General features: G+C 57.0%; 60 protein-coding genes, 1 tRNA gene and 2 pseudogenes (2 of these 63 running past the window's edge). 32 read left to right on the top strand and 31 right to left on the bottom strand.

The genetic code is table 11. The annotated features are described in order from the left end of the window. A protein-coding gene (locus tag BIND_RS15070) for a hypothetical protein (RefSeq protein ID WP_012385899.1) crosses the window boundary here: on the bottom strand, positions 1-42 show its start. Its footprint begins 783 nt before the window's first position; the window shows 42 of its 825 coding nt (coding positions 1-42); its start codon is at positions 40-42; its stop codon lies beyond the left edge, outside the window. Positions 43-830: 788 nt separating this feature from the next. On the opposite strand from BIND_RS15070, the gene BIND_RS15065 reads away from it, so the two are divergent. Next, complete coding sequence (locus BIND_RS15065; RefSeq protein WP_012385898.1) at positions 831-1325, top strand: YciE/YciF ferroxidase family protein; 495 nt, start codon at positions 831-833, stop codon at positions 1323-1325. Between the two features lie 636 nt (positions 1326-1961). On the opposite strand, the gene BIND_RS15055 is transcribed toward BIND_RS15065, so the two are convergent. After that, entirely contained in the window at positions 1962-2321 is a 360-nt protein-coding gene (locus BIND_RS15055; protein WP_012385897.1) for a hypothetical protein, read from the bottom strand. A 693-nt stretch (positions 2322-3014) separates the two neighbouring features. Continuing rightward, complete coding sequence (locus BIND_RS20245; RefSeq protein ID WP_012385896.1) at positions 3015-3869, bottom strand: DUF3995 domain-containing protein; 855 nt, start codon at positions 3867-3869, stop codon at positions 3015-3017. Positions 3870-3917: 48 nt separating this feature from the next. On the opposite strand from BIND_RS20245, the gene BIND_RS15040 reads away from it, so the two are divergent. Beyond that, positions 3918-4460 carry a TetR/AcrR family transcriptional regulator gene (locus tag BIND_RS15040; RefSeq protein ID WP_012385895.1) on the top strand — a complete coding sequence of 181 codons (543 nt, stop codon included), beginning with the start codon at positions 3918-3920 and terminating at the stop codon, positions 4458-4460. Positions 4461-4659: 199 nt separating this feature from the next. On the opposite strand, the gene BIND_RS15035 is transcribed toward BIND_RS15040, so the two are convergent. Then, complete coding sequence (locus BIND_RS15035) at positions 4660-5559, bottom strand: LysR family transcriptional regulator (RefSeq protein WP_012385894.1); 900 nt, start codon at positions 5557-5559, stop codon at positions 4660-4662. 137 nt (positions 5560-5696) lie between these two features. Here BIND_RS15035 and BIND_RS15030 point away from each other — a divergent pair, with 137 nt between their 5' ends. Further along, positions 5697-6599 (top strand): alpha/beta hydrolase, encoded by a 903-nt coding sequence (locus tag BIND_RS15030; RefSeq protein ID WP_012385893.1) that lies wholly within the window; start codon positions 5697-5699, stop codon positions 6597-6599. Positions 6600-6624: 25 nt separating this feature from the next. Next, positions 6625-6951, top strand: a complete 327-nt coding sequence (locus tag BIND_RS15025) for an SDR family NAD(P)-dependent oxidoreductase (protein WP_041778137.1) — start codon at positions 6625-6627, stop codon at positions 6949-6951. A 96-nt stretch (positions 6952-7047) separates the two neighbouring features. Here BIND_RS15025 and BIND_RS15020 read toward each other — a convergent pair whose 3' ends face one another. Then, positions 7048-7962 (bottom strand): 2OG-Fe(II) oxygenase family protein, encoded by a 915-nt coding sequence (locus BIND_RS15020; protein ID WP_050764037.1) that lies wholly within the window; start codon positions 7960-7962, stop codon positions 7048-7050. A 64-nt stretch (positions 7963-8026) separates the two neighbouring features. Between BIND_RS15020 and BIND_RS21660 the strand changes: the two genes are divergently transcribed. Then, on the top strand, positions 8027-8170 hold the full coding sequence (locus BIND_RS21660; RefSeq protein ID WP_158304395.1) for a hypothetical protein: 144 nt from the start codon (positions 8027-8029) through the stop codon (positions 8168-8170). A gap of 318 nt (positions 8171-8488) precedes the next feature. Beyond that, entirely contained in the window at positions 8489-9256 is a 768-nt protein-coding gene (locus tag BIND_RS15015) for a helix-turn-helix transcriptional regulator (RefSeq protein ID WP_012385891.1), read from the top strand. Positions 9257-9322: 66 nt separating this feature from the next. On the opposite strand, the gene BIND_RS15010 is transcribed toward BIND_RS15015, so the two are convergent. The 8 genes and pseudogenes from BIND_RS15010 to BIND_RS14975 all read right to left on the bottom strand — a co-directional run bounded on the left by BIND_RS15010 (position 9323) and on the right by BIND_RS14975 (position 18532). Beyond that, on the bottom strand, positions 9323-10219 hold the full coding sequence (locus BIND_RS15010) for a phytanoyl-CoA dioxygenase family protein (RefSeq protein ID WP_012385890.1): 897 nt from the start codon (positions 10217-10219) through the stop codon (positions 9323-9325). Continuing rightward, positions 10209-10820: an acyl-homoserine-lactone synthase gene (locus BIND_RS22370; protein WP_148210793.1), complete on the bottom strand. Its 612-nt coding sequence runs from the start codon at positions 10818-10820 to the stop codon at positions 10209-10211. The genes BIND_RS15010 and BIND_RS22370 overlap by 11 nt, the downstream gene beginning before the upstream one ends. 119 nt (positions 10821-10939) lie before the next feature. Next, entirely contained in the window at positions 10940-11713 is a 774-nt protein-coding gene (locus tag BIND_RS20800; protein ID WP_012385888.1) for a helix-turn-helix transcriptional regulator, read from the bottom strand. Positions 11714-12082: 369 nt separating this feature from the next. After that, positions 12083-12415: pseudogene (locus BIND_RS20795) on the bottom strand (IS5/IS1182 family transposase); the annotation flags it as partial. A 500-nt stretch (positions 12416-12915) separates the two neighbouring features. Further along, positions 12916-13679: pseudogene (locus BIND_RS20790) on the bottom strand (IS5 family transposase). Between the two features lie 71 nt (positions 13680-13750). Next, the gene (locus tag BIND_RS14985) at positions 13751-15802 is read right to left on the bottom strand and encodes a TonB-dependent receptor plug domain-containing protein (protein ID WP_244395901.1); all 2052 of its coding nucleotides are present in this window, start codon (positions 15800-15802) and stop codon (positions 13751-13753) included. Between the two features lie 139 nt (positions 15803-15941). After that, on the bottom strand, positions 15942-17312 hold the full coding sequence (locus tag BIND_RS14980; RefSeq protein ID WP_012385886.1) for a di-heme oxidoreductase family protein: 1371 nt from the start codon (positions 17310-17312) through the stop codon (positions 15942-15944). Further along, positions 17309-18532: an ABC transporter substrate-binding protein gene (locus tag BIND_RS14975; protein WP_050764035.1), complete on the bottom strand. Its 1224-nt coding sequence runs from the start codon at positions 18530-18532 to the stop codon at positions 17309-17311. The genes BIND_RS14980 and BIND_RS14975 overlap by 4 nt, the downstream gene beginning before the upstream one ends. Before the next feature lie 242 nt (positions 18533-18774). Between BIND_RS14975 and BIND_RS21405 the strand changes: the two genes are divergently transcribed. Next, entirely contained in the window at positions 18775-19098 is a 324-nt protein-coding gene (locus BIND_RS21405) for a hypothetical protein (protein WP_148210660.1), read from the top strand. A gap of 157 nt (positions 19099-19255) precedes the next feature. On the opposite strand, the gene BIND_RS14965 is transcribed toward BIND_RS21405, so the two are convergent. After that, positions 19256-20134: a LysR substrate-binding domain-containing protein gene (locus tag BIND_RS14965; RefSeq protein ID WP_012385884.1), complete on the bottom strand. Its 879-nt coding sequence runs from the start codon at positions 20132-20134 to the stop codon at positions 19256-19258. Positions 20135-20304: 170 nt separating this feature from the next. Between BIND_RS14965 and BIND_RS14960 the strand changes: the two genes are divergently transcribed. The 4 genes from BIND_RS14960 to BIND_RS14945 all read left to right on the top strand — a co-directional run bounded on the left by BIND_RS14960 (position 20305) and on the right by BIND_RS14945 (position 23266). Next, positions 20305-20850, top strand: coding sequence for a hypothetical protein (locus BIND_RS14960; protein ID WP_012385883.1), 546 nt, complete (start codon positions 20305-20307; stop codon positions 20848-20850). A 6-nt stretch (positions 20851-20856) separates the two neighbouring features. After that, the gene (locus BIND_RS14955) at positions 20857-21183 is read left to right on the top strand and encodes a hypothetical protein (RefSeq protein WP_012385882.1); all 327 of its coding nucleotides are present in this window, start codon (positions 20857-20859) and stop codon (positions 21181-21183) included. A 20-nt stretch (positions 21184-21203) separates the two neighbouring features. After that, the gene (locus tag BIND_RS14950) at positions 21204-22043 is read left to right on the top strand and encodes an MBL fold metallo-hydrolase (RefSeq protein WP_012385881.1); all 840 of its coding nucleotides are present in this window, start codon (positions 21204-21206) and stop codon (positions 22041-22043) included. Positions 22044-22270: 227 nt separating this feature from the next. Then, positions 22271-23266, top strand: coding sequence for an aldo/keto reductase (locus BIND_RS14945; protein ID WP_012385880.1), 996 nt, complete (start codon positions 22271-22273; stop codon positions 23264-23266). A gap of 58 nt (positions 23267-23324) precedes the next feature. On the opposite strand, the gene BIND_RS14940 is transcribed toward BIND_RS14945, so the two are convergent. After that, complete coding sequence (locus BIND_RS14940) at positions 23325-24200, bottom strand: LysR family transcriptional regulator (protein ID WP_012385879.1); 876 nt, start codon at positions 24198-24200, stop codon at positions 23325-23327. Positions 24201-24299: 99 nt separating this feature from the next. Between BIND_RS14940 and BIND_RS14935 the strand changes: the two genes are divergently transcribed. Beyond that, on the top strand, positions 24300-25295 hold the full coding sequence (locus tag BIND_RS14935) for a zinc-binding dehydrogenase (RefSeq protein ID WP_012385878.1): 996 nt from the start codon (positions 24300-24302) through the stop codon (positions 25293-25295). 583 nt (positions 25296-25878) lie between these two features. Then, the gene (locus BIND_RS22280; RefSeq protein WP_012385876.1) at positions 25879-26238 is read left to right on the top strand and encodes a SpvB/TcaC N-terminal domain-containing protein; all 360 of its coding nucleotides are present in this window, start codon (positions 25879-25881) and stop codon (positions 26236-26238) included. Here BIND_RS22280 and BIND_RS14930 read toward each other — a convergent pair. The 4 genes from BIND_RS14930 to BIND_RS14915 form a co-directional block, all read right to left on the bottom strand. Beyond that, on the bottom strand, positions 26183-26443 hold the full coding sequence (locus tag BIND_RS14930) for an aldehyde dehydrogenase family protein (protein WP_012385875.1): 261 nt from the start codon (positions 26441-26443) through the stop codon (positions 26183-26185). The genes BIND_RS22280 and BIND_RS14930 overlap by 56 nt on opposite strands. Positions 26444-26623: 180 nt before the next feature. Then, complete coding sequence (locus BIND_RS14925) at positions 26624-26971, bottom strand: carboxymuconolactone decarboxylase family protein (RefSeq protein WP_012385874.1); 348 nt, start codon at positions 26969-26971, stop codon at positions 26624-26626. Between the two features lie 142 nt (positions 26972-27113). Beyond that, complete coding sequence (locus BIND_RS14920; protein WP_012385873.1) at positions 27114-27872, bottom strand: SDR family oxidoreductase; 759 nt, start codon at positions 27870-27872, stop codon at positions 27114-27116. 215 nt (positions 27873-28087) lie between these two features. Beyond that, on the bottom strand, positions 28088-29053 hold the full coding sequence (locus BIND_RS14915; protein WP_012385872.1) for a GlxA family transcriptional regulator: 966 nt from the start codon (positions 29051-29053) through the stop codon (positions 28088-28090). A gap of 565 nt (positions 29054-29618) precedes the next feature. Between BIND_RS14915 and BIND_RS20780 the strand changes: the two genes are divergently transcribed. Both BIND_RS20780 and BIND_RS14905 read left to right on the top strand, forming a co-directional pair. Next, a protein-coding gene (locus BIND_RS20780) for an IS5 family transposase (protein ID WP_425277054.1) occupies positions 29619-30382 on the top strand; the annotation gives its coding sequence in 2 pieces (ribosomal slippage) (positions 29619-29963 and positions 29966-30382; 762 coding nt in all). A 37-nt stretch (positions 30383-30419) separates the two neighbouring features. Further along, positions 30420-30638 (top strand): Rossmann-fold NAD(P)-binding domain-containing protein, encoded by a 219-nt coding sequence (locus BIND_RS14905; protein ID WP_202944759.1) that lies wholly within the window; start codon positions 30420-30422, stop codon positions 30636-30638. 23 nt (positions 30639-30661) lie between these two features. Here the strand turns inward: BIND_RS14905 and BIND_RS14900 are convergent, their stop codons facing one another. The 8 genes from BIND_RS14900 to BIND_RS14865 all read right to left on the bottom strand — a co-directional run bounded on the left by BIND_RS14900 (position 30662) and on the right by BIND_RS14865 (position 35832). Next, positions 30662-31879, bottom strand: coding sequence for an MFS transporter (locus tag BIND_RS14900; protein ID WP_012385871.1), 1218 nt, complete (start codon positions 31877-31879; stop codon positions 30662-30664). Next, positions 31876-32205 carry a hypothetical protein gene (locus BIND_RS14895; protein WP_012385870.1) on the bottom strand — a complete coding sequence of 110 codons (330 nt, stop codon included), beginning with the start codon at positions 32203-32205 and terminating at the stop codon, positions 31876-31878. Before BIND_RS14895 ends, BIND_RS14900 begins: the two co-directional genes overlap by 4 nt. A 1-nt stretch (position 32206) precedes the next feature. Next, positions 32207-32773, bottom strand: coding sequence for an isochorismatase family protein (locus tag BIND_RS14890; protein ID WP_012385869.1), 567 nt, complete (start codon positions 32771-32773; stop codon positions 32207-32209). Positions 32774-32831: 58 nt separating this feature from the next. Then, complete coding sequence (locus BIND_RS14885) at positions 32832-33284, bottom strand: MarR family winged helix-turn-helix transcriptional regulator (protein ID WP_012385868.1); 453 nt, start codon at positions 33282-33284, stop codon at positions 32832-32834. A gap of 160 nt (positions 33285-33444) precedes the next feature. Then, positions 33445-34017: a DUF2087 domain-containing protein gene (locus BIND_RS14880; protein WP_012385867.1), complete on the bottom strand. Its 573-nt coding sequence runs from the start codon at positions 34015-34017 to the stop codon at positions 33445-33447. Between the two features lie 265 nt (positions 34018-34282). Next, positions 34283-34687 (bottom strand): SRPBCC family protein, encoded by a 405-nt coding sequence (locus tag BIND_RS14875; protein WP_012385866.1) that lies wholly within the window; start codon positions 34685-34687, stop codon positions 34283-34285. A gap of 45 nt (positions 34688-34732) precedes the next feature. Next, a complete protein-coding gene (locus tag BIND_RS14870) occupies positions 34733-35269 on the bottom strand; it encodes a methylated-DNA--[protein]-cysteine S-methyltransferase (protein ID WP_081433826.1) in 537 nt (178 codons plus the stop codon). 47 nt (positions 35270-35316) lie between these two features. Continuing rightward, positions 35317-35832: a cupin domain-containing protein gene (locus BIND_RS14865; protein WP_012385864.1), complete on the bottom strand. Its 516-nt coding sequence runs from the start codon at positions 35830-35832 to the stop codon at positions 35317-35319. A 93-nt stretch (positions 35833-35925) separates the two neighbouring features. Between BIND_RS14865 and BIND_RS14860 the strand changes: the two genes are divergently transcribed. Continuing rightward, positions 35926-36900, top strand: a complete 975-nt coding sequence (locus BIND_RS14860; RefSeq protein WP_012385863.1) for a helix-turn-helix transcriptional regulator — start codon at positions 35926-35928, stop codon at positions 36898-36900. Between the two features lie 17 nt (positions 36901-36917). Here BIND_RS14860 and BIND_RS14855 read toward each other — a convergent pair whose 3' ends face one another. Beyond that, on the bottom strand, positions 36918-37901 hold the full coding sequence (locus BIND_RS14855) for a glycerophosphodiester phosphodiesterase family protein (RefSeq protein WP_041778131.1): 984 nt from the start codon (positions 37899-37901) through the stop codon (positions 36918-36920). Between the two features lie 82 nt (positions 37902-37983). On the opposite strand from BIND_RS14855, the gene BIND_RS14850 reads away from it, so the two are divergent. The 3 genes from BIND_RS14850 to BIND_RS22365 all read left to right on the top strand — a co-directional run bounded on the left by BIND_RS14850 (position 37984) and on the right by BIND_RS22365 (position 40331). After that, positions 37984-38829 (top strand): AraC family transcriptional regulator, encoded by an 846-nt coding sequence (locus tag BIND_RS14850; RefSeq protein ID WP_050764034.1) that lies wholly within the window; start codon positions 37984-37986, stop codon positions 38827-38829. Between the two features lie 164 nt (positions 38830-38993). After that, complete coding sequence (locus tag BIND_RS14845; protein ID WP_012385860.1) at positions 38994-39614, top strand: GyrI-like domain-containing protein; 621 nt, start codon at positions 38994-38996, stop codon at positions 39612-39614. A gap of 144 nt (positions 39615-39758) precedes the next feature. Beyond that, positions 39759-40331, top strand: a complete 573-nt coding sequence (locus tag BIND_RS22365; RefSeq protein WP_012385859.1) for a GNAT family N-acetyltransferase — start codon at positions 39759-39761, stop codon at positions 40329-40331. Between the two features lie 495 nt (positions 40332-40826). Here the strand turns inward: BIND_RS22365 and BIND_RS14835 are convergent. Both BIND_RS14835 and BIND_RS14830 read right to left on the bottom strand, forming a co-directional pair. Continuing rightward, positions 40827-40902: transfer RNA gene (locus BIND_RS14835), tRNA-Ala, on the bottom strand. Between the two features lie 108 nt (positions 40903-41010). After that, positions 41011-41376: a TIGR02300 family protein gene (locus tag BIND_RS14830; protein WP_012385858.1), complete on the bottom strand. Its 366-nt coding sequence runs from the start codon at positions 41374-41376 to the stop codon at positions 41011-41013. A 423-nt stretch (positions 41377-41799) separates the two neighbouring features. On the opposite strand from BIND_RS14830, the gene cmk reads away from it, so the two are divergent. The 13 genes from cmk to BIND_RS14760 all read left to right on the top strand — a co-directional run bounded on the left by cmk (position 41800) and on the right by BIND_RS14760 (position 54940). Then, positions 41800-42435, top strand: coding sequence for a (d)CMP kinase (cmk, locus tag BIND_RS14825; RefSeq protein ID WP_012385857.1), 636 nt, complete (start codon positions 41800-41802; stop codon positions 42433-42435). A 330-nt stretch (positions 42436-42765) separates the two neighbouring features. Continuing rightward, a complete protein-coding gene (locus BIND_RS14815; protein WP_012385856.1) occupies positions 42766-44001 on the top strand; it encodes an energy transducer TonB in 1236 nt (411 codons plus the stop codon). A 272-nt stretch (positions 44002-44273) separates the two neighbouring features. Next, positions 44274-46007 (top strand): 30S ribosomal protein S1, encoded by a 1734-nt coding sequence (gene rpsA / locus BIND_RS14810; RefSeq protein WP_012385855.1) that lies wholly within the window; start codon positions 44274-44276, stop codon positions 46005-46007. Between the two features lie 91 nt (positions 46008-46098). After that, the gene (locus BIND_RS14805; RefSeq protein ID WP_012385854.1) at positions 46099-47430 is read left to right on the top strand and encodes an Hsp70 family protein; all 1332 of its coding nucleotides are present in this window, start codon (positions 46099-46101) and stop codon (positions 47428-47430) included. A gap of 143 nt (positions 47431-47573) precedes the next feature. Beyond that, the gene (rsfS, locus tag BIND_RS14800; protein WP_012385853.1) at positions 47574-47960 is read left to right on the top strand and encodes a ribosome silencing factor; all 387 of its coding nucleotides are present in this window, start codon (positions 47574-47576) and stop codon (positions 47958-47960) included. Positions 47961-48074: 114 nt separating this feature from the next. Next, entirely contained in the window at positions 48075-48557 is a 483-nt protein-coding gene (gene rlmH, locus BIND_RS14795; RefSeq protein ID WP_041778129.1) for a 23S rRNA (pseudouridine(1915)-N(3))-methyltransferase RlmH, read from the top strand. Positions 48558-48657: 100 nt separating this feature from the next. Continuing rightward, positions 48658-50037, top strand: a complete 1380-nt coding sequence (locus tag BIND_RS14790) for a murein hydrolase activator EnvC family protein (protein ID WP_012385851.1) — start codon at positions 48658-48660, stop codon at positions 50035-50037. Then, positions 50037-51374, top strand: a complete 1338-nt coding sequence (locus tag BIND_RS14785; protein WP_012385850.1) for a S41 family peptidase — start codon at positions 50037-50039, stop codon at positions 51372-51374. The genes BIND_RS14790 and BIND_RS14785 overlap by 1 nt, the downstream gene beginning before the upstream one ends. 200 nt (positions 51375-51574) lie before the next feature. Continuing rightward, positions 51575-52078, top strand: coding sequence for an RNA pyrophosphohydrolase (locus tag BIND_RS14780; RefSeq protein WP_012385849.1), 504 nt, complete (start codon positions 51575-51577; stop codon positions 52076-52078). A 111-nt stretch (positions 52079-52189) separates the two neighbouring features. Further along, positions 52190-53164 carry a signal peptide peptidase SppA gene (sppA, locus tag BIND_RS14775; protein ID WP_012385848.1) on the top strand — a complete coding sequence of 325 codons (975 nt, stop codon included), beginning with the start codon at positions 52190-52192 and terminating at the stop codon, positions 53162-53164. A gap of 59 nt (positions 53165-53223) precedes the next feature. After that, complete coding sequence (locus BIND_RS14770) at positions 53224-53517, top strand: integration host factor subunit beta (protein ID WP_012385847.1); 294 nt, start codon at positions 53224-53226, stop codon at positions 53515-53517. Positions 53518-53897: 380 nt separating this feature from the next. Beyond that, complete coding sequence (locus tag BIND_RS14765; RefSeq protein ID WP_012385846.1) at positions 53898-54194, top strand: lipopolysaccharide assembly protein LapA domain-containing protein; 297 nt, start codon at positions 53898-53900, stop codon at positions 54192-54194. 77 nt (positions 54195-54271) lie between these two features. Further along, positions 54272-54940, top strand: coding sequence for a phosphoribosylanthranilate isomerase (locus tag BIND_RS14760; protein ID WP_012385845.1), 669 nt, complete (start codon positions 54272-54274; stop codon positions 54938-54940). An 8-nt stretch (positions 54941-54948) separates the two neighbouring features. Here BIND_RS14760 and BIND_RS14755 read toward each other — a convergent pair whose 3' ends face one another. Next, positions 54949-55308 carry the final stretch of a protein-methionine-sulfoxide reductase heme-binding subunit MsrQ gene (locus tag BIND_RS14755; RefSeq protein WP_012385844.1) on the bottom strand. The gene runs 498 nt beyond the window's last position, so the window shows 360 of its 858 coding nt (coding positions 499-858); the start codon falls outside the window, past its right edge; the stop codon is at positions 54949-54951.

Genomic DNA, 55308 nt, shown 5'->3' with positions numbered 1-55308 from the left:
CATGGGAACAGCGGCAACAGGTCTTAAATTAGCATCGTCCATTCGTTCCTCCTTTCGATTTGTTATATAATCTAAAGATCATCTCATTATATATTACCGAAGCCCAAGAACCGATAATATAAACATGATGACGACAATTAGTCCTACAATATAGATAATTCCATTCATGCTGAATTTCCATTCGAATAGATTGAAGAGGGGAGATAATTGACACATATATTCGTTTCGTTCATTGAGCGCTTTCTGACTACTCACTTTTTAGATGAGACTGATCAACTCAAGTTAAAGGAGCTAGTCTGCTTGAAGGGAATCTTTCGTGCAGCTTCACGTTATTGATAACCTTCAACAGCACACAGTGCTTAGCCAACCATCATCATCACTGATGTGTTCCATCTTCACTTCAGATAATCTGTTGTAGCTGAAACGAAAGTGTCTAGGGGTCGGCAAATACAGAAAGCGTCTGACATACAAGCTGTACCGCAAGATTGTCACAAGCACTGCCGTGTATGTTTGAGGGATCACGCCTTGACGAAGTGCGCCCTCATCACCGATCTGCCTCGAACTCTACCAGGAGTTCGTATCCGGCGCTTTCGATATTATCGTCACGAAGATATTTGCTAAATCAATCAGGAAAGAACAAGTTGCACGCCTTGGAGCCTGATTCCTCAAGACAGGCATTGTCCATTGTAAAACGAAGGTGCATGTCAGTCGTCACTCGCGCTCAAGGTCCAGAAGAGACCGGCTTGACAGAAGGAACGAGAGCTTGTTCCGCTCGTTTAACGAAGACCGATAAGATAGCTTTTCTGGATGATAAACGGGAGGATATGACAATGGTCCATTCTGGAGGAAATTTGCGGGATCTCTTCCATAGGGAATTGAAAGATATTTATTTCGCGGAAAAACAGATTTTACGCGCTCTGCCAAAGATGGCACGCAACGCACAATCGAGTGAGCTTCAGCATGCTTTTGAAACTCACGCCGATGAAACGGAACAGCAAATAGAACGCCTTGATCGCGTCTTTGAAAGCATCGGTCAATTGCCGCGCGGCAAAACCTGTGACGCCATCATCGGCCTCCTTGATGAAGGCAAGGAGATCATGGAAGAGTTTGCGGACACCGAAGCGCTCGATCCCGGTCTTCTCGCTGCGGCACAAAGTGTCGAGCATTACGAGATCAGTCGCTATGGAACATTAAAGGCATGGGCAGAGCAGTTAGGGCTCACCGAAGCAGCACAGCTCCTTGACGCGACACTTGTTGAGGAAAAGAGAATGGATGAGATCCTCACCAAAATTGCGATGGTTAGTCTCAATGAGCAGGCAGCTTGATATTTGCTGAAGAGATGACTACGGAGTGATGATCCTAACACCAATCTTGCTCGGCTTGCATTTGTAGGCACGGTTTCAGAGCGCCATTACTGGAATAGGCGCTAAATTGGCATCGGCGCCGATCCAAAGCGCAAAAGACTGCAATGTTGGTTTCAGGCTGATAATCCCGGAAGCCTCCCATGCGGCCTACGGCAGGCTGCACACGATTCCACGAGCGCATGCCGAACGACAAATCCCTTCAAATGTCTGGCATTGCTGGCGACCGTGCATCGGTTCAATCAGGATCCGCTGGGATGGCTGAGGACTTTTTCCGAAACCGCCACGCAAGAGGGGAGGGCGACGATCTCCTTTGTCCTCGCGGCATTGCCGACTACGATCAGTGCGGCTCTGTTTGAGCAGCCTCAGATCTGTGTCAGGTTAGCAGCTAACCTGACACAGATTACGAACTCTGTGGCGCATTAAGTGATGTTGTAATGCGATATACACCAGGTCAAAGCCAACAAAACTGATATTCTCGTTCATGGTCCGTCTCCTGTGCTGAGAGCCCATGCCGGAAAAGCCGACGCACCTCGGAATATTCTGCACAGTTCAGGACGAGCATCTCATCCCTCAAACGGACATCTGGTCTAGAAAGTCTCAGCATAGTTCGTTGGCGAGCCGCTTGACACGCAGGCGCCAGTTGAAGAACCAATCGAGAAAATCCGTCCCGGAAATCTCAAGGTCATTTTCAAATTCGTTATCATGGACAGTAAGCGCTTCTTCCAGCAAAAGCGCCATCTCGCGGCTCGCAGAGAACAGCAGGGCATTAGCATAACTGCACTGCTGGTCGGCCTCACTGGGGCCGATGGGGTGAGCGTTGCCGATGCAGCTCAGATTGTCCCCTGATTTGATCCGGCCTATCGGCAGGAGCGTATTATCAGCCATCAGTTTCTGGCCTGGTTCGACGAACCAAAGGCCTGGCGTTGCGAGCGCCAGAAGATCTGTCAGTCTGCTCATGTCGTATATTCTTGTTTTTCCTGGTTCAAATTTCGATGATCAAAGAATGGCCGCTTTTGGGGAAGCCTCCCCAATACGTGACAAGCCGTTTTCGATCCCCACGACATACAGAACGATCGCACGTGCGACCGTCATACATGGTGGGACTCTCTCGCCCGCGTCGAGATCGGTTCGGGGTAAGATATCATTGATATTGAGCAATCTTCAGCCGAACATATACGCACTCGGCTTATCGGGGACCATTTCAGTGGGGAGACGCCAAGTCAAAATACTGGCTGTCTACGCTTTGAGAGGGTCGCAAAGTGACGTTACGGTTGGGGCAAACAGAATGATTTTAGTCTTTACCTTAAGCTAAGGCTTAATCTTGATATGCTAAGCTACATTGTGTTTAAGGACACTGGCCATAAGCCTTGGCAGCTACTTATCAAGCAATTCCCAGGCCATGGTAAGATGTGATGCCAGAATGCGGTAAAATTGCTTTGACCCACTTCATGTTCGGTCGTTCAGGCTCAAGAACTCCGTTCTTACAAGATGATGACTGATCCGAGCCGTGAATGTCTTGGTGATCGGCAAGACGCTTGGGGCCGAGGATGGCCAAGGTCAAAACCTCATCGAGTCCTACTGCAACGGTAGCTGAGCCCAGCCCGCGAGGCCCGCCTTCTTGATCGAAGGACTCACCGCCAAAGGCCATCCTTATCGTGCCGCAATCACGCAGATGGAGATGCCTAGTAACAGGCAAAGGGGCGTGTAAACTGCCGTATCCCAATAGCTGAACATGGTTGTTCTGACGGCTTTGAAGAGCCCCAGATACTGGAAATCGCCCACGGCCCGCGCAATCAGCAAGGCTCCAAGCAGCCAGCAACCGCGCGAGATAATCTCCGAGTGACCAATCCCAAATACACCGAGGCCCTGTTCGGCAATGAGCAAGCTCGCGGCACACAGGGCAAGAGCGACGCCGGCCATTCCTGTCCGTCGCGGTCTGAATAGCGGCTTTCCGTTCTTCTCGGGCATCAGTGCCTCTAGATTGTTTGTGCCAGTGATCGCCCAATAGAGATGGGTCGCCGCGATCAGCATGAGGATCGAGGACACACCGATACCGATGACCGGTCTCGTTGCTTCAAAGCGGGCTGCTCCGTCATGCCATGCTGCGGTCCACCAGCATAATGCCCCGACGAGAGTGAAAAGTGGCCAGGCGACATGGCGCCACCGTGAATAGGAGCCGGTAATCGCCGCGGATGCGATGAATAGGGCACCGAGGATCTCCACAACAAGAATTGAGACAAGATCGAGAGGGAAGAACGCCAGAACAAATAAGATGACGGCGCAACCAAGCATGAAGGCGGAGGTGAGATGCCAAGCGAAACGCAGCGTCAGCCGCATAAATTCAGCCTTCTTGGCCGATCCGTTGTCAAGGTTCTCTCTAAGCAGGGGACGCAGCAGCCGTCGTTCGCCGAGCGTAGAATGTGCCGCCGCGATGAAGGCGGCCACAACAGAGGCGAGGAGTAGATGCCAATCCATGACAACACCATACGGTAAAGTATGGTTCATATAATCTCAAAAGCTTGCCGCAATCAATACGGTATCGTATGGTTTGCCATGGAGCGTCTTGATCGACAGGTTTGGATAAAGGCTGGGCTCGCCGCGCTCGCAGAGAATGGCCTGGCGGCCGTTCGCGTCGAACTGCTCGCCAAGCAGTTGAAGATTACCAAAGGTAGCTTCTACTGGCATTTCGCTGACCGCCGGGAGCTGCTCTCGGCGATGATCGAGACATGGGAGAATAACCAGACGACTGAGATCATCGCGCTGGTCGAGGCGGAAGGCGGACCATCCCACGAGCGCTTGGAACACCTTTCCATCGCACTAACGCAACTCGACATGCAGCTCGAAGTGGCCATGCGAGGCTGGGCTGCCACCGACTCAGATGTCCGCCGTGTACTCCAGCGGATTGATCTTGCGCGTTGCGCCTATCTTCGGTCGATCATCGAAAGCGCTGGGGTGCCCTCCGACGCCGCGCAGGCCCGCGCTCGGCTCGTCTATTATGCGCTGATCGGGGAACTGATGAGCGGATCGGAAGATTGGCTGCAAACCCATCTGGAGAGCATGGCCTTGAATCGGCCCATGATCCTGCGTTGGCCATAGCACTCGTTGCAATGTTACCCGTCATCTGCCTCCCAGGCGAGCTTTCGTCATCCCCACGTTTCAGCCATTCGCGCAACGCCATAGGCGACATGATAGAGGGCCGGAGCCGACCCCATTAACGCATGAAGACTGCCGCTGTGGAGCCTCATGTCGTCTCTCCGGTCTTTGTTTAACAACATCCCGGCAGCAGCCTGAGGTGTCATGCGATCTTCGCTTCGCGAGCCACGCGCATCAAGATTCTATTGAAAGCTGCGATTGAGCCGCGAGCGTCGCCACGCCGCCAGACGAGCGCCGACTGGATGGGCGGCAGGTTAACTTCCACGAATGTCATCCGTGGCGTCGCATAGTAATGGGCCGCCCGTTTGGTGAGGAAGAAGACGCCATGTCCCGCGACCACGGCCGCTATGCCTTCGCGCACCGTGCGGATCATCGGGCCGGGTGCAAGGGGATATCGCTGGGGGGTCGCCAGCGGAAAATGATACTCGGACCATTTCGTGCCGGCTTGCGATGCCGGCACCCGCAGCATTGTCTCGCCGCGCAGTTCCTCTGCGTCGATATAGTCGCGCCCAGCCAGGCGGTGGGCGACATTGACGCAAACGACGCGCGGGTCGGACATGACAATGGGACCCGCCTCCAGGCCGTCGAGGCCGACGGGGAGTCGGCAGAAGGCGATGTCCACCTCGCCCTGCAAGATGGCGGAGAACTGGGTGTCGTAGTTGAGCTCGACGAATTCCAACGCCACGCCAGGATGATCCAACTTGTGCGCTTGCACCAGGGGTTCGTAGAGTTCGTAGAAGCCTCCGCCCAGAAATCCCACCCGCAGGGTTTCCACAGTCGTCCTGCCGCCGCGCTCTGCCTCTCGCAAGGCGAGGCGGATCGCCTTTATCGGATCGCGGAGGCGATGGGCGAGGATTTCCCCTGTCGCCGTCATCGTCACTCGCCGGCTCGTCCGGTCGAACAGGTTCCGGCCAAGCCGGGCCTCCAGCCGGCGCACATGTTCGGATACCGAGGACTGGCTCATGCTGAGCCGTTCGGCCGCCCTGCCGAAATGCAATGCCTCGCTGAGCGCCAGGAAGACCTCCAGGGAACGAATATCCATGCGCCCTCCTTTCGCGAGTCTTCGCATTGATCGTATAATACGATTAATAAGGCAGATATATCAATTTGATCGATTGTCATGGCGGTGACATCCTTTTTGACAAGCCGGCTGGAAAGCCAGCCTGAAGGGATCACCGAATGGCTTTCACAAGCCGGAATGTTCATTATACGGTTGGCAGCGATGACATCGTCGGCACGTTTTATCTGCCGGAGGACAACGGTCCGCGGCGTGTTGGTTGCGTCGTGCTCGGACACGGCTGGGGCATGGTGGCCGGCGGCGACCTCGAGGACTATGCAAGAGCGATCGTCGAATGCGGCCTGGCAGCGCTGACTTTCGATTACCGCAACCTTGGCAAGAGCGGCGGCATGCCGCGCCAGCACATCGATCCCTGGAAGCAGGTCGAGGATTTTCGTGCCGGCATCAGCTTCGTGCGTAGCCAGCGGGAGGTCGACGGCGAACGCATCGGCATCTGGGGATCGAGCTATGGCGGCGGCCATGCCCTGACGGTGACGGCGATCGATCCCCGTGTGCGCTGCGCAGTCAGCCAAGTTCCCACGATCAACAGCTGGCGGGCCGCACGCGCACGCCTGGATGCGGCGGCCTGGAACGCGCAACAAGCGGCCTTCATCGCCGACCGGGAGGCCGTATTCGCCGGGGCCGAGCCGGCAACGATCCAATCGGTCAGCGCGGATCCAGCCGCATCGGTCGCCTACCGGGGTGAGGAGTCCTACCGGTACATGTCGGGCGAGGGGCAGCGCTGCCCCGAGTGGCGCAACCACACCACGCTCGCCTCGATCGAACTAGCCCGCGGCTACGAACCGGGCAGTTACCTCCGTCGTATCACCGATGTGCCGCTTCTGATGATCGTCGCCGATCGCGACACCATCACCCCGACCGACTTGCAGCGCGAAGCCTTCGCCTCGTTGGCGACGGAAAAGGCGCTGCTCGAGGTCGAGGGTGGACACTATGCCGTCTACCAGGAGCATTTCGACAAGACGAGTTCAGCCGCAGCCGAATGGTTCGCGTCGCATCTGAAATAAACGCACAATATCCGGGAGGAAATCCATGAATATTTCAACGACGTCCCAGCAGGGGCGGCGGAGGTCCCTCCATGCCGCAGCCGCCGGCAACGCACTGGAGTGGTTCGACATCGAGCTCGGGCCGCTGGGGGTGCGGGTGAACGCCATCGCGCCGGGCTACATCGACACCCGGATGAGCGGCTGGATGCACGGCGATCCCACCCTCAAGGCAGAATATCTGCAGAGGACCCCGCTGCGCCGACTCGGCGAGCCCGAGGAAATCGCTTTGGGCGTCCTCTATCTGGTCAGCCCTATGTCCTCCTTCATGACCGGCCATACTCTCGTGATCGATGGAGGAATCATCCATGCGTGAATTCTGGGCAGGCAAGACGATCATCGTGACGCGTGCCGCCTTCGCCGATGAGGCAACACTTCCCATAGGTGCCTGACACCGGCGGTGCGAAGACGCCTATCTTGGGCCTTTGACGGGATGATCGCACGTTTGGGGCACCAACACCATATCATGAGATTTGCGCGTGATCCCAAACGCCGCGTATCCGTCGTGCCACGTCATTTTATTGAGTGTGCGAAGATACTCATCTACAGAACCAAGTGATACAAGTGTTTTCCCATCGGCGGAGGCTTGGATTACATCGCCATCCGCTGCTGGATTGAGGAAGACAGCAAAGGAAAAATGATCACCAGTTTTGGACGCTGGAAGGCACTGGCGGACGCGGTGTAGTACGGCCTTGACTGGTACGCTGCACTTTGCCGTTAAAATTTCGAGGGCGCCTCCAAAATTAATGAGAAAATATCCACCGACGGGAGGAATGTTGCGCCATTCCCCATCGATATACGCCTCGAGTCCCGGCTTGTCATAATAGAGCACAGTGATGAAGCCTGGATCCTTATGTGCTGGAGCTCCCGGCAAATTCCTGTCTGATTGGTAATGGCCGAGAGCAAACCATTGTACGCCGCCATCGGTAACGCAGTCATCGGTCGCGTCAGCCCATAGGCTTTCGCTGATGCCTGCTTCAGTTAGAATTATCCTTAACAGAAAGCGTGCAAGAGCACACATCTTCTCACACATGAGATTAACTGCCTGTGGAAAGTCCTTGCGGCGCCTTGGGCCATCAATCAACACATGATCGGTCTGGAAAAGCTCCTGATCGAAGTAAATTCCCTCCCGGTCTTGGACCCCTCGACCTGCTAGATAGAACTCCTGTGCGAGCCGGATGCCTGGCGCAAGATCCAGCTCATCCGGGATGCGAAGCGCGAAGCATCCCTGACGCAGAGCAGTGCCAAGATCGCCAACGACAAATGTGAGCTGGCCATCATGAAACTTCGCCCTTGCCGGCAGGAATGACTGAAGGACCATATTCATTGCTCCTCAGGCTGGCACGTGCTGTGATAGATTTCAGTGCCGTTGGTATCGATGAGTTTGCGAGATGAACGAATGCAGATATGCCGTCGCTGCTGTCGAAGCTAAATATAGCTGTCGATGCACCTGGCTCGCAGCGGCTGGAACTGAAGTGGCCAAAGCTGAAGCGGTCATCTATCTGGTGACGGACACAATGCATGATAGTGGTTAAAGGAGAGATCGCGTCTCTTTTCCATGATACGAATGCGATCTTGGCTTTGTGTCTCACTAAAGATGAAACAGCTGGAATTACTGTCGACATGAATGACGATATTTGAATCGAAACAAGCAGTATTGTGAGGGCGCGTTTCCTTTTTATCAATTACTCTGCAGCTTCTCTCGAATAAAAGAACAAGTCTTCTTTAAGCGCGGTTGGGTATTGTTAGATAGATTAACCGTTAGCGTTGCCGTTGCCATTCCCCCTAAAACGGGGGAGCGTTCAACCACAAAAGACTTGATTTAAATGTAATAAATCTACATATTGCCCTTCATGGTTGAACTTGGTAAATATTCGTTAGCTCATGTTGTTGAATATCAGAGGCGAATCGACTCTGCTGATAGTCTATGCGCGCTATCGCACCTAACTGAAGAGATGTGCCTTTCTCTTGGATTTCCTTGGTTCACCTTGATAAGAGGAAAGCAGCTGGCGAAGCGTGATGATCGTTCCATCCTTTTGACTAGCTATCCGCAGGATTGGGTTGATCACGTATTAAAGGAAAAACGCCATCTTGATGATCCGGTGCACTTCGCCGCATCCCGATTGGTCAATGGGTTGAGTTGGAATGAGATCGGCCAATATGTGACTTTAAACTCACGGCAGATCGAAACTTTAGAGAGCGCCCGCAGGCACGGCTTAAACACCGGCTTCACAATTCCACTGAGGCTTGACGGTTTTGAGAATGCGATGTTCAGCATGGCCAAGAGAAAGGCCAATGTCATCACTTCGGAAGAAAGGCTGTTGGCGTGTCTCGTGGGCAGCGTCACATTTGCACGGGCGCATGCGCTTGTTACAGCAGATGCGGGGATATTTACACCCGTTCATCTGAGTCCTCGCCAAGTAGACTGCGTCGCACTACTTGCTAAGGGGTATAGCGATTTTGAAATTGCTAGGCAGCTGGGCATCAGTCCGGAAACCGTGCGAGAATATATAACAAAGGCACGCCGCAGTTATGGTGTCAAGCGACGATTTCAGCTTGCTATTCTGGCGGTTCGCGATGGCTATTTGGATCTCGATGATATTTCGTCACAACGGCGGTGACGCTCATTTTCAATTAGAAGCAAAAACCCGCGATGCTAAAATCGCGGGTTTTTAGGCTTAGATATGCTAGGCTATACTATGCTTTTCGGCCGCATGTTGACTGGAGATAAAATCGGCTACAGCCATTTCCTGATCGGGTCGAAGGGCATCTGTGGCGGCAAGATTATCGTTCTCCTGTTGCCATAGGAGAGTGGACGGGCAGCGACCTTCAACATTTCCTAGATTGGGACGATGTTGACGATAGCCAACAAGTTGCGCCAATTGATGAGGGAAGTTTCTTGCGATTTCTGGGGGATAGACCAGCCATTGGTTCTCGTACGGTTTTAACCAACCGAGACAATAGCTGATGATGATGCCTCGACGGGGGCTTGCTGTGATATTAGATCCGCCACCATGAAGCGTCGACCCCAAAAAGACAATGGCATCTGTCGGATTGCATTCAGCAACGATGGGTTCGCAAAGGGTGGCCCCTTCTGCTGCATATTTTCCATGAGAGTGAGGCCAGATCAGGGTAGCGCCATTGGCTGCATGGAATGGCGACAGAGGCCACATCACGTTGATGAGATATTCCTGCCCTGGTGTTGTTCTCCACATATCCTGATCGCGATGCGGAAATTGTTGCAAAGCGCCTGAGTGAATCTCGATCGCTTGTCCAAGATTAAGCTGAATGTTGTCACACCACTGGCCAAGTATTTTCTGTGCAAGTCCTATTATAACAGGATGCTGGATTAGGTCGGCAGTGGTTATTGAACGGCGAAGAAGGCTCCCGAAGCGTTTTGTTCGTTCACCATAGAAACCACCAACACAGAAAGGCGTTGTTTCGAAGATTGGATCAAACGTCTCGTTCAACTGTGAAATGACTTCTGTTTGGATCAGTTTAGGTAAAATAGTGTAGCCTACGGACATCATATTTTCATAAGCAGTATCGACGAGTGAATTTATTGCAAGATCATCATATCGCATGTTCACACTCCTGCGCGACATTGGATACGTGCTTCTGTTCGGCCTGGGGCCCCGATTGAAGCATTTGAAGCGTGTCTTCTGTAAACATCCCTGATTGTTGAAGAAGATGAATCGTTTGCTCCGTTATCGCGATCTTGAATGCGATGAGGTCAGTATAAGCTGTGGAATTTTGGCATGACAATGGCTCACAATCCCAACCAAAATTGACGATTTGTTTAAACCATTGATTATTCGCGACCCCAGTATAAGTCTTAATTCCAGTCATTATGGCATATACGACAAATGCCGATACGAGAGATTGACGTACTCGCTTTCGTTCTTGTGCGGTAATTCTTGGTGAGAGACAAAAGCGCGTGATCTCGACTGTAGAATCACCGTGAGGCACCTCAGTATCGCATAGATGTGGATAAAGTGAGCCTAGGATATGTGGACGCGACGTCTGGAGAAGACGGGCAGAACCAAGATGCCGGCCATTCCCGTCTTCGACTATTAAATAGATAGCGTATTCGTCATCGAATTGATCTATTTCGTATCGGCCTTCCGAAACTGGCACGTTCCAGCGTAGAAGATCGACGAATACGCGCTTCCTATCTTCGAACATTTCGTGCGGAAGAGGCCCAAGGCATTGGGAGATTGATAAACATTTTACGATCCAAACCATATGGACGGCTCCATTAGAGACCGTCCGAAGTTGTCCGAAGAAGTTCGTTTCTACTATCCCTAGGAATGGGGGGATATTCTCGGTATCACATCCGAAAAAGATAGAGATCCGTCGAGCAAGGCTCGAACAGCCAAGGGTGTGCGCCTATTGACACCATAGCGTTGGCTAGCATCCTTTATATGCTGAACTGCTGTTTCATATCGGATATTCAAGGCGTGACCGATTTCAACAGTCGACAATCCCTGCGCCAACAATGCCACACAGTCGAGTTGGCGGTCCGTCAACCTGGGGCGATCAAGCTCTCCCGGTGCACTGCCATGATGGAGGGACTGTGCTATTTCAAAGGCTGCGGTCCCGATATAATCGAGAAGTGGAAGATGCTTAAATTCGAGTCTTACCTCTTCACTAACCTTCATCCCAAATGAACATGATCCATTGTATCGACCTGGTATGTTCGCTGGCACTGTGTAACCATCACCCAGACCATTTTTGCGAGCAAGTTCAAGGATCATATGGTCTTGTCTGCTCATAGGTATCATTCGTGGTACTTCTGACCAAAAGAAACCACGTAAACGATTATTACTAGCTCGTTGAACAGGATCTACGCCGAAGAGCCTTTTTCTTCGGAAAAGGCTTTCCCAATCCTTTGGATAGTGAACAATTGACATTGGTACTGGACGTTTAGGCTGCGTATTGAAGTGTTCTGTTATCGCAAAATAAGAAAATCCCATTTGACAAGAAACGAGTAGGACGCAGTCGTGTATTTCTGAAAAATTTTTGGCTCGTTGTAAGTTTTTTACATATGTTTGAAACTCAGAATCGTTGATTTGCATGTCATTCTCCTTGCAAAGGTGGCAAGGAGTGTTTCGATATGGGGAAATTATCTGCTCTTGAAGGGGATCATGCCAAGTTATCGAACCACAAGGGAACATAATATCCAGTTTTGATCTGACTTTTTGGCCGGACACTCAGGCTGAGATCTGGTCCAATTGTCGGATAGTCAATAACCGGGGTCAGTTCCAATTTGCGTGCTTGATTGGCTTGGGTGTTGTGGGCAGGGCCAGGCTCACCGTGACCCCGGAGGTCGCCGAGGCATAGCTCACCGTGTCCACGCCGGCTCCGCCGATCAGCGTGTCGTTGCCGAGGCCCCGTCGATGAGATCGTTGCCGGCCGATCCATCGATGACATTGTTGCCACCGTCCCCGGTCAACCCGGCCGAGATAAGTCTTGAGTGGCTTCAGCGAGCGTCTTGCGCGTTTGAACTGTTTGGCATGGGCATAGCGCTGTTTGATCAGCGCATATTTGCTGACGCGTTCGTAACTCTGGTGCTGGACAACGCCCTGTTTCTTGGCGAGCCGAACCAGCCGCTCACGGGTGCGGTGCATGAGCCTGGCGTCGGTCGGATAGGCCACCGCCTTCGGCTATACGGTCGTGTCGATGATCACTTTGGTGAAGTCGGCGGGTTTTGTCGCGCTGGCAAGGCTTTCCTGCAACAGCACGAAGAGCTTTTCTTCTCCCATCCATTGCCGCCAGCGGGGGTCATCGAGGCGCCGAGCGCTGCATCGCGACCACGCGAAACTTTTTGCCTGTCGTTCCTCTTGATCGCGCCACTGGTTTCTTGGCGGTGAAGACGATTGCCGCGTCTAAACCCGATGAAAATTACGCCGCTACCCGCGCTTTTACGAGTCTGTCCGCCTGAAGTCCTACCAGCCAGCGGCTGTAATCGCTCAGAGTGTCATCTCGCTCTTAGCTGAAACGACCCCAGGCAAACTTTGCCACAAGCCTTCGGCCGGACGAAGCATCCCTCACCACCCCAATTACGCTAGGGGTTTATCAGCAGTCTGGGACCGGTTCATTGCCGGTCCCTTTTGCTGGTATTGCAGCATGATGAGGGCAGGGCCAACCTGGGGAGAGAAAGACTTGAGCATCGGACGTTCAAATCGAATCGCTTCCGATGCTCTCTATTATTTGAAAACGCGTGAAATTCATCCCAAAGTGGGGCCCACTTTTGAGTTTGATACTCTAGGGCGTCGACTCATAAACTTTGGCACCAAATTCTTATCGCGACGAGTTTGATAGCGGCGAGGAAGTTGGCGGGGTCTTTGTCGTAGCGTGTTGCGATGCCGCGGAACTGCTTGATCCGGTTAAAGAACCGTTCCACGAGGTTGCGTTGCCGATAGACCCAACGCGAGAAGGAGAAGCTCCCCTTGCGATTGTCTTTTGGTGGGATGTTGGCCCAGGCTTTCCGCTCCGCCGCCTTGGCTCGGATAGCGTTGCTATCATAACCCTTGTCGGCCAGCAGGATGTCTCCTTCGCCGAGACCATCGGTCAACGCATCGGCTTCGGTGCAGTCCGCGACCTGACCGCCGGTTAAGCGGAGGGTGACGGGGCGCCCTTCGGCATCGACGAGAGCATGGATTTTGCTGGTGAGCCCGCCGCGGGAACGTCCCATGCCGCCATCGTCTCCATCCCCTTTTTTCCCGTAGCCGCGTGCTGGTGAACGCGAACACAGGTCGAGTCAATCATGACGATGTCACCGTCGTAAGCCTCTGAAACCGCGTCGAGAAGCCGATCCCAGACCCCGGCTTTCCGCCACCGCACAAAGCGGTTGTAGCAAGTGGTCGGTGGGCCGTAGCGCTCTGGAATCTCTGCCCAAGGCGAGCCCGTTCGGAACCGCCAAAGAATGCCATTCAGCACCCGCCGATCATCGACGCGAGCAACGCCACGCGGTTTGTTGGGCAATAGAGGCGACAGGATCCACCATTCATGGTCGGTGAGTTCGTAGCGGCGGCGCGTCATCTGGCTTCCTCTTTTGGAAGCCTTGAATCATGCAAACTGACAATCGCAAAGCGAATTTATGAGTTTACGACCTAAAACGTCACGCGCATATTGGCGAAAATCGAGCGGCCGGGTTCAGGAAAACCATCCCAAAGCTGATAATTCTGGTCCAGAATATTGCGCAGGCCCGCTTGGACTTCGAAATTGGGCCCGACTTGATAAGTCGTCTGGAAATTCAGCAATTGGTAGGAGCCGGTCTTGTAATAGTAAGTGCCGGCGGAATTCGAAGTCCAGCGGCTGTCGGCAAGTTCAAGATTAGGCGTGAAGCTCAGACCGGGTACTGCCTCCGGCCGGTAGGTCGCATAGAGAAAGCCTTGCGCGAACGGGACGCCCGTGGGTTGAACATAGGGGGATGTGGGGCTGGTGATCGAGCGCCGGATGAAGGTCAGATTGCCGCCGATCATGAGATTTTCGAGGATGGAATAAGTTCCTGCAGCCTCGATGCCGACGAAATAGCCGTTGCCGATATTCTGACTCTGCGAAAGCGCGGTATTGTTATAGATGAACGGCACCGATTGAATGAGATTTTTGACATCGCTGACGAAGGCCGCCGTTGAAAATTCGGCCTTGCCGTCGAATGTCGTTGCCCAGCCGATCTGATAATTGGTCGCGCGTTCCGGCTGTAGACCGGGATTGGAGACGGCGCCACCAAAGCGAGAACTGAAACGGTCGAAGATCGTTGGAAAACGCACACGCGAGGAAATATTGGCGAAGAGTTTGGCATCTTCTCTATAGCGCCAGATGAGGGCGCCTTGCGCATCCGGTGCGCCAATATCCTTCAAGGGATAGTTGATGAAGCCATCGGTGGTGTTGAAATCCTGCGCGCGCAACATATGACGCCAATTATAGGCGAAGCCTTGCACGAAATCGAATTCATTTGTCACATGCCATGTGTTTTCTATGGCAACCGTATAAGTGTCTTCCGTCGTTGTCTGGTTTGGTTCACGAAAACAGATGATGTTGGCGACGCAGGGGGCTTTTGTCGAAAATGTTCCCTGCCATTCGACATGGTTGTCCCGGCGATATTGGAAGGTGCCTTTCAGCGTGTCCACTGTGCCGAAATTGATGCCGGCTTCGAATGAACCGCCAAGGGCGAAATCATGATAGGCGCTCTGGAACGATTTGGGCAAACTCTGCGTCGACAGATTCTTGTCGTCATAGGAATAAAGGCTGTTGTCGAACGTATTGTAGAAAATCCGGCTCTTCAGATAGGCATTGTCGCCAAGCGCAGTATTGGAAAGAAAATAGATATTCTGAATATTCCAATAGGGCCAATCCCAATATCTGCTCGATGCGACGATTGGATCACTGACATGGAGGGGTGCACCTTTGCGGCCGAATTGCTTGATATAGTTGATGGAATATTCATCCGTGGCATTGGGGGTCAGGCCGATCTTGACCATGCCGCGCCCATCCGTCGTATCGGAATGATCGCGAAAGCCGCTGCTTTGAATCGTTGTCGGTGTAAATTCGTGCGATAGCATCCAACCTTTGGTGCCGAGAAAACTGAAGCTGCCCTGGGCGTAATAGGTCGGCTGTTTCGTGCCGAGAAACATATAAGTGGAGCCGCCTTCGAACGTACCGTCCTGGCCCCATAGCATTCCGGCGCGGATCTCTCCATCGACCTCCTTTTGTGCCTTGCGCGTCACGAGATTGATGGCGCCGCCCATGCCACCAGGACCATCGAGAACGGAATCATAACCCTTGGCAATCTGAATCTCGGAGACGTCGGCGGTGAGAAAACGGCCGAAGTCGAGACGATTATCGGCGGGCAGATAGACCCTGATGCCATCGATCGAGAGAGGGGTCTGAAAACGGTCGAAGCCTCGCACATAGATCAGGCGTTCGTTGCGCGGGCCGCCAGAATTGGAGGCGGTGACGCCGGGTGCAAGCGTGACCGCCTGGTCGAGCGTGTCGCGCGCAAATTTCCAGGCGTCTTCATTACTGATGACGCTGCCACCATAACCGCTCGTTTGATCCTTGCTGTTCTTCGCCGAGGAAATATTGATTTCGCCGAGTGTGAAGACGCCGGCTTCCTCGGCACTGAGGGGGCTGCCCGTCAGCAGGAGGCCCGCAAATGTCATGCTCTTCGTCATGTCGCCGATACGAGGCGTGGAAGATCTTCTTTTTGATGCTCCCCGGCTCGAGCGTTTTTGCTCCACATCAATATCTTTATGTATATAGATCATGGCGGCTGTCCCCCTTGAAGCCGTTTGATCGCCGTTAAAGCGAATTGAGAAAGGTCAGAAGGGCCTGACGTTCGGAGGCGGGAAGCATTCTGAAGGCTTCGCGCGCTGTCTCGGCTTCGCCCCCGTGCCAAAGAATGGCCTCGCTCAGTGTTCTGGCCCGTCCGTCATGCAAATAGTTTTCAGTTTGCCCGGTCTGGCGCAGGACGCCGAGGCCCCAGAGCGGCGGGGTGCGCCATTGCCGTCCGTTGGCGGCGAAATCGGGCCGGCCGTCCGCCAGGCCCTCACCCATGTCATGCAGCAGGAGATCGGTGAAGGGATGGATTGCGGCGCCCTTGAGATTGGGCAGAGGGGCCGCAGGGCCAAGATGCAATGTGTCCGTATGACATTGGCCGCAGCCGATGGTTTCAAAAAGATGCGTGCCCTCGATGACATCGGCATCATCCTGATTGCGCCGGGCCGGTACCGCCGCCTCGCGCAGAAAGGTCGTGATGGCGTCGAGATCGGCATCGGATAGTTCCGGGCTCGGGCTGAGCCGGTCGAGACAGGCTGTTTCCGCCGGCGTGCAACTCTCACGTGGCTGAAGCATGGAGGTTACGCCGAGATCCTCGGCGAAGGCGGAAGCGATCTGCTGTTGCAGGCTTGGCTGATTGGCTTTTTGTCCGAAACGGCCGAGTTGCAGGCGCCCGCTCGCAAAGTCCCACACTTGGTTGGGCATGCCGTGGACTGGACCTCCGGCCTGCTTTTGCGCCTCGGCCAGGTGAAGAATTTCCGTCTCTGGCACTGCTTCAAGGAGCCCCAAGCCCACTAAGGGTTGCGCATTGCGCAGGGAGACCAGGGTTTCGGCATCGATCGGCCCGAGGTTCAGAGCCTGCCAATGCAGGATCGGGCGGCGCAATTCCACCTCGGTGTCATCGTTGAAGCGGACGCGCCGCGTTTCCCAATGCAGGCTAGCCTCGCCTTCGGCGAGCACGCCGGGCAGGGCTCTTGGATTGAGTTGGAGTCCATAGGCTTCATGGGGCAGGGGGCCGCCATGCGCATCCTGCCCCGAACGGCTCAGGCGCACGATCATGCTGCGCAAGGGCTCCATACCCTCGGGCGGCGCCCCGCGTCCATTTTTGACGTGGCAGGCGATGCAGGAAAGCTGGTTGAAAAGGGGGCCGAGCCCCTGAAAGTCCGGCTGGTCGTCCGAGGGCGATGGAACCCAGGCCATGTGAAACAGAAGGTCGCCGCGCGCGAAACGCGCTTTTTCTTCCTGTGTCAGCCCTGGCAAGGGATGGGAATAGGGTGCACGCCCGTGAGATGGCGTTTCATAAGGCAAGGAACCACTGGCCGCGGCAGCCAGTGCGACGAGCAGGCCTTGCCCGGCAAAGAGCCCGGCAAGTCCCCGCAAAAATCTGTGTTTCATGGCTTGGTCGAATTCGTGAGCAGGGCAGTGGCTCTGGTGCGGGCTTCATCTATGGCCTGCGCCCATTGGGCGGAGACTTCCGCTGGCACGAGGCTTGGCCGGCGATCCATGCGCGCCAGAAAATCGAAATCCTGGGCTTGTGCGGCTGAGACGGGAACAAAACCCGCGAGGCGGCGTGCCTCGGCGACTTGTTTTGCCTTTATGTCATCGGGCCGATTGCGCAGCGCAGCTTCGGCCTGTTGTATGCCACGCCATAGACTGACCAGCGCTTCGTGCCGTTCCGTGATCGCGATTTCGAAAAGCCGGGCGATGAGTGTGCGCCGTGCGCCGCCGAGCTTATGATCGAAGGCGATGAGTGTGGAAGGAGGCAGGCGGAACGGGTTTTCGAATGCCCCTTCCTTTGGATAAACATCCGGCCGTATCGGATGCCGGCCGACATCGGGTTGTAGCAGGAGCTTTTGACCTTCCGCTGAAAGCAGGAACTCTATGAAGGTTTTGGCTGCTTGCGGGTGATGGCTGCCCTGCAATTGCGCGACATGAGCCGGCAGAAAAGCGGTTTTCTCTGGATAGGCGATGGCGACCTGTTCCCCATTCGCCGCAGCGGCGAGGGGGATAAAATCGATGGTGAGCGCCAGGGCGGCGCTGCCCTCGACGAGAGGCTCCATAGTATGCCCTTGAGCAGAAAGAACGCCATTACCGCCAATTTCGGAGAGGAGCGCCCAGCCGTTTTCCCATCCTTCGCCTTGCAGGATGATTTCGTAGAGGGAAGGAGCGAACCCCACTTTTTCCGCGCGAGGCAGAATGACCTTGCCGGTCAACGCGGGATTCGCAGCAGCATGCCAATCCCCGGGAGGCGCTTTATCCTGCCAAAGCGCCTTTGGACCATAGGCCAGACCATAGCCCGCGACCTCGAAGGCTTCATAATAATTGTCGGGATCGGAAAGGCGATCGGCACCGATCGCGCCAGGCAGGCCGGTGCGATCGATGTCTAGTTTTTGAAAGGCGCCTTCCCGGCGTAGCCGTGGGAAATTATCGCTCGAGGTCGCCCAATAGACATCGACGCCGCCATGATCTTCCCGCGAAAGCAATTTGTATGCGTCGCGGCCTTGTTGCCAGAGAAGATGAACGGAAATCTCGGGATGAGCCGTTTCAAAAGCCTTGAGAAACAGGCCGGAGACTTCCTCGGGATAGCTCGTCACCACCGTCAGGTCTTCTGCCATGGCAGAAGATGAGATCTGCCCTACAAACAGAAAGAGGCAAAACACCTGAGCCAAAAGCGGCCGGAATCTTAAGACGGTCTGGGACAATTGAAGATTGAGGAGAGAGTAAGCCATTGCCGTGTTGTAGATAAAGTTATATATTTGTCAATATAACTGGAAACAACTCGGCCATGGTGTCCTGATCAGCGAATTGGTAGAACGGTTGCGGCGCGTTGAACAGCACATGAATTTACAACCCTGCATTGAGAATTCAGGCCAAGAGTAATCTTGGAGACAAGCCGCTCTTAGGACTTGTAGATAAAGAGAAGAGCAGCGCATCGGCGCTTGCTTTCTGCAACAACGTACGCGGGCAGTCTTGGATAGACATTCCGACAATGCAGATCGAAACGATCGGGCATTTGGAAGATGTCGAAATAAATGGCGTCAACCGAGCGATCGAGATGCTTTGGTTCAAGCAACCGCCGACGAGTGAAGCCAGTGCCTTCCTGGCTCTGGCATTGGCGCCGAAAAACTATTCGGTTTCGCCTCTCTTGCAGACGAAGCCGGCAGAAGAAGAGCCTCTCTGAACCCCTGCATTCGATGCCATCACGATTGCGATAAAATCTTTACATCGATATGGGCAGGGGCCTCTGCTATCAGCTTTGCCCATGCTTATAAGGCAAGTCTTAATGGAAACAGGGCGACCGGCCTTCGTCCTCTTGAGCGAGGCCCGCAAGTTGCTTCTCACCGCGTTTCCTTGAGAAGCCAATTTGCAAAAACCTGTATTGGACCGTCACTCAACTGGATCGGCTCCGGCAGGATGAGGCAGAAGGTTTTGGAGATCGACACGCCATCTGGCCAGGGAGCGACTAGGCGGCCATCCGCCAGCTCTGCTTCGATGTAGAGACGCGGCACCAGCGCCACTCCAAGCCTAGCCAAAGCAGCTTCGATGAGCATGGAGTGCAGATCGTAGCGGGCACCAATCGCAGGATTGGTCAACGCGATCCCGGTTTCCTGTGCATAGCGTTGCCAGGCGTCCGGGTTCTGGCGTCGATGAAGGCGCGGCAATTCATCCAGGGATTTCGCCCCTTCTTCACCGAGGAGTGCCGGATGGCAAACCGGAACCAACGTCTCGTGCAACAGACGGTGCGTTCTCATTCCCGACCACGCAGGATGCTCGAAATGGATCGCAGCGTCGAAACCGCTTCCGGCAAGGACAAAAGGCTCCATCCGTTCGGCGAGATGCACGGTAATGTTCGGGTGCTTCTCCTGAAACCGCGCCAAACGGGGGATGAGCCAGCGCACGGCGAAGGTCGGGATGGTGGCGATGTCGAGGCTTGCGCCGTCGCTGGGCTGCCCCATCAGATATTGACTATCACGCTCAAGCCGGTCGAGTGACTCGCGAACCTGAACGGCATAGCGCTCTCCATTCGGCAAGAGCCGGACACGATTACCGACCCGCTCGAACAGCGTGATGCCGAGGAAGGCTTCCAGCCGGCCTATCTGGCGGCTGATCGCTCCTTCGGTCAGGGCTAGTTCGTCGGCCGCGCGGGCGAAGCTTCCATGACGAGCCGACACCTCGAACGCCATGAGTGCGGAATTGCTGGGAATCTTGCGGCGCATGGGTGGCTCCCGACATGATGGTTCGGCATTCGATCACCGTCATATTGATATTAGATCACTGAAGCATGATCAAATATCGATATATAGGCAGATATCTGCAGTTTATCGTGACTAAATATCAATGATGAACACGGCCGCAAGCCCCCGTGCTTGCGGCCGAAGGCGGTGCGATGATCTATACGGTAGAATGCAGCTTTGCCGATCCAGGCAGCGAAGCAGAGTGGAACGACTTCTACAGCCTGGACAAACTGCCAGCCCTCATTTCGGTGAACGGCTTCCACACCTCGCAGCGTTTCAAGGCGTTGAGCCGTGGCTGTCCCGTCTATCTCGCCATTCATTCGATCGATGGCCTCGACGTCCTGACGGGTGAAGAATATCGCCAAAAGGGTGGGGGCAATTTCGCACGCTGGCAGCAGCACATCACTGACTGGCATCGAAACCTCTATGGCGGCGTCGATCGAGCGCCAGCAATTGGTGAGGGCGAATATCTAGCATCGAGCGCAAAAGGCCCCGAGCCTCTGATCCGGCTGGGCCTCACCCCATACGCGATGCACGCGGTCGCTATGGAGAAATTTCCGGAATACCGTTGGCTCGCCAAGCTGGAGCGCACCAAGACGCCTGACATCGAGCACCTACCGGAAGATGTCCATGTCTATGCGCCGATGACGACACAATTGACGAGTGACGATGACGCTGCCTTCGAGAAGGCACGGTAGGTCCCGATGCCGAATGTCACGATCTTCATCCCCGCAGACAGGATGCCGCCGGACGAAGGACTCGCCGAACTCACGGAGCAATGCGCCGAACTCTGCACGGGCATCCTCCAAGCCGCATTGGTGAATGTGCATGTCATCTATGTCGCTGTTCGGCACGGTCGGGGGCACCCTGTCTTCGCGGAAATCCAATATCGTCTTGAGCCATTTCGGACGCCGCCGGTCATGGAGCGATTCATGGAAGGGCTGGATGACGCCATAAGGCGTAACACCGGCCTCACCGCCCGCATCCGTTGCTTTGGCTATGCAGCGCCGAGCATTTACGCACGCAATTGATCTGATGTCTGGAGAAAACGATGTCCAGTTTTACATTTCCCAGCCAACAGGTCGGCGATTTGACGATCACCGCGATCAGTGATGGCTATCTTCACGCCAGCCTCGACTTCCTCTCGAATATCGATCCGGCCGACGCCTCCCGAATGCAAGAGAATGCGGGGGTGAAGGATTATTCCTCGATCCATATCAACTGCTACCTGGTGCGTGGCGGCGGTCGCGCGGTCCTGATCGACGCAGGAGCGGGTGGTTTCAAGCAATGGGGCGGTCACCTGAAGACCAATTTGCTGCTGGCTGGCGTCCAGCCTTCCGAGGTCGACGCAATCCTGCTGACACATGCCCATCCCGATCATGTCGGAGGGCTGATGGACGCTTCAGGAGAAGCCGTCTTTCTGAATGCCGAGCTTGTCGTCCATCATCGGGAAGTCGCGTTCTGGCAGGATGACGGTAATCTGAGCCGCGCGCCCGAGCGTGCCCGTGGCAACTTCCTCGTGGCGCGTCAGGCGTTCGACGGGTATCGCGACAGACTGCGCACTTTCGATGCCGGTGAGGTGCTTCCCGGCATGACAGCGGTGCCGCTTCCGGGCCACACGGACGGACACACCGGCTATCGTCTTGAATCCGGCGGTCGGAATCTGCTGGTCTGGGGAGATATTGTCCATTTCCCTCAGATCCAGATTCCGCGCCCGGATGTGTCGATCGCGTTCGACCAGGACTCACATCTCGCAGCCGCGACACGGTCGAGGTTGCTGGATCTCGTCAGTTCGGAGCGGCTGCTGATCGCCGGTATGCATCTTAGTGAACTCGGCTTCGCACGCATTGAGCGAACGGGCGGAAACTATGGCGTCGCTTATGAGGAATGAGCGCGGCGCGTTCGCCACTTGCTGAGGCAGGGCGAAGGAACGGTAGGCGTGATGCAATGGGGCACGGAATAGGCGTGGTTCAGTGCTATATGGTCGCTGCACAATCGCAGTGCGGCCCTGAAAAATCTCCTCGACCTCGCCACCGAGATGAGAAAATCAACGCGATCCAACTGATCTGTTTTATCTATTCGCGGGCCGAAGCTGGCGACACTCACTAAGGAATGACCATGGATTATGTAAAACTTGGTTCGACTGGTCTCGATGTCTCCCGTCTCTGCTTGGGGTGCATGACCTTCGGTGTTCCAGACGCGGGCGTCCACAGTTGGACCCTCGGAGAGGCTGACAGTCGACCGATTATCAAGCGGGCGGTCGAACAGGGGATCAATTTCTTCGACACCGCAAACAGCTATTCAGCAGGCACCTCCGAGACGATCGTCGGCAAGCTCCTTAAAGAGTTCACCCGCCGCGAAGAGGTTGTCATCGCGACCAAGGTCTTCTTCCCGGAACGTATGCTGGAGGGCGGCGCCGCTCCCAACCGCAAGGGACTCTCACGCAAGGCGATCATGACCGAGATCGACGCGAGCCTGACACGTCTTGGAACCGATTACGTTGACCTCTACCAGATTCATCGTTGGGACTATGGCACCCCGATCGAAGAGACGATGGAGGCCCTTCACGACATCGTGAAGACCGGGAAGGCACGGTATATCGGCGCCTCCTCAATGTTCGCATGGCAGTTCGCCAAGGCGCAGGAAATTGCGCGGGCAAATGGCTGGACACATTTCGTCACGATGCAAAACTACATCAACCTGCTCTACCGCGAGGAAGAACGCGAGATGATCCCTCTCTGTAAGGACCAAGGCGTGGGACTCATACCATGGAGTCCTATGGCCCGTGGCCGGCTGACACGCCCCGCTGGCGAGCAGACAAAACGCAGTGAGAGCGATGCTTTCGGCAGGTCGCTCTATGCAGCAACGGAAGACGCGGACAATGCGGTGATCGGCGCGGTCGAGCGCGTGGCTCGTTCGCGTGGCGTGCCGATGGCACAGGTGGCGCTTGCCTGGGTGCTAGCCAAGCCCGAGGTGTCGGCACCGATCGTGGGCGCGTCCAAACCTCATCACCTCGACGACGCCATAGCCGCGCTGGAGACTGTGTTGACCGACGACGAGATCGCGGTGCTGGAGGCGGACTATGTGCCGCATCCTGTCACCGGATTCGAGTGAACAGATTTTGGTGTCCCCGATGGGAATGCAATCTGTCTTGATGAATTCTGTTAGGGGACTATGGAAAGTTGCTCCATCGCGCTTGGAGACTTCGCGCCAACAATTCGATGGCGGCCTTCGTCACCACATTGGGTCGGTCGGGAGCATAGAGCCCATACTGAACGATGAGAGGCGGCGGCACACCAGCCGAGGTGGGCAGCACACGCATCTTCTCTGGCCGCACACATTCAGCGGTCATCAGGGCTACGCCGAGTCCACTCTCTACTCCAGCGCGGATGGCGCTGATGCTTTGGCTGGTCAACGTGAGCCGATGGTCGCGACCGATTTCAGTCAGCGCTTCCAGCATTCGGCGGCGCCAAATACAGGGCTCGGCATAAACGATAATGTCCAGGGGGTGTGCAGGATCAGGCTCGCAGTCGATGCCCCCGATCCAGAGAAGTTCGACATCCCAGCTTCTGACAGCGTCACCGGCAAAGGCCAAACAGGTCGCAACCGCCAGATCGAGTTCTCCCTCTCGCCAACGGTCGGAGATGGCAATGCTGTGGTCCACGACGATATCGAGGTGCAGATCGGGCCAAGCGCGGCGGAGCTGTCCCAACGCTTCCGGAAGCACGATGATAGCGATCTCCTCGGCAAGCCCAATGCGGATCGGATCACTGGTGGACTGCTCGCCAAGCCGGGCGACGACTTCCTCTCCGAGCGAGAGGATGCGCGTCGCATAGCCGAGGAAGAGTTCGCCTTCCGTGGTTGGGATCACACCCCGGCCGGTGCGTCGCAGCAGGCGCTTCCCCAGCAAATCCTCCAGCCGGCGCATTTGCATGCTGAGTGCCGATTGCGCGCGTCCCGCCTGTTCGGCGGCACGGCTGAGGCTGCCATGCCGGCAGACTGACACATAGGCGCGCAGCAAATCAGGATCGAGAGCATTGGATATCATGTAAACCTGATGTCTGATTTCAGAGATATGATCCTACCATCATATCTTAGTGGACGCTATCTCTTGAAAGTGAAAGTTCGCCATTCTCAAGAGGTTTTCGTGATCCAATCGCTTCCCGAGAAGCATCAGGTATGGGCTTGGCCTGATAAAGGTGAACCGCAGAGCCTGCGGTTGGAGATACGCACCCGCCCAATTCCGACTCCCGGTGAGGTTCTGGTTGCCAATAGTGCCATTGGCCTCAATCCAGTCGATTGGAAAATGATCGAATGGGGTCATGCGGCATGGTCGGCCGGCCATGTCCCTGGTGTCGATGGGGTCGGCGTCATCGCCGCGACGGGTGATGGCGTACGCCTGCCCATCGGTTTGAGGGGCGCTTATCACCAGTCGCTTGCACGCGATGGCAGCTTCGCAGAGTTCACCATAATCGACGCCAGGAGCATCCTTCCGATTCCGGCCAGCGTCGCAGACGTGGTTGCGGCGGCATTGCCATGCCCCGGTTTGACGGCTTGGCAAGCCCTCCGGAAAGTGCCTCGGCGGATGGTGCGGGATGTTCTCGTAACCGGCGCTGGCGGATCGGTCGGCTCCATCCTCGCGCAACTCGCCGCGCGCTGCGGCTGGCGCGTTTGGGTGACGGCTGCTTCAGCCCATCGGGATAAGCTTCTGGCGCTCGGCATCACGGGAGTCTTCGACTATCGCGATCCAAACTGGTGCGACAGACTCGTGGAGAGTTTGGGGCCACGTCGCCTTTACGCGATCTTCGACACCGTAAGCGGCGAGCACGCCCAGACGCTCGCCCCGATGCTCGGCTATAATGGACATCTGATCTGCATTCAGGATCGGATCGAGGAAAATCCGCTGCCGGCCTTTACCACCGCCGTTTCGCTGCATGAAGTGGCTCTCAACAGCGTCCATCTAAACGCCACGGACGAAGACTGGCAAGAATGGCGCTTTGCTGGTGCGGAGTTGTTCCAGATGCTTGAAACTGGCGCACTTCAATTGCCGCCTATCGAAGTTCGCTCCTTCGATGCACTTCCGCTTACCCTTACCGACTTGAAAAGCAGAGCGCATAAGGGGAAACTTGTCGTGGTTACGTGATATAAGCGGTGTTCACCAACTCCGCCTGCCCGCCAGTGACGATGGCATGGGCATACAAAACGAAGTTGCCGACACCATACGTCGAACAAGCAAGAGCTTCCTCGGGACCTCAAGGAAGTCGTCGTGATATGCGACGGGCGCGGTGTCTCTCCGAGGTAACGGGCATTGCAAGCGGGAGAATATTGCTCGTTACGCTCGTAAAGAAAGGCGCTCCCATCGATGCCCATTCCGGCAGAGCCTCTATCATGTCCCTTTCGCCACTTGCTCGGATGTCCGGTTCTCCCGATTGTAGCTGATCCCGACATGCCTCTTGGCTATTTCTATGGAAAAGGACGCGCCCGGAATGATGCCCTGTTTTGTCCGGTGGGATGGGGCAGGATTGCGGTGAACCGGGCTCCGTGGCGGTTGATTGGGCTGCGTACCAATGCTAGAAAATAGGTAGACGAATGAATTGCTTGAGATGCCTTCCTCTCTTTGAGGATGTCTGATGCCAAGACCATAATTCGACTCTCGCTTACACGGGTCACGAGCGACAAAACAGACCTGGCGAGCGGCGCTGTGTTTGCGCCGATGGGACGGTGTCTTGATCGGTCGGACGGGGGGAGGCGAGGGGCAGGCTCGGGAAGGGCCAGCCAGTGCATCGTCGGCGCCGGCGTCTACGCGTGAGTCCCCTCTACCGGTTGTCAATCTGCCCAAGGGCGGCGGCGCCATTCGTGGCATGGGCGAGAAATTCTCTGCCAATCCCGTCGCCGGCACGGGATGGATGGCAGTGCCCATCACCACTAGCCGGGGGCGCTCCGGCTTCGGTCCCAATCTCTCGCTTGCCTATGATTCCGGCGCGGGGAACGGCCCCTTCGGCTTTGGCTGGAGGCTCTCGCTGCCCGCGATCACGCGCAAGACCGACAAGGGGCCTCCGCGAAGAGCTTGCCCATTTCAAGCGTGAGCAGCCTGGCATAGCCATCGGCATTGGCGCGCAGCAGATCAGCCGCCTTCTGTAGGATGCGGCCGCGGTCAGCGAAACCGGTTTCCTTCCAGCGTAGAAAGGCTGCCTGGGCCTTGTCGAGCGCGATGCGAACATCCGCGTCCGTGGCGTCGGGAAAGGTGGCGACGGTTTCGCCCGTATAGGGATTAATGGTCTGATAGGCCATTGTCATTCTCCATCTCGAAAGAGCCACGCGCCGTGGAATCCGCTCAGAGTTTGGGAGGCGATCAAGTCTCATCGGCAAGGTGCGGAAATAAAGAAACACGTATCATCAATAGGATACGGTTCTTGAAAGCGCGGGATGCAAGGATCGGTTGAGTCGTTTTGATTTGCGCGTCGGGCCTGCTCAGATGTCGCCAGCCGCCGTGAAGGCGTCCAGAGTGCGTGTGGAATAAACGAGAGCGGCCCCCGCATTCAGTGCTATAGCCACGCCAAGCGCTTCGGCGACCTCTTCGCGGGTCGCGCCGAGTTTTCGCGCCTGCTCGCTGTGAACGGTGATACAGCCATCGCAACGCAAAGTGACGGCGCAAGCGAGTGCGATGAGTTCGCGTGTCTTGGCATCGAGATGGTTCGTCTTGGCGCCCGCGCTGCCAAGTTGCACATAGCCACGCACTGTCTCCGGGCTGAGCTTGCCGATGTCACTCACCCCCGATAAGACCTGTTGACGATAAACATTCCAATCCATCATGGACATGGGTGATCTCCTTCCCTCACCAGAACATCGCTGCGAGATCGTGCTCATGCGCGACGCATTGAGCCTGTTCTGAAAAAACAGAATCAATCGTGGTTGCCGCCACGCAAGAAAGTTGCGCGCATGGTTTCGATCAATCCGCCGTTCAGGCGGGAATCGGATTGGCGATGAGGCTGGCGTTGAAGCCATTGACGAATTTGTGTTCGCCACTGCCGGGATTGTCGCGCAGGGGCCGGATCGCCTCGACGATCACTTCTTCCGCTTCGGTCGCAAGGCCCTTCATGGTCTCCGCGATGAAAGGGTCGAGCGGCATGGCGCGCGGGTCGCCGCTTTTCTTGACGAGGTCGGTATCGACCCAGGGGGGCGCGATCTCCTGCACGCGCACATTGGTATCGCGCAGCATGAAACGCTGCGACAGCGCATAGGAGTGCAGCGCCGCCTTGCTCGCCGAATAGACCGCCGCCGTCGCCAGCGGCACATAGGCAAGAATCGAGGTGTTGTAGATGACAACGGCTTGCTGTTGCCGTTTCAGATGGTCGATCAAAGCGGAAGTCAGGCGGATCGGACCCAGCAGGTTGGTGTCGATGACCCGGCGTATTGCGGCATCGTCGATTGCGCCGCCTGCATCGTCGAAGGGCATGACGCCGGCATTGTTGATGAGCACGTTCAGCGCCGGATAGTCACGCACGAGGGCTGCGGCCACCTGAGCGAGGCTTGCGGGGTCGGCGACGTCCAGTTCGATACCCTCGATGCCGGGATTGGCGGCTGTAACCTCATCGATCAGCGATTTGCGCCGGCCAGCGACAATGACCTTGTTGCCGATTTTGTGAAAAGCTTCCGCGAGCCCGCGGCCAATGCCGGAGGCTCCCCCGGTAATGAAGATCGTGTTGCCTGTCATCTGCATGGGGCGTCAATCCCAGGTTGGCGGCCGCCGCATGATGCGGAGCCGGTTTTCATCCGGCCCGACATTGACGCTGAAAGGTCATGGCTCAAATGACATTAAGCCGGCGATTCAGGACGCAACCTATGCAGGCAAGGACAGGGGTCGATTTCAACGGTGAAGGCTGCAGCTTCCTTGATGGAAGGCGTCGCCGGTGTCAGGAGAGAATGCAGGCTTTCTCATTCAACCATGGCGTCCCCGGATTCATCCTCCTGGGCCGTGCGTAGATTGCGGCGCAGACTTTGCGGCGGTTGGCCGTAAAAGCGAAGAAAGGCACGGCGCATGCGGTCGCGGTCGGCAAAGCCCGTGTCGCGGGCGATGACATCCAGGGCGTGCCGGCCATCTTCCAGCATCGCCTTCGCCGCCTCCAACCGGAGACGCTCGACCGCCTTGGTGGGAGACTGTCCCGTTTCGTCCGAAAAGATGCGGCTGAACTGACGTGGGCTGAGGTTCGTGGCCTCCGCCAGTTCCTCCGCGGTCAGCAGATTACGCAGATGCTCCTTGGCATAAATGAGCGCGCGGCGGACGCGGTCCGAACGCGGCTCAAATTCGAGCAAGGCCGAGAATTGCGACTGCCCGCCCGGACGGCGGTGATAGACTACGAGATTGCGGGCGACGGCGCGCGACAGTTCGGCGCCGTGATCATCTTCGATCAGAGCCAGAGTGAGATCGATCGCCGAACTCATTCCTGCCGATGTCCAGATGTTGCCGTCGCGTGTAAAGATCCGGTCCGCGTCCACCTTGATGAGCGGAAATCGCTTCTGCAATGTATGCGCATGAGCCCAATGGGTGGTCGCGACGCGCCCGTCGAGCAGCCCCGCCTCGGCGACCGCGAAAGCGCCCGTGCAGACCCCGGCGACACGACGGGATTCCTGTCCCGCCTGGGCGATATAGTCGCGCAGCTCCGGCGTGAGCGGGCGTGGAACCAGTTCTCCCACCACCATCAGCGTATCCGGGAAATCGCCAAGCGGCTGCGTCTCGATCCGGATGCCGAGCGACGAGAGGATTGCGCCTCCGCGTTCGGACATGACGCTCAGTCGATAGGCCTCATGGCCGAGATCGAAATTGACCAGTTCGAAGGCGGACAGGGCGGCGAGCCCCATGACTTGGAAGCCGTCTTCCAGAATAAAGCCGATGTGACGCATGTCGGAAGCCTCGAAGCGTGTCATTTTTTGCCGCTTATATGTCATTTCAGACGCAACGGTCGAGGGCTGGCTTCCGGGGTGTCGGGGCCATCGCCGCCCCATCGAGCTTCAAACGGGCCATGACAATGCCTGTCGCCACAGGAACCGTAATTATACCATGATGATATCACTGCTTTACCAGAATAATTATTAGGTCAATTTTGTCTCCGTAATTTCGGAGATTTCGCTCATGCACGTGCTCTTGACCAGAGCGACGGATTTATTGGGTTGGCCAATGGGGCAGTGCGTCCTCTGTTCATGCCCAAGGGGCAGCTTTGAATGCTGAAACCTGCACAGCGTTGACCAGCCTGACCGTCTCGCCGGCTCGGATCAATGTCGGCTTGTCGACGAGCTGGAATGGCAAGGCCTTCATGCTGGGCGGAGGCAGCACTGCGGGTTCATTTCGGACGTCGCCGGAAGTTCTATCAATACCGAGGGCAGCCTCACTCCATTAGGTCGTAAACTCATAAATTCGCTTTGCGATTGTCAGTTTGCATGATTCAAGGCTTCCAAAAGAGGAAGCCAGATGACGCGCCGCCGCTACGAACTCACCGACCATGAATGGTGGATCCTGTCGCCTCTATTGCCCAACAAACCGCGTGGCGTTGCTCGCGTCGATGATCGGCGGGTGCTGAATGGCATTCTTTGGCGGTTCCGAACGGGCTCGCCTTGGGCAGAGATTCCAGAGCGCTACGGCCCACCGACCACTTGCTACAACCGCTTTGTGCGGTGGCGGAAAGCCGGGGTCTGGGATCGGCTTCTCGACGCGGTTTCAGAGGCTTACGACGGTGACATCGTCATGATTGACTCGACCTGTGTTCGCGTTCACCAGCACGCGGCTACGGGAAAAAAGGGGATGGAGACGATGGCGGCATGGGACGTTCCCGCGGCGGGCTCACCAGCAAAATCCATGCTCTCGTCGATGCCGAAGGGCGCCCCGTCACCCTCCGCTTAACCGGCGGTCAGGTCGCGGACTGCACCGAAGCCGATGCGTTGACCGATGGTCTCGGCGAAGGAGACATCCTGCTGGCCGACAAGGGTTATGATAGCAACGCTATCCGAGCCAAGGCGGCGGAGCGGAAAGCCTGGGCCAACATCCCACCAAAAGACAATCGCAAGGGGAGCTTCTCCTTCTCGCGTTGGGTCTATCGGCAACGCAACCTCGTGGAACGGTTCTTTAACCGGATCAAGCAGTTCCGCGGCATCGCAACACGCTACGACAAAGACCCCGCCAACTTCCTCGCCGCTATCAAACTCGTCGCGATAAGAATTTGGTGCCAAAGTTTATGAGTCGACGCCCTAGCACGTGGCTATGCCGTGTTCGCAAATGATGCGCGATATTGCCGAGGCCGTCGGCCGCAGTCTGAATGTGCCCGTGAAATCCATATCGGCGGAAGAAGCATCCGCCTATTTGGGTCCGCTGGGCATGTTCGCCGGCCTCGATCTTCTGGCCTCAAGCGAAAAGACGCGGAAAAAGCTGGGGTGGAAGCCGACCGGGCCGGGGCTGATCGCCGATCTCGAACGGCTTCAAGTCTCAGATCATTGAAGTGCAAACGGGAGCTTAAGGGATCATTGTGGCGTCCGGTTGGCTATGGCGAAAACGGCCACGATCGCCGCAGCAAAACCTGAAGCTGCGCCGACGCCGAGCGCCCAGGGCGGCCCGAAATGGTCGGCGACCCATCCCACGATGGGCGCCCCAATCGGCGTGCCCCCGAGCGCGACACCAACACGCAGCGCCATCACCCGCCCGCGCATCGCGGGCTCCGTGGAAAGTTGCAGCAGGCTATTTGTCGTATTGGTGAAGATCAGTGCTGCCGCGCCGATGACGATAAGGGCCGCGGCAAAGAACCAGTAACCCGGAGCGATGGCGGCCAGCGTGCAGCCGAGCCCAAAAACCCCGGAACCAACCAGGAGCAGGCTGAACTGGGGCTTCTTCTGATGAGCGCTCAGCAGCGCTCCAGCCACGGTGCCGATAGCCATGATAGAGGACAATAGGCCATAGCCGCGCGCATCGGCGTGGAAAACGCTGACCGCCATCGTCGAAACAAAGATCGGAAAGTTCAGCCCGAAGGTTCCGATCAGGAACAGCATGACCAGAATCGCCTTGATATCTGGACGCCCCCGCACATAGCGGATCCCCTGGGTGAAGCTACCCTTGCTACGATCTGCCTTCGCACTCCTATGAAGCTCGCCGACGCGGAGAAACATGAGAGAGACCAGCACCGCAATGAACGAGGCGCCGTTGAGCAGGAAGGCCCAGCCTGTGCCGGTCGCGGCGATGATTGCGCCGGAGACCGCTGGCCCGATCATTCGGGCGGCATTGAACGAGGTCGAGTTGAGCGCCACCGCATTGTGCAGGTCATCATCCCCAACCAGTTCCGCGACGAAGGTTTGACGCACCGGTGCATCGAATGCCGCGGCGCTGCCGAACAGGAAAGCGAAGACGCATACGTGCCAAAGCTCGACGACGCCTGCGAGGGTGAGAATCCCCAGCGCCAGAGCAAAGCCGCCCATTGTCGCCTGCGTGGCAATCAACAGTTTGCGCTGATCGAAGTGGTCGGCGGCGAAGCCGGTCCAGGGCAGCAAGAGAAGCTGCGGAGCGAATTGCAGCCCCATGACCAGCCCGACGGCGGATGCGTCGTGATGGGTGAGTTCGGTGAGCACTAGCCAGTCCTGGGCGGTTCGCTGCACCCACGTGCCGATATTGGAGACGAATGCGCCGCCAGCCCAGATCCGATAATTGAAACTGCGAAAAGACCGAAAAGCGCCCGGGATAGAAGTCTTCATGGACGCTCCGGCTGATTGCCGCCATGGAAGCGGCCGAAGTGCCGGGCGCAAAAAAGCGCGATCAGGAATGCGCCAGTGCCGAACGCGGCGACATCTGAGGTCTCTTTCAGTGCGAAATCGCCGACACGGCAGACGAGCAGATAGCCGACGAGGATGTTGAAGAAGCCCCACAGCACGTTGATGGTCGATGAGGAGAGCCCTTCTCCGGCTGGCTTGGCGAAGGGGCTCTGGAACGGTCTGCCCATCATGCCACTGACGAGGTGTGGGACGGCATTCGCCAGAAAGACGCCACCGAAGAAATAGGACAGGAGCGGGAGCCAGTGCATCTCAAACTCCCCCTATAGGCAAGAGGTCAATGATTTCCTTGGCTGTGCCGGTCTCGCCGAGCCGCGGGAAGACATTCCTGATGCTATAATCATGTGCCTCAGGGCGCACATCGGTCATTGCGTCGAGGGCGAGCGTGACGTTGAATCCTGACTCATAAGCTTGCCGCGCCGTCGACTCGACGCCGGTCCCGGTCGCAACGCCTGCAATCACCACCTGGGTGACATCCCGTTCTTTCAACTGATTTTCGAGATCGGTGCTGGCGAAAGCGCCCCACGTCCGCTTGGTCACGACGATGTCGTTTGGCTGATGACCAAGTTCGGGCACAAAGTCCGTGAAGTCTGCGGGAAATGGACCGTCATGGCGCCGAGGTTGCTCCGTGCGACCCGGCGCGCCACCGGCCACATTGATCAGCACAACCGGCAGGTCCAGCCTGCGGAAGGCATCCGTCAGCGCGCGGGCGTGCTCCAAGACGTCGCCGATGGGACGGATGAAGGGCGCGCCGATGATGCCCTTCTGAAGGTCAACGACCAGCAGCGCGGTTTTGGGGTCAAGGGTGGTCAAGGCCATGGAATGTCCTTTTAAGAATTCGGTCGATTCAAGTGGGCGTGAGCCCTTCGAGCCGCAATCAATCGTCGACGAGCCGCATGAGGTGCTCGACAGCCTTCGCAACCTCGTCCAGTTCCTTGGGTGAGAGCCGTGCCTGAAGCGTGCGTGTCAGCCAGTCCTGACGCGCTGCACGCCCTTCCTCGATCCATTTCCGACAGGCGTCCGTGAGCGAGATGAGCGTCTGTCGCCCATCCGCCGGATCCGGCGCGCCACTCACAAGGCCGGCTTTCTCCAGCGCGGCGATGACCGGCGCCATTGACTGCGGACGCATGCCTTCCGCCCGGGCGAGGGTGGAGGCCGTGGCGGAGCCATCCTTCTCAAGGCGAAGCAGCACCGACACCTGGGATGGCGTCAGGTCTCCAACATGCCCCTGGTCGCGCAGGCGGCGCTTCATCTTGCCTACGAAAGCCCGCAGGTCCTGCGCCAAGGCTGAGGCGCGTGCGGTTTGATGGTGGTCCGATCCGATGCTCATGCCTCGGTATCTACCATATATTCAGTTAAACTGCAAAGTCTAACTAATCAGTTTATCTGTTTATATATCCGCGGCGCATTGCCATGGCATCAGGCTTCGATGCTCTAGCTAGGGGGCGAAACCCAACAATGGTAGCTCTGCGAGTGTCGGTCTTCGCTGCTCAGCGCACATTCGATGGACGAACGGCCGGATCTGTCCATCTGGCGTTCAGATGCCGGATGATTGCGAGAGCGTCAGGCGGAGGGCGGCGCTCGATACGCCGATATGTCCTGCAGTCTGGTGTGCGCCAAATGAGCTTGTAGTTGACCAGTTCACGTCTCAACAGGGCGTGATCGCCGAACTGGTGATGGGCTTGCAGGATCTCGTTGATCTGCATTTCCTTGAAACTCTGGGCGGCCGGAATCCGGGACCAGAGTGCCCAGAGACACAATTCTTGCTGATTCGTCTTCGAGGGCCAGCGGATAAGCGCTCCAGCTTCATCGAAATGCCGGATGACTCGCTCGACGCGCAGATGATCAATCAGTTCCGGCACCGGGGTGGGCAACCGGAGCCGATCTTCGGCCTCGAATTGAGCCCGGAAATGTTGATAGTTTCGATAGCCTGCGGAGCGGGTCAGCATATTCAGAAGCTGGACATGGCCGGGCTTGCCGTCGCAGGCTTCCAGTTCGCGGTTCAGCAAACGCGCGAATGCAGAAACATCATGGGCAATGAAGGTAAAAACGGATCGTGACATAACTCATCCTGCTAGTGCCTTTCCAAGTGAATGGGTCGATGGTCGCTGACTTTCGACGAGGCACAGAACGAGTGTCTGTCATCAATCAAATACTGGCAGGTTTAGCTCTCCTTCCGGAGCAGCGACGCCTTGGTGAACTGCCGACCACCAGCGTGGATGCCGCCTTTCTCAGGCCTTGTCAAGCGGATCAAATGAGAAGTGACCTTTGAGCCTCAAGTTCATTAATCCTGCTGAAATCACTGTCCCGGGTTCCACAGGTTGCCCGTCACGATTTTCCGGCGAGCTTGTCCAACGCGGTTTTCATCGCCTCGGCCCCAGCTTCCATTAAAGGGCCGATCGCTGCGGCGGCATCATCGGGGAGAAAATCCGCCGTCCAGATGACGCAGGTGAGAGCTCCGCGCGCAAGAACCTGGGCCGAGCCGTTATGATGCTTCAGGAAGGAGCCCTCGGCGGCCCAGACCAGGCGCTTCCTTTCCTCATCGAGCGTGACGATGCGTTCTCGTACCGTGACGCCATTGAAGAAAGTAACGATGCGTGTACCGGGCTCGAGGCGCGTGTCGAGAACAAAGCCCGGCACGAGACGTGTGTGAAGTGCGCCGATGTCCCGGACCGCGTCCCATACCTGATCGACGGAGGCACGGGTCAGGATTTCTTTTTGGATCGTTGCCATGCGAGTCTGCCGTTTGGTCTTGCCCTTGTCGGCGAATATGGCGCTTTAGGTCTTGTCGAAGAGCCCCGGCGGAAGAGGCTTGTCGCTGTCAGCCACGGCACCTTCAAGCTCAAGGAGACGACGCTTGGTGTTCACGCCGCCGGGCGCTGAAAATCCGCCAAGAGCACCGTTCTTCGCCAAGACCCGATGGCACGGCACGATGATCGGCCATCGGTTACGTGCCATGGCAGTTCCTACGGCACGCGCGGCGCCCGGATGCCCGGCGCGGATCGCAAGCGCGCCATAGCTTGTCGTTTGTCCATATTCCACTTCGCGCAGGGCAGCATAGATCGCTTGTTTTGTCTCCGAGACGCCCATCTGATCGAGTGGCACCGTGCGGAAATTGACAGTATCGCCGGCAAAGTAGCTGCGCAGCATGTCACCCCATTGTACGACCTCGGCGGTCGGATGGCGGTTCGCGCGGCGAAAATCGTGGTCAATCGGAGCCTCGTGCGATGGTAAACGCACGCCGACCACGCCGAGATCAGACCATTGCAGGGCGCAGAGACCCCACGGCGTTTCAAAGAGATATGTCCAAGCCATTGGCGAGATCATGAAGGGGCGTTGTTGAGGCTTTGGGTGTTCCGCGATCAGCTGTCCCAATAGGGTAAGCTATCATTCTCGCGCCCGACATACATCAGCCTTCGTGGCTGACCATCCGGTGTGGGCGCGAAATCGGCAAGAATGCCGAAACGGCCACTGTCGGGATATTCGACGATATCGGGCGAATACATCGAACTTACGGCAAGAAAGCGTAGTTCTTCCGATCCGGTGTTGACCATCTGGTGTGCCGTCTCTGGCCCGCCGGCCGGGCAGGAGATGATATCCCCAGGCCGGATGGCATGGCTGTCTTGGCCGATCCGGATTTCCCCGTTGCCTGACAGGATCAAGAACATTTCGTCATTGGTTTGATGATTGTGGAACGGGAAGGCGCGCTTGCCGGGCGGTATCGCGGTCACGTTGTAAGCGAGCTTGCTCGTGCCGAACTGCCGGGACACGAAAGCGACCCTTGCGTCGATGATTTCTGCTGCCGCGCCAGTCGGGGCGTATTGCGGCGGCCGGGGTTGGAGGTCGACGTCGGCGATATTGAGGATCGGCTTTGTCATGTGGCTCTCGCTTGCTGCTGATTTCACGATGACGCTCAATCTATCGCGCTATACCTGTCAGATTCTGTCAGGTTGGTTTAGGATGATCGCATCATGCGAGCAAGCCGGCTTCTTTCCATTCTCACAACGCTACAGGCCCGGGGACGGGTGACCGCGCAGGCGCTTGCTGACGAATGCGAGGTGTCGCTCCGGACGATCTACCGCGATATCGATGCCCTGAGCGCCGCCGGTATCCCGGTCTATAGCGAGCGAGGATCGGAGGGTGGGTATCGATTGCTCGACGGCTATCGTGTTCGGTTGAATGGCCTTTCGCCCCGGGAAGCGGAGTCGCTGTTTCTTGCGGGACTGTCTGGCCCCGCAGCCGATCTTGGGCTCGGTGGCGTCATGGCCGCGGCACAGACCAAGCTCCTCGCGGCTCTGCCGCAGGATTTGCGATCGAGCGCGGAACGGATGCGCAGCCGCTTCCATCTCGACGCGCCGGCTTGGTTCTCCGAAGCCGAACAGCCAGCTCATTTGGCGACAATCGCCGATGCCGTGTGGCGTCAGGCAGCCATCCAGATGCGCTATCAAAGCTGGAAAGCCGAAAAGAACCGCCGGGTTGCACCGCTCGGGATCGTGTTGAAGGGCGGGTCCTGGTATCTCGTCGGCCAGGTCGGTGACAGTGCCCGAACCTACAGGATCTCCCGCATACTCGAACTCACTGTGCTCGAGGAACAGTTCGAACGGCCCGAAGCGTTCGACCTTCCCATCTATTGGCGCAAAGCCACCGAGCAGTTGGAAGCAGAGCTCCATCCGATCACCGCGAAGCTTCGTCTCTCTCCAACCGGCGTGAAACTTCTGGCCGCGCTCAGCCCGCCCTACGTCCGGGATAGGACGAAGCTGGATCAAGAAGCAGACAGTGAAGGTTGGCGTATCGCGACACTGCCTGTCGGAAAGATGTGGCAAGCCGTTGCCGACCTGTTGCGTCTCGGAGCGGAGGCCGAGGTGCTCGAGCCGCCTGAACTTCGCGACAAGATGGCAGAGATCACAAGCGACATGGCGCGGTCCTATCGCGAGCCGCGCTCCTGATCCTGTTCTGCCACATGTTACCTGCTCGAATGTGTGAGATCTGGCGCGACACGCTGGAGTTCGTTCGTCAGAATGCCGCCTGTGTAATCATTCGGCAGGCGGCGAATGTCATCAGGGGTGTCGATGCCGGATGAGAAATCACCACCGCTGTAGGGACCAATGACGAAGACAGCGCTTCCCGCTTTGTCCATGCGGTCGAGGAAGCGATTGGGCCATCCCCATAGCCATGGCGCAATGTTGATCGGAACGAAGACGATGCTGTTGTGACAGGTGGATGGCACCATTCCGGTCCAGCCATAGCCAATATAAGAATAGAGGCATGCTTTCAGCGTGCCGCGAGACATCGTGCGCATGTTGGGCATTACCGCTCTCAGGACGGCAATCGGCGCATCTCCACCATAAATCATGAGCCGGCTGACATCTTCGGCGAGCCGGCTCCGCAAGGTGGTCGCAAGGAGACGTCCTTCGTTTGGATCATTGCTCTTGATATTGATGAGGAAACGACCATCCGGAAAGGTCATCAGCACCTCGTCCAGCGAGGGCATGAGTCCGACGCCCTTTCCCCGGAAGGGAAAGGTTCGCCCGCCATCGGCCGTGTAACCGTAACCGATATCGAGAGCTTTCAACCGCGCCATCGAATGCTCCCGGGTCACGCCGTGGCCATCGGTACGGCAATCCAGGGTCCAGTCATGAAAGACTGCGAACTGACCATCTGTAGTGGGATGAACGTCGAACTCGATGATGGCGGCGCCGGCCTCGAAACCCGCCCGCAAGGAGGCAATTGTATTTTCGAGATAGGCATGTGTGGGCGGCAACATGCGAGTGGCCGTGCAAGTGTCGTTCTGCAACCCAGTCCTGTCGAAATCCTGCGAAATGCCACGATGCGCCAATAATGTCGGAGCCCCCGACTCGCTTCTCGTAAGAAGATTGGAATTGTTTACGAAAACGAACGCAGCCCAGCTGAACACAGCGCTGACGATCCATGGCCATAATTTTCGCATGGAAAGAGATAACCTGAATGACGTTGACCGAAGGGTGAACAGCCCCGAGGCGCTTAGACTACGATGCCTGACGGGAGGCGACTTGGAAAAATGCGACGGCGCTGCGCTCGGAGAGCAAGCCTTGCCGCGGGGCATCATCGACCCTCATAGCTCGGCACAGCGCATCCGCGTCCGGCGATATGTGCCATCGGCCCAATTTCAGCTCTTCATCGACCATCACTGGATCATCGAATGGGATCTGCGTGGCTTGGCAGGGGAGGTTCAACGCGTCATTCCATCTCCACACGCGCATTTGGTGGTCTCCCCTGGGGAAACCGCGCTGTTCGGGGTCGTGCGCGGCCTGGAAGAGCGAAAGCTGCAGGGGCAAGGTCGAGCCTATGGGATGAGGTTTCGCGCGGGCGGTCTTCGCCCGTTCCTGAATCATCCGGTGTCGGCACTCACAGGACGGAGGATCGTCATCGATACATTGACCGGCTGGAGCTCGCCTGCCGTTGAAGCCAGCCTTCTGGCGCATGGCTCCCACGGGAGCATTGTGAGCGCAGCCGAGGCTTTGCTCGAGCCTCGACTCCCCGATCCCGACGATACTGTGGATCTCGTTTGCTCGATCATCGCGGCAATTCGTCGTGAAGATGGTGCAAGGCGGACCGAGGCCTTGGCGAGGGAGTTCGGGATGAGCCTGCGCGCGTTGCAGAGGCTCTTCTGTGATTATGTCGGGGTTTCACCCAAGTGGGTCATCCAGCGTTATCGGCTGCAGGATGCGGCCGTTCTTCTCGCTTCAGGTTCCAGTGTGCCGCTTGCCACGCTGGCTGCTGAACTCGGATATTTCGACCAGGCGCATCTGGCGCAAGATTTCCGTCGGCTCTTCGGCGTTGCTCCATCGCAATATCGTCGAAGTCAGTCATCCTCTCCGAATGCCAGCCATACCTGACAGCATCTGACCGGTATGGCCGCATAGTCTTCCTCTCGTGTCACCAACATGCGATTGAGGGAACAATTTCATGCTTAAATGGAGCTACCACCGTGACATTAGCATGAAGCCGGCAGTGATTGCTTCCCATCGTCATCGTTGTTTCGCTGCTCTCGGAGTCTCCGGTGGAAAAGATTGATATCAAAAAGCAGTACAAGGCATTGTACAGCGGCCGGGTTGGCGAATTTATCGTTCTCGACCTACCACCCCTCACATATTTCTCGTTTGATGGTGCGGGAGACCCGAACGCTGTGCCAGAATACATGGCGGCTGTCGAGGCGCTCTATGCTGCCTCTTACACACTCAAGTTCATGAGCAAAGAGATCCTGGAGCGCGACTATGTTGTGCCACCACTTGAAGGGCTCTGGTGGGCCGACGACATGGCTGACTTCACGGCGCGCCGAAAGGACCGTTGGCGCTGGCGGATGATGATTCTCATCCCAAATTTCATTGGGGAAGCCATGGCAAAAGCGGCTATCACACGTGCCCAGGAGAAGAAGCGATTGCCTGCGCTGTCGAAGTTGCGTCTTGTCCATCTTGAGGAAGGTCAGGTCGTGCAGACACTTCACATAGGCTCTTACGATGATGAGGGCCCGGTCCTTAAGAAACTGCATGACGACGTCCTGCCTGCCAGGGGCCTCGTTGAAGCCGGGCACCATCACGAAATCTATCTCTCCGATCCGCGCAAAACTTCTGTCGCGAAGCTGAAAACCATTCTTCGTCAGCCGGTACGATCAGCCGCCTGACATCGATCTCGCATACGACTGGCTTCGCTGCAACAGACGCCTCCTGCGCTTCATTGCGCTGATCCTTGGTCCGTTTGACGGCATGATGCCGTCAACCCGAAACAGGATCGAACTAAGATATTTGCCAAGTGAGGTGTTGTTGCGATGGTTGATAAAATGACATTTCGGCCCGTTACTTCGGATAATTGGCACGACTTCGAAAGACTTTTCGAGAGCCGGGGAGGCCCAAAATCGTGCTGGTGTACAATATGGCGAACAGTGGAGGCTTTCCCGACCGAGGAGCGACCGGCCGCCGCCAAAAAGCTTGAGATGAAGAGACGCATATCATCTGGAGAGCCCGTTGGGCTGCTCGGCTACCTGGACTCGGAGCCTGTCGCCTGGTGCTCGATTGCTCCTCGTGACACATACCGTGCTTCAATGAGCGATAGGATGCCGAGTGATGAGACGCACAGAATCTGGTCGATTGTCTGTTTCTTCGTGTTGAGACCCTTCCGAGGACAAGGGATGTTTTGGAAGTTGCTTGCGGCTGCGGAAGAGCACGCAGCCAAAAACGGAGCGACGCTGCTTGAAGGGTATCCCGTTGATCTGGGTTCTCCGAGCTACCGTTTTGGGGGTTATGTGTCCGCTTTCGAGCAGGCAGGATATGCGCTGGTCGGCCGAAAGAGAGCGCGTCGGCACATTATGCGCAAGATACTCAGTCAGAACAGGGCTGAATAGGACTGTGACATCGGATGAGTGTCTTACCACCGCTGGACTGTCCGCGGGGACTGCTGAAGAGCTGGAACCAGGAGATTGAACGCCGAAGGATGACGGAAGTGGCCGCGTCTGGTGAAGGATCGTTCGTTGATGGCGGCTCAACCTGAAAGACCGTGGTCTCGATCGGGCGCCAGAATTCCCAAGATTCGGCCGTAGCTTTCCTTCCGAACGAATCAGCGCTGATCACCGCCGACTTCAGCACGCAAAAAGCGACCGTTTGTTCATGTCTTGAGCGGTGATTCTTGTTGGGGCTACCGCAAACTGGTCTCTTCAGGCACTCGCGACTCTGCTTCGGAAATCAATTCGAGCGTCAGGGGACAGGCAGCGCAAAGAGTGAGATCAAGCGTCTAGTCTGAAACAAGAACAGGTCACAAGAGACATGCTTGGCCTTCGCAAGCCTCGAACTTATCGAGCTTGGCGGAATGGAGAAAATCTAGCTAAAACAATGTTTTAGGTTGGTGGAGCCAGGCGGAATCGAACCGCCGACCTCTTCAATGCCATTGAAGCGCTCTCCCAACTGAGCTATGACCCCGACCTTTTGAACAGCTCGCCGTTTGGGTCGGTGAGCGGTACGAACCGATGTGACGGCTTCGTTACGGCCGCTGTATAGCCGTAACGCGCGCGCTCCACAAGCTAAACCTTACCGTTCTTCGTCATCTTCTAAATCGCCGTCGATCAAATCAGCGACGTCGTCGTTATCCTCTTCTTCTTCCTCGAGGAACGTATCGTCGGCGACCTCGATCTCCACATCGTCGGCATCGGCGTCGATGACGACCTTGTCGTCGCCGGCTTCCGCATCTTCCAGAGAAATGAGTTCGGCTCCCGCGGGGAGTTCCAACTCGTCATCATCAGCCGCCGTGGTGGCTCGTTGCGCTGTCCGCGCCAGGGCTGGCGATTGGAACAGAGTCCCGCATTTCGGACAGACGATGGGCGACCTGTTCAAATCGAAAAAACGTGTGCCGCAATTCTGGCACTGGTGCTTACCGCCGAGTTCTGGTTTCGCCACAGGCATACCTCAATAGGGACGATGGCCTTCGCCAAGGATGGATTTCACCAAGCAGGGGCCGCCCGACTCTCAGGGCGCGCAAACTTGGGGGCTCCGGTTAGTGATGCAAAACCTTTCTGTCAAATGGAAACGGTAAATGAGCGATAAGCCAAGCGATTTTCTCTCTTTGTGAGGAGTTTGCGGCTCGAATAAATCCGGTGCCGGTCATTCGTTCCAGGCTCCTTTAAAAAATTTCTCTTCGAAACTCTCTTTCTTAGAGAGAATGCCGAACCGCCGCGAAATGTTCGCAAGCTTGGCTTCACGAACTTTTCTCTCTACCGCAGCCCTCTTTGCAGAGGGAGGGCGCGCTGATATTGCCGCGCTTGATCTTCCCGGGCAAAATGGAAAAGAGATTGCGAGCGAATGTCTGGAGCTAGTTTTTTTATGATCATCGCCATTGATGGACCCGCCGCTTCTGGCAAAGGAACCTTGGCGCGCCGGCTGGCACAGCATTTCAATTTGCCGCATCTCGACACCGGTCTTCTGTATCGCGCGACCGCGCGGGCCTTGCTGGTGTCGGGGGGCGATCTCCAGAATCATGCTGAGGCAACCGCTGCCGCGCGCGGTCTCGATGTCGCGTCTCTTGAAGCCGCGAACTTGCGAAGTGATGAGATTGGTCAGGCGGCCTCCATCGTGGCCGCAATCCCGGATGTCCGCGCGGCTCTGAAGGATCTGCAACGCCGTTTTGCTGGCACACCGGGCGGCGCTGTGCTGGATGGACGTGATATCGGAACAGTGATCTGCCCTGATGCCGATGTCAAAATCTTCGTGACCGCCAGTTTGCAGGCACGGGCGGCCCGGCGTGCGGCGGAATTACAAGGGCGCGGTGAGCCGGGCGATCTGGCCGTGGTGCAGGAAGAGATCAGGCAAAGAGACGAACGTGACGCCAATCGTCCCGTTGCGCCGTTTCGGGCGGCCGCTGATGCGACCTTCCTCGATACGACCGATCTCGATATAGAAGCGGCGTTCGAGGCTGCCTTGGCCATTGTCGACAATCGGATTCGAAAGCTGGCCTCCTGAAATAATACCGACGGGTCATAATAGATGGCCGTTGGACCGCTCCTGAACTTTCGCTCTCGCTTTGAAAAAGCGAAAATTCAAGAAAGGAACCAAAGGCCGTTCTTCACGACCTTTGGTATAAGGAGCGATTACCGCAAAGCTTGTAGGGAAGGCGGAAAAAGGGCAGAACAAATGTATTCCCATACGATGCTCTTGGCGATGGTCCCGAATTTCCACATGTTTTCTTGAACAGATGGATATTCGGGAAAGGATTCAAGAATAGTTCTGAATAATCGTCTACATTATGGTGTCTTTTCGCCTTCACGGCGGTTTTCGAGCAAAGGCAACGGATTGGAACTCGCCGCGACAGCCGATTCGGAGCAGGACAGTCAGAATTCGGCGGAAACCCTTCCAGCGCGCGACGTGCTGACGGCGCAGGAGGAAGAACGTCTGGCGTTGGCCGAGGCGGAAACGCGCAATGCGATGCGGTCGCGTTTGGGATGGGAAGTCCTGCTCGCGGCTTCGGCCGTGATTCATCTGTGCCTCATTTTGGCGCTTATCGCTCTATGGCCAGATGTAACGTCCGATCCGCAAAAGGCCCATGAGGAAATTCCCGTGGAAGTGGTCCTGGAGCAAAAGCCTGAGACGCCCCTGAGCACGCCGACTGGGGAGGGAACGTCCGCGGCCCTTGCTGCAGCCAAGCAGAAGGAAGAGCAGGCCTCAGACGCTGACGCGGCTAAAAACGCAACTGGGGGTGGAGAGGAAGGGAAGGATCCAACCAAGTCTGAAACGGCCAAGGCGGACTCTCTTAAGTCCGAGCAGGACAAACCTGAGCAATCCAAATCGAATTTGGCTAAAATGGAGCCGCCTAAACAGGAAGCATCCAAGCCGGAGACGACCAAGGCCGAAACAGCTAAGTCAGAGCTGGCCAGGCCGGCCACTCAATCTCATGCGGCCAAGTCACAAACTGCCAAGTCACAAGCGGCGAAGCCTCAGCCGAAAGCGTCTGACGCGAATAAAACCGCGGCCGCCACGCAGCGGGAACACGCACGTGCCGAGCGAGAGGAAGCCCCGACGCAGACTCCGCCGCGCTATGCCATGGCGCCCAATGGCGGGCGGGCGGGCGGGACGAATGGCGCCCCCGCGCGTTCCATGCCCGCTCCTCAACGGGGAGGTCAGTCGCCGCAAGGCTCGTCGGAAAGCGTTTGGGACCAGGCCCTGGCGCATCCAGGTTATGGCTTCGATCCCGATCGTTTCCGCGCTGTCGCCGTGCCTATGCCGAGCGAGGATGGCGACGAATTGATGAGCTATAAGGTGATCGTCTTCGGTCTCCTGGAACGAGCCAAACATTATCCAGAAACGGCCTTGCAGCGCGGTGCGCGGGGCCGCGCCGTGGTGGGGTTCAGCCTTGACGACGCGGGGCGGGTGATCAATCTCGAATTGCTGCAATCCAGCGGCGAGGCCGATCTTGATGTCGAAAGCCTCGCCCTTGTCGATCGGGCAAGCCCGTTTCCAGTGCCGCCACCCGGCGCACAGAGGACATTTGCGGCGGAAATCGGGTTTGGCGTCAGCAATGATGACGAATGAACCATTCGTCATTGCGCCGCAAAGCGGTACGAATCGCAAATGGATGATCGGAATTTAGCGGCGCCGTGCTGCCTAAAGTCCTTGGCCGCCCCCTTGTCGGCACAAGCCCGTCTTGCTAAATTGTGATCTTCACCTGCTTGTTGCCGCCGTCCATGCGCCGGCCCGCTCTATGCGGCGATCTTGTCGGAAGCGACAAGATTCCCGGCGGTCGACAAGCCCAGCAACCTTGACACCGCCGGCGCCGCCTGACTTTCAGGCACCCAGGAGACCCAATGGCATCAACTTCCACCTACGCGCCCTCGCGCGAGGATTTCGCGGCGCTTCTTGACGAGAGCTATGGCCAAAATGAAGCTCTTGAAGGTTCGGTCATTAAGGGCCGGGTCGTCGCCATCGAGAAAGACGTCGCCGTTATCGATATCGGTTTGAAGACCGAGGGGCGCGTCGCGCTCAAGGAATTTCAGGGCCCCGGCCGGGAAGGTTCGCTGCAGGTCGGCGACGAGGTCGAAGTCTATCTCGAACGGATCGAGAATGCGCTCGGCGAGGCGGTGATCTCGCGCGACAAGGCTCGGCGCGAAGAGAGCTGGGTCAAGCTCGAAAAGGCTTTCGAGAACCAGGAAAAGGTTGAAGGCATCATCTTCAATCAAGTTAAGGGTGGCTTTACCGTTGATCTCGACGGCGCCGTGGCCTTCCTGCCGCGCAGCCAGGTCGATATTCGGCCCATCCGCGATGTCGCGCCCTTGATGCAGGTGCCGCAGCCCTTCCAGATCCTGAAAATGGATCGTCGCCGTGGCAATATTGTCGTTTCGCGCCGTACGGTTCTTGAGGAATCCCGCGCCGAGCAGCGCCATGAGATCGTCGCCAACCTCGAGGAAGGTCAGGTGATCGAAGGTATGGTGAAGAACATCACCGATTACGGTGCCTTCGTCGATCTCGGCGGCATCGACGGTTTGTTGCATGTCACCGATATTGCCTGGCGCCGCGTCAATCATCCGACCGAGGTTCTGACCATCGGCCAGACGGTTCGTGTCAAGATCATCAAGATCAACCACGAGACGCACCGCATCTCGCTCGGTATGAAGCAATTGCTGGATGATCCCTGGCAGGGGATCGAGGCCAAATATCCGATCAATGCGCGCTTCCATGGCCGCGTGACGAATATCACCGATTACGGCGCGTTCGTCGAGCTGGAGCCCGGCATCGAGGGCTTGATCCACGTTTCCGAAATGTCCTGGACAAAGAAGAACGTGCATCCCGGCAAGATCGTCGCGACGAGCCAGGAAGTCGATGTCCAGGTGCTGGAAGTCGATCCCGTCAAGCGCCGCATTTCGCTCGGCCTCAAACAGACGCTCGCCAATCCGTGGGAGACCTTCGCCGAGAAATATCCGGTTGGTTCCGAAGTCGAGGGCGAGGTCAAGAACAAGACCGAGTTCGGCCTGTTCATCGGTCTCGATGGCGATGTCGATGGCATGGTGCATCTCTCCGATCTCGACTGGAACAAGCCAGGCGAGCAAGCGATCGAGGATTACAAGAAGGGCGATATCGTTCGCGCCAAGGTCCTCGACGTCGATATGGAGAAGGAGCGGATTTCGCTCGGCATCAAGCAGCTTGCCAGCGATCCCTTCGCCGTGAAGGCGCCGGAAGTCGCTGGTGAGGAATCCGGCGATCTCAAGAAGGGCGCTGTCGTCACGTGCGAAGTGCTCGAAGTGAAGGAAGGCGGGCTCGAAGTCCAGATCGCTGGCACCGATCTCACCGCTTTCATCAAGCGGGCCGAACTTGCACGCGATCGTGCCGATCAGCGGCCGGAGCGTTTTGCTGTTGGCGAGAAGGTCGATGTGCGCATCACCCAGTTCGATCGCCGCGCGCGCAAGATCGCGGTTTCGATCAAGGCGCTCGAAGTGGCCGAGGAGAAGGAAGCGATCGCCCAATATGGTTCGGCCGATTCCGGTGCCTCGCTGGGCGATATTCTCGGCGCGGCCTTGAAGGCTCGCGACGGCAAGAAAGAATAATTTCGTTTCACCTGCCTTTGGAAATCAGGCCCGCGCGGATCTTCCGCGCGGGTTTTCTTTTGGCTCCAAAAAAATAAACGAGGCTCAGCCTATGCTCGATGCAAACAAGACAATGCCCATCGCCATTGGCATTGATTTCGGTACGACCAATAGTGTCGTTGCCTTTGCTTTGCCGGACGGGCAAGTCGAGAGCATGAGCTGGGATGCTGCCTGGAGCTCAGTCCCGGGTGATAGGACCGAGACCTTTCGCAGTGCCTTGATGTTTTGGCGCGAGGGTCGCAAGGTCGCGCATGCCGCCGGGCCCGAGGCGATCGCACGCGCCTTGACCGAGACTGGCGAGCAGCGATTCATTCAATCTATTAAAACACATCTGGCGAGTCGTCTGTTCACCGAAACGAGGCTCTATGGTCAGCGTTTTACTGTCGAGCAATTGATCTCGACCTTTCTGATGGACCTCTTTCGCGAGGGCCATTGGGGAGAGGAAGGTTTGCGGCGGGCCGAAAGCCTTCCGGCGGTCGGCGGCCGGCCCGTGGTTTTCGCTGGCGAGCGGCCCGACGACGTTTTGGCCATGGAGCGCTTGCGTCAATCCTTCTCGGGCGCCGGGCTGAAGCAAGTCGATTTCGCCTATGAGCCGCTCGGCGCGGCTTATTGGTATGCGCGCGGCCTCGATCATGATGAGACGATTCTGGTCGCCGATTTTGGCGGTGGCACGAGCGATTTCTCGGTTCTGACCTTTGCTCATGAAAACGGAAAGCTCGAGGCGAAGCCGCTGGCGCATTCCGGCGTCGGCGTTGCCGGCGATACATTCGATTACCGCATTCTCGATCATGTGATCGCGCCGCGCTTGGGCAAAGGAAGCCTCTATCGCTCCTTTGACAAGCTTCTGCCGATCCCGGCCTATTTCCACGCAGCCTTCGCGCAATGGCACCAATTGTCCTGGCTGAAATCGCCGCAGACGCTGGCCGAATTGCGCAAGCTCCAGACCTCAGCCGAAGAACCGGGAGCATTGGCCGATCTGATCACCTTGATCGAATGCGATCTCGGCTTCGAATTGCATCGCGCGGTCGGCGCGTTGAAGGCCGAGCTTTCGTCGAAGGAAAAAGCCACTTTCCGCTTCTCTCGCGAGGGGATCATGATTGAGGCGGAAGTGGCGCGCAAGGATTTCGAGGCCTGGATCGCCGATGATATTGCCGCCCTTGCGCGGGCGATGGACGAGGCGCTAGCTGCAGCGAATGTCGCGCCGAACGCGATCGATGCGGTTTTTCTTACCGGGGGCACATCCTATGTCCCGGCGGTGCGCTCGCTCTTCGTCGAGCGTTTTGGCGAGAAACGCGTGCATATCGGCGACGCCTTTCAATCGGTCGCCTCGGGGCTCGCCTTGCTCGCGGCGGATCGGGCACGCCAGAACGAATCGCGAGCCTGATCTGCGAACCCGCTCTCCAAAACGCCATTTTCAAGCCAGTTGAACTTTTTTGTCATTTACGTCATTTTAAGACTGGTCCCGGTCCCATCGACCGGTGCTGCAAAAGGATCGAAACGCTGAACCCTGCGATTCTTTCTGGGGCGGTGCAACTCCCTCCCCAACCGATACATGGTTCGACTGAACCCGATATCGGTGCCGTCGTGCGGACGGTTTTGACGAGCCTCGAGGATTCCAAAGCCGAGGATATTGTCGCCATCGATCTGCATGGAAAAACCACGATCGCCGATGCCATGATCATCGCCTCCGGCCGTTCCAATACGCATGTCGGAGCCATCGCCGATCATTTGCTCAAGGTCCTTAAGGATCTTGGTCGTGTTGCACCGAAAATCGAAGGCTTGCAAAGCTGCGATTGGGTGCTGGTCGATGCCGGCGATGTCATCGTCCATGTTTTCCGGCCTGAAGTCCGTCAGTTCTATAATCTCGAGAAAATGTGGGGGCTCGACCGGCCGGCCGAGCAACGCCCCCTCTGACGATTGTTGAGGCCCAAGATCTTGGCGGTCCGGCAGGTTCTATCCACGGTCATCTGTATGATTGTGGTGTGAGAGCCACCGGACATGCTGGATTTTTTGTGTGATAGCGAGTGCATGCGTCTCCAGCTCATCGGAATCGGCCGGACCAAAGCCGGGGCTGAACGGGAGTTGACGGCCCGTTATCTTGAACGGGCGGGGCAAGCTGGACGGGCCATCGGTTTTCCCTCAGTGGAATTGCGGGAAATCGAGGAAAGCCGGGCGAGGCGCGGAGACGAACGCAAGGCCCAAGAGGGCAAGGCGATCCGCGCGCTTCTCCAGCCAGCGAGTCTGATCGTTGCCTTCGATGAACACGGCCGTTCCATCGACAGCGAGGGTTTTGCAGATTGCCTCGGTCAGGCGAGGGATTCAGGCAAAGCGATGATGCATTTTCTGATCGGCGGCGCGGATGGATTGGAACCGGCTCTGACCGAGAGTGCCGCTTTTGTTTTTGCCTTTGGCAAGATGACCTGGCCGCACCAGCTCGTCCGCATCATGGCGGCGGAACAAATTTACCGTGCGATGACGATTTTGGGGCATCATCCCTATCATAGAGCATGATCGTGCGAGCATGCTTCCATTTGATCATCGTCTATTTGCCAAAATTTAATAGTTTAGGCTGCTGCTTCTCGCAAAAGTTCGCTTAAATCTGTCTCAGCGTTTGTGGGAGGCGATCATTCCCGGTTTTTCGATCCGCGTGGAGGGCCTGCCGCCAATTGTGACGGCGGCAACGGCTTTGGGGCTTGGCTTGGCCTTGATCGGCCACGGGCTGGCGCAAAATGCCTCCAGCCAGGAGACCAAGAACGCCGATGTTAAGGCGCATGATCTCGCGACGCATAAGCTCGAATTGCGCGGCATGCAGGATACGCTGGAGCAATCCCAGGCGCAGCGGCAGAAGATCGAGGCGGAAATCGCTTCTCTGAAGGCTGATCGCACGAAACTCGCCGCCGCTTTGGTGGAGACCACGCAGAATGTCTCTGGCCTCGAAGAGAAGATCGCCGAGACGGAACGCCGGCTCGACACTCTGACCGCGAGCGAGGAGAGCATTCGAAACTCCCTCGAGGGGCGGCGCAAGACGCTTTCGGAGGTTCTGGCGGCTTTGCAGCGCATGGGACGCCGCGCGCCGCCAGCCTTGCTTGCCGCGCCTCAGGATATTCTGGAAGCCATCCGCACCTCGATGCTGCTCGGCGCGGTCTTGCCGGAAATGCGTTCGGAGGCCGCGGCTCTGGTGAGCGATCTCTCTGAACTGGTCCGCTTGCGCCAGTCGATTTCAGCGGATCGTGACAGCCTGAATGCCGACCGCGCCCGCATGCGCGAGGAACGCCTGCGACTCGAAAATCTGATCGCCGCGCGCCAGACCGGTTTGAGTGACGCGGAACAAGCCTTGGGCGCCGAGCGGGAACGCGCCGCCGAGCTGGCGCGTCAGGCGGGCAATCTGAAAGATTTGATCACCCGCATGGAGACAGAAGTGGCGGCGGCGGCGCGCGGCGCCGAAGCGGCGCGTCAGGCCGACGAGGCGCAAAAGGCGCGCGCTGCGGCCGGCACGGTTTCCGCCGCCGCGCCCTTCAAGGATCCCGCGCGACTCGCGCCCGCCCGCGCCTTTGCCGATACGAAAGGGTTTCTCCCTCTGCCGGTGGCCGGCAATCTGCTGCGTGGCTATGGCGCTTCGGATGGTCTTGGCGGCATCGAAAAGGGTCTCCTGCTTGCGACCCGTCCGGAAGCGATCGTCGGCGCGCCTTGCGATGGCTGGGTCGCTTATGCCGGGCCTTATCGAACTTATGGCCAACTCTTGATCGTCAACGCAGGGCAGGGATATTATATTATCCTTGCCGGCATGGAACGTATTAACGTAAATGTAGGGCAGTTCATTCTGGCTGGCGAAGCCGTTGCCGTTATGGGCGATGGAACAGCCAAGACCGCCGCCTCGGTCGCTATCGCCGCGCCACAACCCATCCTCTATGTCGAATTCCGAAAGGATGGAGTGGCTATTGATCCTGGTCCATGGTGGATGAAACCGGAATTGCAGAAGGTTCGCGGATAATGCGCAAGGTTACCCTGGTTATGCTCGGCGCCTTTCTGGGGGCGTCCATCGCTACCCTTGATCATCAGGTGTGGTTGTCGCCCGAAGGCGCGGCGCGCGCCGCCGCTTCAGATACCTATCGCAATCTCAATCTCTTCGGCGATGTTTTTGAGAAGATCCGCTCCGATTATGTCGAAAAGCCAGACGAGCAGAAACTCGTTGAGGCGGCCATCAATGGCATGCTGACCTCGCTTGATCCGCATTCTACTTATATGGACGCCAAAAGCTTCCGCGACATGCAGGTGCAGACCCATGGCGAGTTCGGTGGGCTCGGCATCGAAGTCACGCAGGAAGATGGTCTGATCAAGGTCGTCACGCCGATCGACGATACGCCGGCAGCCAAGGCCGGCATTCTCGCCGGCGATATCATCACTGCGATCGATAATGAAAGCGTCCAGGGCCTGAGTCTCAATCAGGCGGTCGATAAGATGCGTGGCGCGCCCAATACGAATGTGATCTTGAAAATCCTGCGCGGCGAAAAGAAAGATCCGCAGGATATCAAGCTGACACGCGCCATGATCCAGATCAAATCGGTGCGCTACCACAAGGAAGGCGACGATATCGGCTATATCCGCATCACCCAGTTCAATGAACAGACCACTGATGGGGTGCGCGAGGCCATTCAGAAATTCCTGTCGGAAATCCCGGCCGATAAGTTCAAGGGTTATATTCTCGATCTGCGCAATAATCCGGGTGGTCTGCTCGATCAGTCGATCGGCGTCGCCAATGCCTTCCTCGATCACGGTGAGATCGTCTCGACGCGCGGCCGCAATGCCGAGGAGACGATGCGCTATAATGCGCGGCCCAACGATATTTCCAAGGGCAAGCCGATCATCGTCCTGATCAATGGTGGCTCGGCTTCGGCGTCGGAAATCGTGGCTGGCGCGTTGCAGGATCACAAGCGGGCGACCTTGATCGGGACGCGGTCTTTCGGCAAGGGATCGGTGCAGACGATCATTCCGCTCGGTCAGAACGGCGCCGTCCGACTGACCACGGCGCGTTATTACACGCCCTCCGGACGCTCGATTCAGGCCAAGGGAATCGATCCTGATATTCAGGTGCTCGAGGATGTGCCGGACGAGCTCAAGGGCAAGGATGATTTGAAGGGTGAAGCCTCGCTCAAGGGGCACCTGAAGAATGGCGACGATGAAAAGACCGGGTCGCAGGCCTATGTCCCGCCCGATCCCAAGAATGACAAGCAACTGATCGCGGCCGAAGAAATGCTGCGCGGCGTCTATAAGGCATCGAATAACGTGCCTCCCCCTGCGCCCGCCGCAACCGCGAAGGTTCCGAATTAATGAAATCCGGCCCCGAAGCGAATTCTGCTTCGGGGCTGTATCGTCTATGGCATCGCTCGTTGAATCCGACCCTCAGCGATGCTATTAATTTTACAAATGCATCAAATTGATCTGAATCGGGTCTTCGCTTTCAGGTTTGATGCTGTAGCGCATGCGGTTTGCCGCAAAATCAAGCATCAAAATCGAGGTGAAGCACAGGCATGGATTTCGGACATTATCGCCCTTGCGTCGGAATCATGCTTGTGAATCAGGAAGGGCTTGTTTTCATCGGCCGTCGGCGCGGCAAGAAGCTTCCTGAACATCTGCGGTCGGGGCATGAATGGCAAATGCCGCAAGGCGGAATTGATGAGGGCGAAGAGCCTTATCACGCGGCCTTGCGCGAATTGCGGGAAGAGACCAATGTTTCCTCCGCGTCACTGCTCGCCGAATTGCCTATATGGCTGAGCTATGATCTGCCGCCTGACCTCTCCAAGCGTTCCTGGAAAGGACGGTTTCAGGGCCAAACGCAGAAATGGTTCGCGCTGCGTTTCGATGGTCAGGAAAGCGAAATCAATATCGAAACGCCGGATGGCGGGCATAAGCCCGAATTCGATGCCTGGCGTTGGGAAAATATTGATCGTCTGGCCGATCTCATCATTCCCTTCAAGCGCGCGGTCTATGAGCAGGTCGTGGAAAATTTCCGCCCTTTAATCAAACTCCCATAAGGTTCATCGGCGTCGTTGCTCGAAAGGGGATGATGTCTTTGATGAGAATCAGATATCATCCTTGATGATCAGAGCCGATGAGCGGTTCTGACTCGTTCGGTCTGGACGGAAATGCCTCTTTCTTCTTTCTCGGACTATATGGTCGAGCGCCGTTTGCTGCGCCGCAAACTGTCCTTCTGGCGAATCGCCACCATGGCCCTCGTTCTGGCGGGGATCGCCAGCTTGGCCTATGTTTCGCTCGGCTTCCGGTCAGGCCAGCAACGGGCGCATATTGCACGGCTCTCGATTTCCGGCCTTATTACCGGTGACCGGGATACACTCCGGCTGATCAAAAGGGTTGAGGATTCGTCCGCTCAAGCCGTACTCGTTTCGATCGAAAGTCCCGGTGGCACCACGACGGGAGCCGAACGGATCTACGAGGCCTTGCGGCGGCTCTCCAGGAAAAAACCGACGGCGGCGGTTGTTGGCACGATGGCGGCCTCGGGGGGCTATATTGCCGCGCTCGGGACCGATCAGATCGTCGCACAAGGCAATTCCCTTGTCGGCTCGATCGGTGTCTTGTTCCAATATCCGAATGTTGCCAGGCTCCTCGATACGCTGGGGGTCAAGGTTGAGGAGGTGAAATCCTCGCCGCTTAAGGCTTCGCCCAATGGATTCGAGCCGACCACGCCGGAGGCTCGCGCGGCCCTCGTTTCGCTCATCAATGACAGCTATAGCTGGTTCAAGGGGCTCGTGAAGGAGCGCCGCGGCATGGATGATGCTCAATTGGCTAATGTTTCCGATGGACGGGTGTTTACCGGACGGCAAGGGATACCTTTGCATCTCGTCGATCGGTTAGGGGGCGAGCAAGAAGCCATAGCTTGGCTGGAGCAGCAAAAGGGGGTTGGCAAAAACCTGCCGGTGCGTGACTGGAAACACGAGCGCGGCCTCGGACGATGGGGGATCATCAGTCTGGCGGCTGGCCTTGCTGAAAAGCTTGGTCTGGCCAGTCTGGCGCTTGTTCTGAATGGGGAAAGTCCCTTCGCTGGCTCGCCTTTGCTTGACGGTTTGGTATCGATTTGGCAAGTTGACGCAGGTTCAAATTGACCCAGGCCCTTGAAACGGATCGAAAATCCCGGTTCCCGAGCGGTTGATGGATTAAACGAATGATTAAATCGGAGCTCGTGCAGCGCATTGCTGATCGCAATCCGCATCTTTATTTGCGCGATGTTGAGAAAATCGTGAATGCGATTCTCGACGAGATCACCCGTGCGCTCTCGCGTGGGGACCGAGTCGAATTGCGTGGTTTTGGGGCTTTTTCTGTCAAACGGCGCGATGCGCGGCTCGGCCGAAACCCCCGCACCGGCGCGCATGTTCCTGTCGAGGAAAAATCGGTTCCCTTCTTCAAGACCGGCAAGGAAATGCGTGAGAGGCTCAACGAAGGCTATCTTGCTGAATAAGCCTCTCGCCAGCCCTGCATCGTGTGACTATGCAAGAGAGCAACGCTCGTTGAACCGGACTATGAGCGATGCGGTCAGTCTTTATAGAAGCGCTCCATCGATCTAAATGTGTCATCGACTTTCACGGTTGATGGTGTAGACCGTGATCTTTGAAGGGGCTGCCTTTGGTTGCCGCCTTGGGGATAGGCTCACTGACATGCCTCTCATGTTAGTGTTTCGTGTGATGATGCCCTTGCATCCTGTCCAGCTTCTAGAGTGCATCAAGCCCAAAAGTGGATACAACTTTGGGTAGATTTGATGCATTTTCAAAGATCTTGAGAATCATACCTGATTCCCCCATTGAGAGAGCGAAGCTCTGTGCCGGCGGAGAGACCTGAGCCATGGCAAAAATCCTGCGTTTGCTGATCTTCATTCCCTTGGGCATTACCGGCTTCGCGCTTGCCATCGCCAATCGCCAATTGGTGACCGTATCCTTCGACCCTTTCAATGGCGGCGATATCCCTGGCCCCTCGGTGACGGCGCCCCTGTTCATCGTCTTGTTGCTGGCCCTGATGGTGGGCGCGATTCTTGGCGGGGTCGCAACCTGGTTCGAGCAAGGCAAGCACCGGCGCGCTGTCAGGAATGCGCGAGCAGAAATCTTGCGTCTTCGGGAAAAGCAGGACCGTTCACTGGTTTAGAACCACGCCCGCGCGAAAGCGTTTCCAAAAAGCATTTCTAAGACGATGCTTTCGCTAATGCGCTCGAGACCTGGATCATGCCTATCATGATAAAAATCTGTGGTCTTCGGACCGAGGAAACTCTCGACGCGGCGCTCGATCTCGGCGCCGACATGGTCGGTTTCGTTTCCTTCAGCAAAAGCCCCCGTCATGTCTCCCTCGATCTTGCGAGCCATCTCGGCAAAAGGGTCGGCGATCGGGCTCTCAAAGTCCTCCTGACCGTGAATGCAGATGACGCCTCATTGGCCGCCGGTATTGCTGCGCTCGATCCACAAATGCTGCAAGTGCATGGCCGCGAGACGCCGGAACGCATTGCTTCGATCCGTGCGCGCTTCGGACTGCCCGTCATGAAGGCGATCAGCATCGGCGATTATAGTGATCTCGTTCAGATCCCTTTGTTCGATGCCGTGGCCGATCTGCTACTGTTCGATGCCAAGCCCAAGGCGCCGGGAGGTCTGCCGGGCGGCAATGGCACAGCCTTCGACTGGAGCCTTTTGCGGCATGTCGAGACACGTAAGCCCTGGTTGCTGGCAGGTGGTCTCACGTCGCAGAATGTGGCTGGCGCTATTGCCGCGACAAATGCCCAAGGCGTCGATGTGTCTTCCGGCGTTGAAAGTGCGGCTGGCGTCAAGGATCTCGCGAAAATGGCCGCTTTCATTGAGGCCGCGCGCAAGCCACAATTATCGTCACAGCGGCACTTGTCCTGATTGATGCCTCATGACCGCCGCGTCCTTTTGGGAAGCGGCGCGCGATATAAGCGGATCAAGGCGAGGACCAAACCTCCTGCAAGGACGTACCAGGCGGGCCGCACGGAAAATGAAAAATCCCCATTGGCGAGTAGGATCTGCCCAAGCGGCGCGCCGATAGAGAGGTGATACCAGAAAGCTTCGCCGAACGCGGTCAGGAGCGCAGCCAACAGGCTGAGAAGCGCAAGCGCCAGGGCTGAAAGATCGCCGAACATTTTGCGAGCGAATCGAATAAGGCCCAAAAGACCAAACAACCCGCCCATCCAGATCGGTTCCGTCACATCGATCTTGGCCTGCATAAAGAAATGCAACGTGGCAAGCAGCGCGAT

The organism is Beijerinckia indica subsp. indica ATCC 9039 (assembly GCF_000019845.1).
GTDB classification, from domain to species: domain Bacteria; phylum Pseudomonadota; class Alphaproteobacteria; order Rhizobiales; family Beijerinckiaceae; genus Beijerinckia; species Beijerinckia indica.
Note: the sequence above shows the minus strand (reverse complement) of the source record. Positions and strands in the feature narration are given on the sequence as shown.

What these genes read in the sequence shown, in the direction of transcription:
- BIND_RS15065 (WP_012385898.1), top strand. Translation starts at nt 831, where the DNA reads ATGGTCCATTCTGGAGGAAATTTGCGGGATCTCTTCCATAGGGAATTG.
- BIND_RS15055 (WP_012385897.1), bottom strand. Translation starts at nt 2,321, where the DNA reads ATGAGCAGACTGACAGATCTTCTGGCGCTCGCAACGCCAGGCCTTTGG.
- BIND_RS20245 (WP_012385896.1), bottom strand. Translation starts at nt 3,869, where the DNA reads ATGAACCATACTTTACCGTATGGTGTTGTCATGGATTGGCATCTACTC.
- BIND_RS15040 (WP_012385895.1), top strand. Translation starts at nt 3,918, where the DNA reads ATGGAGCGTCTTGATCGACAGGTTTGGATAAAGGCTGGGCTCGCCGCG.
- BIND_RS15035 (WP_012385894.1), bottom strand. Translation starts at nt 5,559, where the DNA reads ATGGATATTCGTTCCCTGGAGGTCTTCCTGGCGCTCAGCGAGGCATTG.
- BIND_RS15030 (WP_012385893.1), top strand. Translation starts at nt 5,697, where the DNA reads ATGGCTTTCACAAGCCGGAATGTTCATTATACGGTTGGCAGCGATGAC.
- BIND_RS15025 (WP_041778137.1), top strand. Translation starts at nt 6,625, where the DNA reads ATGAATATTTCAACGACGTCCCAGCAGGGGCGGCGGAGGTCCCTCCAT.
- BIND_RS15020 (WP_050764037.1), bottom strand. Translation starts at nt 7,962, where the DNA reads ATGAATATGGTCCTTCAGTCATTCCTGCCGGCAAGGGCGAAGTTTCAT.
- BIND_RS21660 (WP_158304395.1), top strand. Translation starts at nt 8,027, where the DNA reads ATGAACGAATGCAGATATGCCGTCGCTGCTGTCGAAGCTAAATATAGC.
- BIND_RS15015 (WP_012385891.1), top strand. Translation starts at nt 8,489, where the DNA reads ATGGTTGAACTTGGTAAATATTCGTTAGCTCATGTTGTTGAATATCAG.
- BIND_RS15010 (WP_012385890.1), bottom strand. Translation starts at nt 10,219, where the DNA reads ATGCGATATGATGATCTTGCAATAAATTCACTCGTCGATACTGCTTAT.
- BIND_RS22370 (WP_148210793.1), bottom strand. Translation starts at nt 10,820, where the DNA reads ATGTTCGAAGATAGGAAGCGCGTATTCGTCGATCTTCTACGCTGGAAC.
- BIND_RS20800 (WP_012385888.1), bottom strand. Translation starts at nt 11,713, where the DNA reads ATGCAAATCAACGATTCTGAGTTTCAAACATATGTAAAAAACTTACAA.
- BIND_RS14985 (WP_244395901.1), bottom strand. Translation starts at nt 15,802, where the DNA reads ATGACATTTGCGGGCCTCCTGCTGACGGGCAGCCCCCTCAGTGCCGAG.
- BIND_RS14980 (WP_012385886.1), bottom strand. Translation starts at nt 17,312, where the DNA reads ATGAAACACAGATTTTTGCGGGGACTTGCCGGGCTCTTTGCCGGGCAA.
- BIND_RS14975 (WP_050764035.1), bottom strand. Translation starts at nt 18,532, where the DNA reads ATGGCAGAAGACCTGACGGTGGTGACGAGCTATCCCGAGGAAGTCTCC.
- BIND_RS14965 (WP_012385884.1), bottom strand. Translation starts at nt 20,134, where the DNA reads ATGCGCCGCAAGATTCCCAGCAATTCCGCACTCATGGCGTTCGAGGTG.
- BIND_RS14960 (WP_012385883.1), top strand. Translation starts at nt 20,305, where the DNA reads ATGATCTATACGGTAGAATGCAGCTTTGCCGATCCAGGCAGCGAAGCA.
- BIND_RS14955 (WP_012385882.1), top strand. Translation starts at nt 20,857, where the DNA reads ATGCCGAATGTCACGATCTTCATCCCCGCAGACAGGATGCCGCCGGAC.
- BIND_RS14950 (WP_012385881.1), top strand. Translation starts at nt 21,204, where the DNA reads ATGTCCAGTTTTACATTTCCCAGCCAACAGGTCGGCGATTTGACGATC.
- BIND_RS14945 (WP_012385880.1), top strand. Translation starts at nt 22,271, where the DNA reads ATGGATTATGTAAAACTTGGTTCGACTGGTCTCGATGTCTCCCGTCTC.
- BIND_RS14940 (WP_012385879.1), bottom strand. Translation starts at nt 24,200, where the DNA reads ATGATATCCAATGCTCTCGATCCTGATTTGCTGCGCGCCTATGTGTCA.
- BIND_RS14930 (WP_012385875.1), bottom strand. Translation starts at nt 26,443, where the DNA reads ATGGCCTATCAGACCATTAATCCCTATACGGGCGAAACCGTCGCCACC.
- BIND_RS14925 (WP_012385874.1), bottom strand. Translation starts at nt 26,971, where the DNA reads ATGTCCATGATGGATTGGAATGTTTATCGTCAACAGGTCTTATCGGGG.
- BIND_RS14920 (WP_012385873.1), bottom strand. Translation starts at nt 27,872, where the DNA reads ATGCAGATGACAGGCAACACGATCTTCATTACCGGGGGAGCCTCCGGC.
- BIND_RS14915 (WP_012385872.1), bottom strand. Translation starts at nt 29,053, where the DNA reads ATGCGTCACATCGGCTTTATTCTGGAAGACGGCTTCCAAGTCATGGGG.
- BIND_RS14905 (WP_202944759.1), top strand. Translation starts at nt 30,420, where the DNA reads ATGATGCGCGATATTGCCGAGGCCGTCGGCCGCAGTCTGAATGTGCCC.
- BIND_RS14900 (WP_012385871.1), bottom strand. Translation starts at nt 31,879, where the DNA reads ATGAAGACTTCTATCCCGGGCGCTTTTCGGTCTTTTCGCAGTTTCAAT.
- BIND_RS14895 (WP_012385870.1), bottom strand. Translation starts at nt 32,205, where the DNA reads ATGCACTGGCTCCCGCTCCTGTCCTATTTCTTCGGTGGCGTCTTTCTG.
- BIND_RS14890 (WP_012385869.1), bottom strand. Translation starts at nt 32,773, where the DNA reads ATGGCCTTGACCACCCTTGACCCCAAAACCGCGCTGCTGGTCGTTGAC.
- BIND_RS14885 (WP_012385868.1), bottom strand. Translation starts at nt 33,284, where the DNA reads ATGAGCATCGGATCGGACCACCATCAAACCGCACGCGCCTCAGCCTTG.
- BIND_RS14880 (WP_012385867.1), bottom strand. Translation starts at nt 34,017, where the DNA reads ATGTCACGATCCGTTTTTACCTTCATTGCCCATGATGTTTCTGCATTC.
- BIND_RS14875 (WP_012385866.1), bottom strand. Translation starts at nt 34,687, where the DNA reads ATGGCAACGATCCAAAAAGAAATCCTGACCCGTGCCTCCGTCGATCAG.
- BIND_RS14870 (WP_081433826.1), bottom strand. Translation starts at nt 35,269, where the DNA reads ATGGCTTGGACATATCTCTTTGAAACGCCGTGGGGTCTCTGCGCCCTG.
- BIND_RS14865 (WP_012385864.1), bottom strand. Translation starts at nt 35,832, where the DNA reads ATGACAAAGCCGATCCTCAATATCGCCGACGTCGACCTCCAACCCCGG.
- BIND_RS14860 (WP_012385863.1), top strand. Translation starts at nt 35,926, where the DNA reads ATGCGAGCAAGCCGGCTTCTTTCCATTCTCACAACGCTACAGGCCCGG.
- BIND_RS14855 (WP_041778131.1), bottom strand. Translation starts at nt 37,901, where the DNA reads ATGCGAAAATTATGGCCATGGATCGTCAGCGCTGTGTTCAGCTGGGCT.
- BIND_RS22365 (WP_012385859.1), top strand. Translation starts at nt 39,759, where the DNA reads ATGGTTGATAAAATGACATTTCGGCCCGTTACTTCGGATAATTGGCAC.
- cmk (WP_012385857.1), top strand. Translation starts at nt 41,800, where the DNA reads ATGATCATCGCCATTGATGGACCCGCCGCTTCTGGCAAAGGAACCTTG.
- rpsA (WP_012385855.1), top strand. Translation starts at nt 44,274, where the DNA reads ATGGCATCAACTTCCACCTACGCGCCCTCGCGCGAGGATTTCGCGGCG.
- BIND_RS14805 (WP_012385854.1), top strand. Translation starts at nt 46,099, where the DNA reads ATGCTCGATGCAAACAAGACAATGCCCATCGCCATTGGCATTGATTTC.
- rlmH (WP_041778129.1), top strand. Translation starts at nt 48,075, where the DNA reads ATGCGTCTCCAGCTCATCGGAATCGGCCGGACCAAAGCCGGGGCTGAA.
- BIND_RS14785 (WP_012385850.1), top strand. Translation starts at nt 50,037, where the DNA reads ATGCGCAAGGTTACCCTGGTTATGCTCGGCGCCTTTCTGGGGGCGTCC.
- BIND_RS14780 (WP_012385849.1), top strand. Translation starts at nt 51,575, where the DNA reads ATGGATTTCGGACATTATCGCCCTTGCGTCGGAATCATGCTTGTGAAT.
- sppA (WP_012385848.1), top strand. Translation starts at nt 52,190, where the DNA reads ATGCCTCTTTCTTCTTTCTCGGACTATATGGTCGAGCGCCGTTTGCTG.
- BIND_RS14770 (WP_012385847.1), top strand. Translation starts at nt 53,224, where the DNA reads ATGATTAAATCGGAGCTCGTGCAGCGCATTGCTGATCGCAATCCGCAT.
- BIND_RS14765 (WP_012385846.1), top strand. Translation starts at nt 53,898, where the DNA reads ATGGCAAAAATCCTGCGTTTGCTGATCTTCATTCCCTTGGGCATTACC.
- BIND_RS14760 (WP_012385845.1), top strand. Translation starts at nt 54,272, where the DNA reads ATGCCTATCATGATAAAAATCTGTGGTCTTCGGACCGAGGAAACTCTC.